We start from the raw sequence: 57671 nt of genomic DNA, 5'->3' as shown, positions 1-57671 counted from the left end.
ATCAGCGCACATCCTCGCGCTCGACCGTTTGCAGTATAGATCAACTTTTACAAAAGCCTAACTCCGCATCACATATTCATAAGCTAGATAGGCTTATTTATCTCTCAAAATTGAGAAAGATAATAAGCATATTCCAATGGCTACTATAAATTTTGCGTCTATAACACTTAGTTGGATAAATATCGAGCCGACTCCCGTCTCCATAGCTTTAATTTACCAGAAAACACAAAGAGGGTGAATAACGACTTCACCCAAAATGTTATAAATTCTATAAGAAGCAGGAAAACCGTCAGGGTTGCCTGACAGTTTTCCTGCTTTGGCCGATCATTAATCCTGTGTTCCATGTCATGGTTATTGCAATAACGTGCCGCTCAGGGTAATAGGCCCAATAACAAAAGCACCCGTTGTTACGCTGGGAAAGAGCAGCTCAACTGTAAGAGTATAGGAGTGAAAACCCATCGGTGCGTTGATGTCCGTAAAAATGATGGGTACGTCTTCTACGGAATTAACGGAAGTTACATTGACTTGCTCAGCAAATACAACTAAAGAATGATCGCGCAAAACTTTTACTGCCAATTGGGGCAGGAGTAAAGTTGAAGTAATTCCGACGAGACCTTGGATAACTACATCATTCACTGCTGAGGTTACATTCAGGCCAAACTCTGCCAAACTCACAGCGGATGGAGATGCCGGAATCAAGATGGCACCCGTTGTCGTACCGATCAACGGCTGGCTAATCTGATAATCAACGATTGTTTTTACCATTTAAACCCCTTCTTCCTATTTTTATTTGATTGCACACTTCTATTTCTGAGCTTTGCTATTTCGTTATCACCTCCTTGAACTGAACTATTATATTAAATGAGAGTTGAGAGAAAACGTAATGGACAAAGAAACGGGTAAGGACAACCATTTCTATTGCGTTTTTCAAGAGCTTGGGAATTCAAACTATTGTTGAGACCGGTTAAACAATCCCCCGCCCATCCCGGACGCAACGGATAGAGACCCAAGCAGCGGGCTGTGGGTCTGGTTTTTGTATTTAAAGGAGCGATCGCTGAAGGCAGAAGAACGGCGCATCCTTTACGTTCAACCGGTTTTACCGGGCGTTTCTCCGCAGAGCAGACCGGGATTGACGTGCCCGCTTGAATTTCATGATTCGCCTGCTCCCCGACATAGAGATCCGGGAGCCCCTGTTTTTGGCGATAAACGCCTTCAGCTTATCGGTGCGGTACAATTCGCCGAGCATAAGTTTTCCGTCGAACTCTTTGCGCCCCTTCGCGGACCCCCCCCGGTAACGAGCGGAAACAATCGCGCGTTTCCGGGCGACCTCCTGCCGTCGGGCCATATGCTTGAAATAGTTTTTCGATTTCACGGAGCTGCCTTCGCCAACCACTATCGTGTAACGGGTTTTCAAACGCCGTATGGCGCTCAGGATGGCGTCCTTCCAACTCCGGGAGGAAACCCGCTTAACGCGTATTCTCGGATCGCGCACGGTTTTCAGAAGCTCGCCGGCGTTTCCTTTGGACGTCAGATCCATCAGGTACAGCTTAAAGTTGGAGTAGGATTGGTCGACTACCGCTTCCAGCATTTTCAGCGTTTTGCCGGAGAGGTCCCGAACGGGAAAAACGACCGTTATGGCCGGCCGTATTCCGCGTCTTTGGCGACCCTCGAACTGAGCGGTATGTGCGGCATCCCAGCATTTGCGGTGACTGTCCCGTGAATTTCGAATGCTGGTGGAAAGGGAGAAAGGGGAATTCAGCCGGTAGTCCATCAATTCGAATGGAATAAACTTGATCTCGCAATGTTCGCTCATCCGGATCCAATAGTCATAGTCCTGCACAGGGTCAAGCCGGTAATGTCCTACGATCCGGCAAACGGAGGTCCGGTGAAGGAAAGCGGGTCCGATAATACAGCGATCGAGCAAACGCTGCTTGGGGACATTCTGCCAAACCCGCAATTTCTCCAAAAATTTATCTTCGTGTGCCGGGGAACCGTCCTCCAAAATTTGCCGGAAGGCGGAGTAAATCAGACCGACCTCAGGGGGGGATGTAACCATTTCAGTATACAAAACCATGAGAAAGTACGGATAGTAATAATTGTCGCTCGACACCCACGTCAGATATTCGATTTCCGGGTCGGCCATCAGAATATCGAACCCCAAATTCAACGCTTCCGCTACGCCTTCGTTTTTGGGCTTCAGCACCACTTGAACACGCCCATCTCCATCGGTCTCTTCATAGATCGTCCGGACCACGTCCTCCGGCGCGCCGTCTCCCACAATGACGAATTTGTAGTTCCGGTACGACTGATCCAGGACGGACCGCAAGGCAATGCGCAGGTGGTCCAGATTTTGGCGGTACACCGGCATCACAATCCCTACATCGGCCATTTTCATTCCTCCATTCAACGGGTTTCCAACTTGTACAACATATGTTTAACAACAGGCACCCGCATGAGACAATCAACCAGTCCCGCAGGAATACACGGATTATTCAATTTTAGACGTTGTCCATACCATTATTTGTCACAATCATACTCTAATTACGGTACAGGTATATTTAACGCGGGAAGGACGGATGGAATGAAAATCATGACGATTATCGGTACCCGACCGGAGATCATCCGACTGAGCCTGATCATTAAGAAACTGGATGATGCTGCGGAAAAGCATATCCTCGTGCATACGGGACAAAACTACGCGAAATCGTTGAACGCTATTTTTTTCGAGGAAATGAAAATACGGCAGCCCGATTATTTCATTCACGCAGGGAGCAACTCCGTCGGGGAACAGCTTTCCGTCCAGTTTCGGGAAGTGGAGCGGATCCTGCAGAACGAAAAACCGGATCGGGTCCTTATTCTGGGGGACACGAACAGCGGACTTTGCGCCATTATCGCGGAACGGCACGGGATCCCGGTTTATCACATGGAGGCCGGAAACCGCTGCTACGACCTTAAGGTGCCCGAGGAAAAAACCGCAGGATCATCGACGCGGTTTCCTCCTTCAACCTGCCGTATACTCCGGGAAGCCGTCAGAACCTGCTAAGGGAAGGCTTTCCGGCCCACCGCATTGCCGTAACCGGTAATCCCATCTATGAAGTGCTGGAGCATTATAAGGAAGACATCGCCCGGAGCACGATCCTGGATACCCATCGCTTGACCCCCAACGCCTACGTTCTTATGACAGCCCACCGGGCTGAGAATGTCGACGATTCGGCACGCCTCGGGGAAATCATCGGCGGTCTTAAACGCATTGCGGACCGGTTGGGGTTACCCGTCATATGCAGTATTCATCCACGCACCCGGGATAAGTTGACGCGGTTCGGAATGAGCCACGAACATGAGGGCATCACATGGAGCGAACCTTTCGGCTTTTTCGATTTCATTCGTCTTCAGCAGTCGGCGGCCTGCGTCATCACCGACAGCGGTACGGTCCAGGAGGAAAGCTGCTTGTTTCACGTGCCGGCAGTCACCATACGGGACAGCACGGAACGGCCGGAAACCGTGGAGTGCGGCAGCACTGTGCTGTCCGGCCTGGATGGGGAGCGTATTTTCGAGTGTGTCAAGTACATGTCGGGCCTAAAACGCGAGTGGGCGCTTCCAGCAGGCTATGCGGACCCGGACGTTTCCCGTAAAGTCACCAATCTTTTGCTCGGGGGGATTTCTTATGTTTGAGAACAAAACGATTCTGGTGACCGGCGGCACCGGTTCTTGGGGAAATGAACTGACCAAACAACTGCTGGAGAGGAAGCCGAAGGAAATCCGCATCTTTTCGCGCGGGGAATTCAATCAGGTGAACATGCAGCGAAGGTTTCTCTCCCCCAAGCTTACCTTCGTGATTGGCGACGTGCGCGACTTCGAGGCTCTCGAAACTGCCATGCAGGGGGTCGATTATGTATTTCACCTGGCCGCTCTGAAACATGTTCCCGTCTGTGAGGACCAGCCGTGGGAAGCCATCAAGACTAACATCAACGGGACGGAAAAACGTCATCCGGGCGGCCATTCGCAACCGGGTAAAAAAAGTGATTGACATATCGACGGACAAGGCGGTCGACCCGATCAATCTTTACGGCATGAGTAAAGCAATCGGGGAAAGGTTGATCATCCAAGCGAACGCCAGGGATACCGACACCCGGTTTATCTGTGTACGGGGCGGAAACGTGTTGGGAACGAACGGCAGCGTCGTTCCGTTGTTCAAGTCGCAAATCGAAACGCGGGGCGCCATCACCATTACGGACAGGAATATGACCCGTTTCTTCCTGACGGTATCCGAGGCGATCGGACTCGTGTTCAAGGCGGCCGAAGAGGGAATCGGCGGCGAAATTTTTGTGATGCGAATGCCGGCCTGTAAAATAACCGACCTGGCGCGTATCCTCATCGAACATTCCGGCAGGGTGGATGTGAAAGTGTCGGAAACCGGAATTAGACCCGGAGAAAAGCTGCACGAAGTACTCGTGTCTCCAAGTGAAAGCGTGACCGCCTACCAATTCGATAATAATTATTATGTCATCGTCGGAACGCACTCGTTGAAGGAATTGACGGAGGCCTACGGCCAGCTGCCCCGCGTTCCCTTTTTGAGCTACAAATCCGACGATGTCATCATGGAGCCGTCCGAAATCCGGAACATGCTGATGCAGGGAGGTTTTCTCGCATGAAACTTCTCATTCTCGGAGCCGCGGCATGGCGGGCCATATGGCCCGTCATTATTTTGAACGGGTCGGCGGGTTCGACGTGCTGTCGACTTCCCGCGACCGGTCGGACGCTTCGACCATTTATCTGAATGTGACGAAGGAAGGGGAACTGGAGGAACTCATCATGCGAACCGGGCCGGATGTCGTGATCAACGGGACGGGGCTTCTCAACGACGTCGCGGAGAAACGTCATGACGAGGCGATTCGGGTGAACGGACTGCTGCCCCACCGCTTGGCGGGATTGGCCGAAGTTTTCGGCTATAAATTCGTTCACATCAGTACGGACTGCGTCTTTTCGGGCGCAAGGGGCGGCTATACGGAAGAAGACAGGCCGGATGGCTGTACCTGGTATGCCCGTACCAAAGCTCTCGGGGAAGTGAACAACGCCGGCAGCCTCACCTTTCGGACATCGATTATCGGACCGGAACTGAAGACGGACGGCATCGGTTTATTCGAATGGTTTATGAAGCAGCGGGGAACCATTCCGGGCTATGCTAACGTCTTTTGGACCGGCGTCACCACGCTTGAGCTGGCCAAGGCGATTCACGCCGCCATCTTGCAGGATCTGTCAGGTCTTTATCACCTGGTTCCGCCGGAGAAAATATCAAAATTCGAACTGTTGTCCCTGATCCGGACGGTTTACGGCAAAGAAGACGTGGAAATCGTGGAATCCCCGGAACCCCGGATCGACAAAAGCCTCATCTGCACAAGAACGGATTTCCGTTACCGGGTTCCCGATTACGGGACCATGCTGCAGGAATTGAGAGATTGGACCTCATGACATAGTGCATAACTTATCTTATAACTGTTCAAGGGAGGTGTCGGGGAAATGGATCGTTCGCAAAGCGATGAACGGTGCTATGAAATTCCCAACAAGGATTACTTAAGCATCGTCAAGGAGCTCATCGATCCGTGCTTCAGTCTTTTAGATGTCGGCTGCGGTACAGGGGACCGCTGCTTTACCGTTACGGGCTTTATAGTCGGTCTGGAAATCCACCGGCCTTATCTGGAAAACCGGGAAAATCGGCAGCCGCATATTATTCCCCTCAATGCCGACGCGATGAAGATGGACCAGCTGTTTATGCCCAAGACGTTTTCGGCCGTTTTGTTCATGGATACCCTGGAGCATTTCTCTAAAAAGGATGGCCTGCACCTGCTCAAGGTCGCGGAGGAAATCGCGACGGATAAGGTCGTCGTGTTTACGCCCCGCGGCTTTTTCCCGCAGCGTAACTATGACTATTACAATATGCAGGGAGAACGATTCCAGGAGCACCGCAGCGGGTGGGAGCCCGAGGACTTTTTGGAAAGGGGATACTATGTACTCGTCCTGAAAGGGCTTCACGATGCGCAAAATCCTTCTTTTGTCCGGTCATTCGGAGCCGACCATCCGCCGGTCGACGCCCTGCTGGCCTATAAAATGATAAGGGAGACGTAAAAAGTATCAGCCCGAATGACGGAGTGTATCTGTTAAATGAACCCGAAGGGATTATCCCTCCGGGCTTTTGAATGTTCGATCTCAGCCCCAAAACGTGCGGTACAGCAAGTAGCCATTTAATCCCATGATAATAACGGCAATGAACCAAGCCAGAATGTTAAGCCACATCGGATTTGCAAATTCGCCCATCTTCGCTTTGCTGCCTGTGAAGCGGACCAGCGGGACGACAGCGAATGACAGCTGCAGTGACAGAATGACTTGGCTGAGAATGAGCAGATCAACCGTGCCGCTGTCCCCATATATGGCTGTGACGATAACCGCGGGAATGATGGCGATCAATCGGGTGATCAGCCGCCGCAGCCATGGGCGCAGTCTCAGATTGAGGAAGCCTTCCATGACGATTTGGCCCGCCAGCGTACCCGTCAAAGTTGAATTCTGACCCGAAGCGAGTAATGCGACCCCGAACAGGATGGAGGCAACTGTCGTGCCGAGCAGCGGCGACAGCAAATGATAAGCATCCCCGATTTCTGCCACGTCATTGTGTCCTGAAGTATGAAATACCGCCCCGGCCAGAATCAGTATCGCCGCATTGATGAACAGCGCGAAAAAAAAGCGCGATGGTGGAATCCCATGTCGAGAAGCGAATGGCCTGCCTTTTGCCGAGCGGTGTTTGCTCGAATTGGCGGGTTTGAACGATTGCGGAATGAAGATACAGATTATGAGGCATTACCGTTGCGCCCAATATCCCGATGGCGATATAGAGCATTTCAGGATTTTTGATAATTTCAGCGCTTGGCACGAACCCGAGCATAATACCGCCCATATCCGGACGCGACCAAAATAGCTCAATTCCGAAACAAATTCCAATAGTAGCAATCAGAGCGATAACCAGAGCTTCGATATATCGAAAACCTTTATTTTGCAAAAATAGAATGAGGAGAACGTCGAACGCGGTCAGCAGAATCCCATAGAGAAGCGGTATGCCGAACAACAGGTTGAGTGCGATAGCGGCACCGATCACTTCCGCCAGATCGCAGGCTGCGATGGCCAGCTCGCATAGAAACCATAGCCCGTAGCTCACAGGTTTACTGTAATGATCGCGGCACGCCTGTGCCAAGTCCCGACCCGTGACAATGCCGAGCTTGCCGGACAAAGCTTGCAGCACGATTGCCATTAAGTTAGACATCATAATGACGCAGAGCAGGGTATAGCCGAATCGAGATCCACCCGCTATATCGGTCGCCCAGTTGCCGGGGTCCATATAACCGACGGCCACCATATAACCGGGACCGGCGAACGCCAAAAATTTGCGGAACGTGGAGCCGTTCTTAGGGATCCGCATGGAACGGTAGACCTCAGGCAGCGAAGGCTGCGTTCTTTCCCGCCGCCAACCGTCTTTCCTTTGTCTTGCAGCCTTAGCGGATTGGGCAGCGTGAGATTGGCTGATGACCAAATCATCCTTCATGAATGTTCACCCCTCTGTTGTTGCGCTTGGCAACAAGTGTAGCATTAATGACAGTAATTTTCCCTAGGGCAAAACTTGAATTGCTTTAACTATACGCTCGCAAGTCACAAAAGTAAACTCATGCGGCAAATATTTTTTCGCTTAATTATTTATAGCGCCCATTGAATTCAATTTGGCTCGTGACAGGCGCCTATCCTCGTGGCGTGCCTATGGGTGAATGCATATGATACTGAAGATTTCGATGCATGGAAGGAGATGAACATGAAAAAGAAACCGGAAAAGAAGATGTCCAAACCGCGCCGGCCCCTTTATTACGTCGACAATCCGAACAAGCTCGAGCTTAAATGGCTGGATGACATACAGAAAAAGCCGGATACCGGACCGATCTCCGTTCACGGTTCTGCAGCGGCAGCAGAGCCGATCATGCCGGCGCATGGCGGAGTGAGGCAGGGGCGGGTTAACTCCAAAACGGGCAAACAATCCGTGTTCAATGCGCAGGCAGAGCGGAAACAGCAGTTGGAGCTGCTCGAGCAGCCCGCCTCGGAGCTTATATCGAGCCCCCAAGAGACAGAGGAAATCGTAGCGGTCGCAACTTCCGTATCCCCGGCTATAGAATTGCCTGAGGAAGTGAGCTTGGCGGATGTAGAGTCGATCATGGAAAGCTCGCAAAATGAAACCGAGCTGGCAGCGGACGCCATCGCGGAGATTTTGCGCGAGGAGACGGCAGAACAGACGGAAGTGGAGCAGCTTGCCGCTGCCGAGGCGGAGCAGGTTGCAGCCGCGGAAGCGGCAGACGAACGGGAGCTTCGCGCATCCAAGTTGGAAGAGAAAAGGATGCCGTCAAAGCCGGCTCCGCTCGTCTATACGGATGACCTGGCGGACGAGGCAGTCACAAGCGAGAAGATCGCTTCATTGGCGGTTAAAGCTGCTCATTTGGCGTCAGATTCAATCCATACGGCTGCGCTTGCCGATTACGCGGTTACCTCGATCAAGCTGGCGGACGGCTCCATCACTTCATCTAAAATCGCACCGGAATCCATCGTAGGCGACCATCTGACTAAAAAATTCGATTTCCGGACAAAAAAATTCGCGACCGATCCATCACCAGCGAGAAGCTCAAGGATGGCAGCGTGACTTCGGAGAAGCTGGCGGATCGAACGATCAGCTCCGATAAAATTGCCGAAGGGTCGATCGAGGCCAAGCATTTGAGCTTGTCGCTCATTACCTCCGAATTGCTGCAGGACCACATCATTACGTCGGAAAAAATTAGGAGCGGCGCGATTCGGAGCGAAAACCTGGCCAACGAGAGTGTCGACACCTCCAAATTAGCGGACGGCTCCGTAACGTCATCCAAGCTGAGAGACAGTGCGGTGACGAATGAAAAAATTGCCCGCGGAGCCATTGATTCCAAGCATTTGGCCGAGGGATTGATACTGGCTCACCATGTGGCGATCGGCGCACTGCAGGGAAAGCATTTGGCCCCGCACTCGGTGGAGGCAGAGCATCTTCGGGAAGGGGCGGTCGGAGGCCGTGAATTGGCTGATGGATCCGTGTCCGGAAACAAGCTCACCTACGGGTCGGTGCAGGCCGAGCATGTGCAAGGCGGGTCGATCCAAAGCTTTCATCTAGCCGAAGAGTCCGTTGCGACCCGGCATCTGGCCGATGATTCAGTAACGGCTTCAAAGCTGACGGAACAGTCCGTGACCACCATTAAACTTGTAGATCAGGCAGTGACCTCCAAGAAAATCGCCGATCAAAGCGTTGTTTCGAATAAATTGGCGGATGAGGCCATCCAAAGCCGCCACTTGTCCAAAGGAAGCATAATATCCGACAAGCTGGCGGAAGGGATTATCGAATCACGCCATTTAATGAACAGGTCTGTACAAAATCAGCATTTAGCGATGCAAGCCGTCGGTCGGGAGCATTTGCAGGATGGAGGCATCGGTCCCGAGCAGATTGCGGAAGGGACGGTTCAGAGCCGTCATTTGACGGAGGGAGCGGTCGGAACACTGCAGCTCGCGAACGGATCGGTTGTGGGAGAGAAGCTCGGAGATAATTCCGTTGCCACCAGGCACGTAGCTGCCGGCTCAATTAAAGCGGAGCACCTATCTTCTGAGAGCGTGACTGCAGAGCATTTGGCGTCCGGTTCGATCAAGCCCTATCATTTTGGCGCCGAGTCGGTTGTGACGGGAGCGCTGGCACCGGATTCGGTGGAAGGCCGCCATTTGCGCCAAGGAGCTGTCCAAACCGCCCACTTGGCGAATGGAGCAGTCGGTACGGCTGCCCTGCAAAATGAATCGGTCACGGACAAAATACTGGCACCCGGCTCGGTCGGCGAACGGCAGCTTGGGATTCGCGCCGTTTTTTCGCATCATCTTACGGACCATTTAATCACCTCGTTAAAACTTTCGCCCGAATGCGTATCGACGGATAAACTGGCGGATCTGGCTGTGACCACGGTTAAACTGGCTGACGGCAGCATCACTTCCGCCAAGCTGGACGAAGATTCCGTTTACGAGCGTGCTTTGAAGGATGGGGCGGTGACGGCACGCGTATTGGCGGAAGGCGCTGTGGGCTCCAACCATCTTCAATCCGGCGCAGTGAAAAGAAAGCATTTAAGTGACGGAATCGTAACTACATCCATCTTGGCGGATGCGGCGGTGACATCCGAGCGTCTTGCCGAAGGAGCGGTAAATTCGTCTCATCTGTCGCCTGAAGCGGTACAAAGCCTCATCTTGCCGAGCAGTCGATACTCGGAGTCCATCTGGCCGAAAAGAGCATCCGTGAGCATCATTTGAGTGATGAGGCTGTAACATCCAAAAAGCTGGCGGCGGACAGTGTCGAGGGCCGACATCTGAAAAGCGGAACAATCAACGGAAGCCATCTTGCGGAGCATTCAATAACATCCAATCATTTGGAGGCCGGTTCTGTCGATTCCATCCATCTGCAGGAAAGCATTGTGAAGACCAGTCATTTGTCCCCGTTCAGCGTGGCCGAGTTCTCTATCGCAAACGGCGCCGTTACAGCAGATAAGCTTGCCGACGAAAGCGTAACCTCCAATAAGCTGTCCGTCGGCAGTGTCGGCAGTGCGCAGCTGCAGCTTGAAAGCATCAGCGGAAAGCACCTTAAACCGGAGTCCGTACATGGTTTCCACCTTCGCAAAGGAACAGTCGCCCTGTCACATCTCGCGCCTGATATGTTTGATCTGGTCAAGATGGCGGAACGCCGTATCGATGCAGAGCGGATGGAACCGAATGCGGTCGGCTCCACACATTTGATGGAACGGGCTGTTTCGGAAAATAAGCTGGCCGAAGGCAGTGTAACAGCGTCCAAGTTGGCCGGTCACAGTGTAACGACCGACAAGCTGTTAGACGGCGCGGTTACCGGCCGGAAGCTGGCGGTGAATGCGGTAGGATCAGAGCATTTAACGGACGGATCGGTTACGTCGGATCAGCTGGCCGACAACAGTGTCACATCCGATAAGCTGCTGGATTTCTCGGTTACGGCGCAAAAACTGGGGTCCGGCGCGGTAGAAGAAGAGCAATTGGCTGACGGTGCCGTGACGACAGCGAAGCTCGCACCGGGGGCTGTCACTGCTGAAATTCTCTCAGCATCCTTATTGAAATGTCTAAAAACAGCCGCAAGCCCGATCACTTCAGAACGCTTGGCGGACGGTTCGGTAGGTTCGATGCAACTGGCCGACCTGAGCATAACGACCGACAAGTTATTAGACGGTTCGGTGACCGGCGCGAAGCTGGCGGCCGGCGCGATCAGATCAGAGCAGCTGGCGGACGGCTCGGTCACCGGACTGAAGCTGGCAGCCGGCGAAATCAGTCAGGATCACCTTGCGCCTTCGCTGCTGGAGATACTTGCTGCTGCCGGAAGCCTGATCGAAGGAGACCGGTTGGTTGATGGCGCCGTTACTGCATCGAAGCTCTCCGAAGGCTCGGTGGGACAGGAACAGCTGGCTGACGGCAGCATAGGTTGGACGAAGCTGGCTGATCAGAGCGTTACGGCCGAGAAATTAATGGACGGTGCGGTTACCGGAGAGAAATTGGCAGCCGGTTCAATAAATGCGGAGCATCTCGCGGAGAGCAGTATAACGACCGACAAGCTATTGGACGGTGCAGTCATCGCGCAGAAGATTGCAGCAGGTTCTGTTGGTGCGGAGCAGTTGGCCGATCAAAGTATAACGACCGGCAAGCTGTCGGACGGCGCGATAACCGGAGAGAAGCTGGCAGCCGGCTCAGTAGGTACGAAGCAGCTTGCCGTGCACAGTATAACGACCGATAAGATAAGCGACGGTGCGGTAACCGGAGAGAAATTGGCAGCAGGATCAGTAGGCGAGGAGCAGCTTGCCGACCGCAATATTACGTCCGAAAAGCTGATGGACGGTGCGGTTACCGGGCCGAAGATCGCAGAAGGATCTGTAGGAGCAGAGCAGTTGGTCGATCAAGGTATAACGACCGGCAAGCTAATGGACGGTGCGGTAACCGGAGAGAAATTGGCGGCAGGTTCAGTAGGTGAGGCGCAGCTTTCCGAACATAGTATAACGTCCGATAAATTGATGGACGGTGCGGTCACCGAAAAGCAACTTGCTGCAGGCTCGGTCGGGACGGAACAATTGGCTGACGGCGCCGTTACCTCGGCCAAACTGGCCTACGGGGCGATCAGCAGCGAGCAGATCGCGGACGGCTCGATTACCTTCAACAAACTCAGTAAGGTAGTGATAACGTCTGAGCATCTCGCGGCAGGCGCTGTGAATGGGGAAAAGATTTCCTCGCGGACCGTCAGCTCCTCTCATCTCATTCCAGCCTCGATTCTCGGTTATCACATCGGCGAACAGGTCATTGCCTCCAGTCATCTTCAGCAAGAGGCCGTAACGGAAGCACATCTTGCTCATGCCAGTGTAAGTAATGCGAAGCTGGCCGACGGAAGCGTATCGACTGCGAAGCTGACGGATGGTGCGGTTACCGGCCGGAAGCTGGCGACAGATTCGGTCGGTGCGGAGCAGCTGGCGGACGGCTCGGTAGGCACGAAGCAGCTTGCTGACCACAGCATAACGTCGCACAAGCTGGCGGACGGTGCGGTTACAGGACAGCAGCTGGCGGCTCGCTCGGTAGGTCCGGAGCAGCTGGCAGACGGAGCCGTTACAACTTCGAAGCTGGCCTATGGTTCAGTTAGACCGGAGCAAATTGCCGACGGTTCAATTACAGCCGATAAGCTGAGCAAAGCGAGCATTACAGCTGATCAGCTCGCACCGGACGCGATCAATGCACTTCATATTTCGGAACGGAGCATTGGATCTTCCCACATCAGCCCAAGTTCGATTCTCGGTTTCCACATTGGCGAACAGGCTATTACGTCTACCCACCTTGAACAGCAGGCTGTAACGACGGAACTTCTTGCTGACTGCAGCATAACCGGCGCCAAACTGGCGGCAGGCAGCATAACGGCAGAACACCTGGCGGAAGGCATCGTGTTCGGGGAGAAGCTGGCAGAAGGAAGTATAACTGAGGTGCATCTTGCGGACGGGAGTGTGAACGGGGCGAAGCTGGCGGTTGGCAGCGTAACGGCAGAACACCTCGCTGACGGCACTGTAACGGGAGGGAAGCTGGTGGCAGGCAGCTTAACGGCAGAGCACCTCGCGGACGGCAGCGTAACCGGCGTCAAGCTGGCAGTCGGCTCAGTAGGTCCGGAGCAGCTTGCCGACCACAGTATAACATCAGATAAGGTAATGGACGGTGCGCTTACCGGAGAAAAACTGGCAGCCGGTTCAATAAATGCGGATCATATCGCTGACCGAAGCATAACGTCCGACAAACTGATGGACGGTGCGGTTTCCGCACAGCAGCTTGCGGCAGGCTCCATCGGAACGGAACAATTGGCTGACGGCGCCGTCAGCTCTGCCAAACTGGCCTACGGGGCGATCAGCAGCGATCAGATCGCGGACGGCGCGATCACCTCCATCGGAACGGAACAATTGGCTGACGGCGCCGTCAGCTCTGCCAAACTGGCCTACGGGGCGATCAGCAGCGATCAGATCGCGGACGGCGCGATCACCTTCGACAAACTCAGTAACGTAGTGATAACGTCTGAGCATCTCGCCCCAGGTGCTGTGAATGGGGAGAAGATTCCCGCACGAAGCATCAGCTCCTCGCACCTCAGCCCAAGTTCGATTCTCGGTTATCACGTCGGCGAACAGGTCATTGCCTCCAGTCACCTCCAGCAGGAGGCCGTAACGGTAGCTCATCTTGCCGACGGCAGTGTAAGTCAAGCTAAGCTGGCTGACGAGAGCGTAACGACTGCGAAGCTGATGGATGGTGCGGTTACCGGCCGGAAACTGGCGACAGGTTCGGTCGGAGCGGAGCAGCTGGCGGACGGCGCCGTTACAACTTCGAAACTGGCTTACGGTTCAGTTGGACCGGAGCAAATTGCCGAAGGTTCAATTACAACCGATAAGCTGAGCAAAGCGAGCATTACAGCGGAACAGCTTGCAGTTGGAGCTGTCAATGCCCGTCATATTTCTGAACGGACGATAATCTCTTCTCACATTAGTCCCAATTCGATTCTCGGTTTCCACATTCGCGAACAGGCCATTACGTCCAGCCACCTTGAGCAGCAGGTTGTAACGGCAAAGCACCTTGCGGACCGCAGCATAACAGGCGCCAAGCTTGCGGCAGGCAGTATAGCGGCAGAGCATCTGGCGGATGGCAGTGTGAACGGGGCGAAGCTCGCGGAAAACAGCGTAGCGGCGGAGCACCTCGCGGAAGGCAGTGTAACAGGCGCCAAGCTGGCGGCAGGCAGTATAGAGACAGAACACCTTGCTGAATGCAGCGTAACAGTGACGAAACTCGCCGAAGAAAGTGTAACGACCGAGAAGCTGACGGATGGGGCGGTTGACGGGAGAAAACTTGCGGATGGCGCCGTTACGTCGGAGAAGCTGGTACCCGGTTCGGTTGCAAATCATCATATTGCTGATGCGTCCATTACCGGCGACAAGCTGAGTAAAGCAAGTATTACAGCGAACCTGCTCGCGCCTGCAGCTGTCAATGCCGAGAATATTGCCGTAAGAAGCATTGGCTCCGTTCACCTCACTCCGAGCTCCATTCTGCCTCACCACCTTGGGGAACAGGTTGTTACGTCAATTCACATCGGCCAGCACGTTGTTACGGCAGCACATCTGGCGGAGGGAAGCGTCAACGGCTCGAAGCTGGCCTCAGAAAGTATAACGGAGGCTCACCTAGCAGATGGAGCCGTCAGCGGGTCGAAGCTCTCGCCTGAGGTTCAGGATCTTCTAACGAAGCTTACGCTGACGCAGATCCAACTTTCACAGCAAGCTTCAACGGCGATCGCCGGTGAGGTGCCGGAAATGCTTGAAGCCAGTGTAACGGAACAACATCTAGCCGACGGCAGTGTCAGTGGAGACAAACTCGCAGCGGCCAGCGTAACTGACCGGCATTTGGCAGACGGCAGCGTGAGCCCTTCGAAGCTTTCTTTCATGCCGGTTGCGGCTCAAATGCCCGACGTGACAATGGCATTCGGCAGCGAGCAGTACAATTTCCAAGGCGCAATGGAATCCATCAAGCTCACGGTGTCGTTCTCAGTCCCATTCGCGGATGATTCTTATGTTCTGGTCGCGATGTCGGATCATCCTTCATGCGGCTGCATTCTGAGCGGCAAACGGCCTAATGAAGCGGACTTGGAGATCATCCGTACTCGACTGGCTCCGGAGCCTAAAGGATGGATTCAATGGATTGCCATCGGGAAAAAAGCATAGCTTGACTCTGCAGCGGCTCCGAATCCCCGGAGCCGCTTTTTAGCGCTCAGGCCGGTACCGGAATAGTACATATGCCGTTGCGAATGGACACGGCAAACATACAATGTCATGTACGCATTGGCCCGAATTTCATGGGGGTGGATAGACTGTCGAACAAATTCGGTAAAAGCCGGAGGTCTTACCGACCCTTAGTCTCCGTTGTCATACCGGTCATGAATGAAAGACAAAAACTGTCCAGCGTTATTCGAGAAGCCTTCCGTGTGCACCCCCGTACGGAAGTCATAGTTGTGGTTAACGGTTCTACAGACGGTTCACTCGGAATCGCACAAAGAAGCGGCGCCAAGGTACTCGTCTATGACCGTCCGCTTGGACACGATGTCGGCAGATCTATAGGCGCCGACAATGCGAAAGGGAGCATTCTGTTGTTTATTGACGCCGATATGATTATCCCTGCTGTGAAGCTGAAGCCATTTGTGAACGCCGTAGCGAAAGGGGTAGACGTGGCGCTGAACGACTATTCGGGTCCCGTTAAAAGGTCAAAGGTGCACGGAGTCGTTCTTGCCAAGCATGCATTAAATCAATTGCTCGGCAGACCCGATTTACAAGGCGCATCGTTGACGGCAGTGCCGCACGCACTCAGCCGCAAAGCGCTTGATGCTATTGGCTCCCCCGCACTTTCGGTACCTCCGTTGGCGCAGGCAAAGGCTATCCATAAAGGTCTGAACGTACGCCGGGTCATATTCGTGAATGTAGGACGGCTGAACCGAAGGCGAGGCAAACGCAAATATTCGTTGGAACGTCTTATTGTGGGAGATCATTTGGAAGCCATTGAGTGGTGGATGTCACAGACTGATGCCCGGGGCGGATATGAGGATGTAACCCGTCAACGATGGATGGTGAAATAGGATGAAAAAACGACGAAGCGGGGCTGCGCCAGGGGGTCCCGGCTCAGGCAGCCGGATGACAAGCTCGGACCATCCCGTATCCAAAGGCGAAGCGTACGTTGATTATTCCGCTGGACTGAAGCACGGGAAAGCTTGGCTTAGAAGCGAACGGTTCCAAGCGACTGAGGACCAGCTCCGGCACGCCGCCTGCAAGCACTGGTACGAATATTACCGCAGAACCAAAGCTTTCAAAGTGCCCATATGGAAAGTCATTCTGCATAGAGGCAAAGATTATATCCGCGGATTTATGAAGGGCTGCGGCATGAAAAGCGATGTATGTCCCGTACCCCTTCGGAGAACGGCCTGTGCCATCGTCTGTGCCGGTGAAGACCCGAAGGCTCTGCAAAAAGTTTTGAAGCGGCTCGATCAACTTCCGCTGACGGAAATTATCGCAGTGCTGCACAATGCCTCGGACGAATTGTTTACTGCCGCAAGAAACAGCAGAAGAACGCTGATTGCCCATCTGCCGGACACGATAGACGCCGATGTCGGACGGGCACTGGGCGCCAAATTAGCGGCATCCGATATTCTGTTATTCGTTGACGCTGAGCACAAAGCAGATGCGGAAGTCTTGGCTCGCTTCCTGTGGGAGTGCGACAATGGGCTGGATGTTGCCTTAAATGACATTTCGCCCAGCATGGGCTTATTTCACGAAAGAGACGGTGCCCAGCATATCCCTGAATTTTTGAATGCCAGCTTACGGAGGCAGGATTTGAAAAACAACTCCTTGTCGACGCTGCCCTTTGCACTTACCAGGCGCGCTTTCAACACCATCGGCGCCCCGAGGCTTGCGGTCCCTGCCAAAGCGCATGCCGCAGCGATTCTGGCCGGTTTGCGCATCGGACTCGGAGGTGCGGTTAAACCGCCGAAGCGCAGTAAGAGCCGATTAATTGCCGACCAATGGAGAACATCCGCAGGCGATCATGTGGAAGCATTGCGAGAAGCTTTGAGCGTTAGGGGAAGCCGGTTACGGTTTGCCGATTTGATCCGCAATCGCAATGTTCTGGAGGATCGAAAACGATGACAAAAGCATCGATCATCATACCGACGTATAACCGGCTTGGTTTGCTGCAAAATTGCATCGCATCGATACGCGAACATACGAATACCTCCCATGAAATTATCGTTGTGGATCGTGCTTCCAGCGACGGGACAGCAGACTGGTGCAGGCGAGAGAAACTTCCTATCATTTCATTGCCGCGTAATGAAGGGTTTTCCGTCGCCTGCAACAAAGGGCTTCTATTGTCGTCAGGCGACACGCTGGTTTTGCTGCATAGTGACACAGTAGTGAGCCCAAATTGGCTTAACAATTTGCAAGAAGCGCTATACAGCAGTTCGGACATCGGTATTGTCGCTCCGGTATTGAATCGTGCCGGCGATTCGCAGAAAGTCCATTACCCTTTTGAAAATATTGAGGAATTTCAAAGAATTGCCGCAGAGGTCAATATTTCGGATCCGGAAAAGTGGAAGCGGGTCGAAACATTCCTCGGCGTATGCGTCGCGTTTCAAAGGGCACTAATGGAAAAACTCGGCCTATTGGATGAACGCCTGTCCGGCGCAGAGCAGGCGGAAGAGGACTACAGCATTCGCAGCAGGCGTCTAGGCCTCAGCCTCCTCGTCTGCCAGGATACGTTCATTTTCCATGATTACAGTGAAAAGTAAGCGGGCGCTGATGTAGAAGATATCCGGTCGCTGGAGGAAGCAGGAAGGAGATTGAAGGGCACAATCCCCTAACAGAGGTGATGGGTATGGCGGATGCGCAATCGTTACTCCGAAATATCAAGAACCGCCGCAGAGCATCTCTTTCTGCCACTGAATCGCAGCGGAAAGTCAGTTATCGGGTGGGTTTCCGAGAAGGCTACCGCCAAGGTGTGCAATACGGCATTCAAAATTATCCGAAGTTGTTTGACGGAACCAGCATTGTAATTGCAACGCATAATCAGCTTGATATGCTCCGGCAATGTATCAACAGCATTGCTGCGTATACGAATTCGTCCTATGAAATTATCGTGGTGGATAATGCGTCGACTGACGGAACTGCGGATTATTTGCAGAAGGCTCAAGGATTGATGCGCAGCAGAATTATGGACTCCCACCGAGGGTTGTCAGGCGCGCTTAACGCGGGAATGATGATGGCCAAAGGCACAACAATTGTGCTGATGCGTAGCGAAACGTGTGTAACCGATAATTGGCTGGACAATATGCTTGTCTGTTTGAACAGCGACGACGGAATCGGCATGGTGAGTCCGGTTACCGAGTTCGAGCGAAACGATAACCGGCCGGATGCATCCCCCTGGCGCCGAACTGATCGTTTGACGGGCTATTGTCTGCTGTTCCGCCGGAAGCTGTTCGAAGAGGCGGGTTATTTTGACGAAGGATACGAGGACTCCAATTTTGTGGATGACAATTACAGCATACGGGTAAGGCTGCTCGGCAAAAGTCTTGTCATTGCAAACGATGCGTGCGTTCATAACATTGGCGGAGAAGGCGGCGGGGCTTCCGCTGATCGTTCAGCAACTGTCGATGATCATGACCGCTTTTATTTCATAGACAAATGGAACAATCCCTATGAGTGGATTCATCGTGTGCGCAGTCATAAGCATATCAGCCATGGAGAAACGATTACCTCGGTATCGTTTTATCCGGAGCGGGTTGCCGTTCAAGGGTTCGGTGCCAACATTTACTGGATTGAGAACGGGCAGCGCAGACAGATCGAAGGAGTGGTGTCTTTCCCTATCACACGCATTTCGCAGATCGACCTACGACGGTGGCCGGTTGGCGCCCCGATTACCGCACATGAGGCAGAACGGCGCTGGCGTGGGTTGGGAGATCCGATCGGTCTGGATATCGGTATCGCCAGGCTGCCGGATGGAGCCAGCTACCATGTCGAGGGGGGGACAATTCGGAAGATTACCAGCTCAGCCGCCATGCAGGCTTGGAGCTTGCATTTGAAGCCGTCTTTGGCGGTTTCCGACAAGATGCTTGAGGAAAGGGCTGAGGGGCTGCCGATCATTGCACCGCCTTTGTTGAAGCAGCCATTGTAGCAGCCGGGGGATCGTATGCGCAACTTGGGGAGGCGAGTTGACGAGTGAAAAGCAAGCATCGAAATGCCGATGTTAGAAATGCTAAGCTGCGGATTGAGAAGACGCAAAGTCAGCCGAGACGACATAACAAAAGAGCAAGTAAAAGCGCCGACGATGATGAGGCATACCATGATGGGCATTATGCCGGCTTTGCCAAAGGGTTCGAAGAGGGGCACCAAATGGCTTATGAGCAGCAGGTGTAACTGGCCCATGCGCCCAAAATGACCGTATCAGTGGGGTAGTCACGGCCTCAACCACTTTGATGCGGACAAAACGGGCGTATCAGCCGGCTTTTGGACCGACAGAACATGCAATCATGAACCGATACGCCCAAAATGTCCGTAACAGCGGGTAGTCACGGCCCCATCTCACTTTGATGCGGACAAAATGGGCGTATGCGCCGGCTCTGTGCCGACAGCACATGCGAGTGCGAATCTCCACCTGTTGACGAATTTTGACAATATTTTATATAATAAAATTATTAAAAATAGGATATCAACGCGAGGAAGCACCCGCAGACGTTAACCGATGTCGGCCCGTGCTTTCTTTTTTTATTGCTGAATGATCTGAACAATATATCTAAGGAGTGCTGTGTTTGAAAAAATGGATCTTGATTTTAGCTGCGATGACTTTTGCTCTAGCTGTTCCTGTCTATGCTCAAAATGATACGCCTGCCGCGCCTAAGTTTAAGGATTTGCCGGTAAATCATTGGGCTTATGAACCGATTATGCTGGGTGTCCACAAGGGATATATCAAAGGCGGCACGGACGGCACGTTTCGTCCTCATGATTCGGTGACCGTGGCTGAATTTATTAAAATGACCTTTATGTCGCTTACGGACAATTCATCGGGTTTTGTCTGGTGGGGGGATCAATATCTGGCTATGATTCCCGAGTGGTATCAAAGCTCTTTCAATTCGGGTACGGTGAATTTCGAACAAGGCTCGCCGTGGTATTCAAACTATATCGCGACGGCTCAAAACCTCGGTATCATCTCGGATGAATATGCCGGCCGGTACGATGAACCTTTAACCCGCGAGCGTGCAGCAAAAATTCTTAATAACGTGGATGATATATTTCACGGGCCGTTTTCAAGAGAATATGCGATGATTGCAGGCGCCCAGCTTTTTAAGGATTTTAATAGGTCAGATACATACTTCCAAGAATACATTGGTGATGTTGCCCTTCGCGGCATTATGAACGGTAACGAACAAGGCTACTTTAATCCGAAAGCGACCATTACCCGCGCAGAAGCCGCCCAAATATGCATGGTCCTGGCCGACGACTCGCTGCGTAAGAAAACAGAAGTCAATTTAGCTGGCGTTCCCTACTCTACCGTTCCTCTGCCGGGATATGGTTCGATGACCTTCGTGTTCGCCAACGAAGAAATGAAAATGGTTTACGACAACATGTACGCCCGACAAAAAGACTATCCCGGCGCAACGAATGCTTATACGGGACAACTCTTGTATTATAAAAATGAAGGGTTCAAACTAAAAGGTTTTGAAGATACATTCTATGTAAATTTACATGAGCCAACCACCTCTGATTTTGGCATAAGCTTCACTGGTAACGTATATACAATGACCATTTCTACAGAAATTGGTATGTTTGAGAGAGCGACTGATGATATAAATTATTTCTCCTCCCTAATTTTTAAAGATAGCATCGGAGAATTTTTTACTGAAGTGAAGGTAACACTTCAGTCTGCACGAACAAATAAGTATAATCAGAGCAGTAAAATTATTGAAGGTAGGCAGGTTATTATTAACTCGTATACGGATTTTATAAATGTAGGGATATCCGCATACCAAGATAAGATTTAACTAGATAAAAGGAAGTTATTGGGGAAGCACCTCTTTAATAATGCACAAACCGTGCGTTGTTAAAGAGGTGTTTTTTTTAATGTATTGATTAGTTGGAGGAGGACACTTTATGAAAAAATTACATCATAATATTATGATATATCTCGTTGTTTTTGCATTCATCGCAATAAGTCTGCCGCTTTATCCAGAAGGGATCGCTCAAGCAACCAGTAGCAAGGAAATTTGCGAGGGTGCATACAAGAAGCGGTTTCCCGATGTACAGCCACCAAATGGAATTATTTGTGTGAATAAAAAGACGAATCCAAATGACTGGGTTGAATTTAACGCCAAGCTCTATAGGGATCAAAGAGTCATTGCATATGGAACACAGGAATCAGCAAATGGCCCTAGTGATTTCAAAACGTCTTGGCAGGATTTAACTGGCACTGTCTATAAAGCAAGTGTTGAGAAAGAAGTTGACCAAGGTGGGGTTCAGGTAACTCATCCCGCTTTCACGAAATACGGCGTGGGTAACGGAGAATACCGATATTATGGCTGGGATGTCAACGGCAATCTATATACGAATGTCTTTTTTCCAACTGATGCATATAGCGGTATTGACCCGGATTTAAAAAAATACGTCTACCATCCATGGGAAAGTGAGTTACTCAAGGGAAATAGAAATAAACCTAACGGCTTCGGTCCCATCTGGGGGGATAGAGTAACAAAACCTCAAGACATTTACAGAAGAGGAGAATATTTCGTAAATGAAGTCAACCATATAATCAAAAGCAATCAAGTCACGGTTCGCTATCAGGCGAAAGATTCTGTCACAGATCCTCGGAGTCCTAAGAATCTTTTTGACTATATGTATGTGCAGCAAGCCCCGACGTCGCAGGCTCCTGGGTCAGGGAGACTTTTTCATGTGAATTCCGATGGGAGGCAGTGGTATCAGTCCTATGTTTTGGACCAGATACAAACAAAGAAAAGGCCTGGAATTACAGCTTCAATCGTGCCCGACGCCAACATTACGACCACTGATTTAAGCAAAATTGCCGACGGTACGATATGGAAGTGGAAATTATCCGGTGAAATTAACGATGACGAGTATGTAACGGATACTTTGGAACGCACTCTGAACTACACTCGTTTTGATATTGAAAAATGGGAGTTCGAGGTTACCTACACCTATCCGGGAGGATCGGAAACTCAGATTCTCACCTCGCGCAATAATGGCGATTTAACTTTAAAAGATAAAAAGAAAAATGCATCCAAAAACCCGGATCTGGCTCTGAAGCTTGATAAATCCAAACTCAAAGCTGGAGATACTCTCAAAATCATCCTCACTGCGAGGACGTATTATTACAATAATAGTCAGGCCGATGAAGATACCACTCAGAAAACGTATATTTTTAACGGCGAAGCGCCCGAGGAAGACAGCACTCCTTCTAACACACCCCCGCCGGAGCCAGGAGGTCCGCCCCCGCTCACATGTCAACCGAATATCCCTGGCGATGCGTTTGACATCGTTCCTTTTGGCGCGTCTGATGGTACGGATTTGTCCCGGATCGCCGACCGATCGGTAACGGTCGATGGGGTGGCCATAGATGCGGATGAATTTTGGAGCGGTAAGTATGTGTTCGGCGATGATATCCAAGGGCTGCATATCGTTTCGGTGAAGTGGACACCTAAGCCGGGAGAAGACGAGAATGGAGCGGTGATGTGTGACACTTGGCGGGTTATTAACGTGCACGATACCAAACCTCGAGCGCAATTTAAATTCTACGGCGGTTCCTTCAAAGAAAATCGCAAAATGTCGGTGGATAACACATCCAGCGCTCCGGATGCCAACGATCCGCTTGTTATTGCGACTTACCCAATTATTAGCGCGGATTGGAATTGGAGTGCTATTGAAGGATCTGACTCGGATCGAAGAATGAAAGCAGACGGTGCGGATCATAAGGAGTTTCTATATAAAAAGCCCGGCGAGTATCAACTCACCCTAACTGTAACCAACGCTCTGGGCCGAACGTCCGACCCTTACGTGCTACCTTTCAGCGCTTTAGAAGACTATAAACCGGCCATCATAATGCACCCGTATTCAAGCCAAATTTCGCGCAATGAATCTCTTACGTTGTTCTATGATGCGGTGAGCACGGACGGCGATATTATCCGGAATCAACATTTTGACGTTTATTACGATGCGGATGATGATGAGTCTTACTCCGAGCTTCTTGAGAGCTTCGATGGACCTTTGTCGCAATATAAGCCGTCTCAGAGCAAGCTGGGCAAATACCGAATCGTGGCAACGGTTGATGAAGACTTCGGACAGGAGACTTTCCCTGAATTCATAACTTCGGCTGATAAAAGGGTGAGTCAAACACAATTTGAATTTGAGTTGGATAACTACATACCTTACGCAGACTTATATACAGACATACCGTCCATCCGTCAACAAGTCGACGCTGCCATGCTGCTGGATAAGAACTTGTCTCAAAGTAAAATCGATTATGTAAGAGGGAATGGAGTTGAAATAAACAACCAGCTGCGTTACGAAGGAATCGACCCGAATTTAAATGTCTGGGACATGCATACTTATACTTACTCTCAAGCCGCTTCAACTGTGGTTAACACAGGCAGTTATCCGCCAGGTACTTATGACTATTGTTCTAACGGATACTGTGGAACACTGAACCGGCAGTCTACCTCTGACAACGGCTCTTACCGTGATTTCGGAGGCAATCAGACAGTCGTTGATGTTCCGGGACATACGGCAACCAGAGAAATTCCTTGGTGCTACGGCTCTGCCGGACCAGGCAGACCTGTTTACAGCCATGCGCCCCCTTGCAGTCTCGGTTCAAATTCAACGACGAAAACCGAAACCTATTGGGTCGACACAACTTACAAAGAGGTTTGGGTATCGGATATCAGATGGGTCAGCAATTGGTATGCAACCTATACAGGCACCATCTACAAAAATGTCCGCCAGCCCTATTCGAATCCCTATGTTCGAACTGTCGCCGACAAGTATCTGATCTATATTTCAGACAATATCATCAATGAGCTGCCGGATTTTAATAAAGTGAAAGGTTTGTCAGACGGCAAAATCATCCTCGTAGGCTCGGAAGCGATCAAGACACAGACAACTCATGACCATTTCATTGCGAATATCGGTCAGCCTATTGAGGAAATCATTGCTAGAATCGTAGATTATATTGCATCTAATAATCCTCCGACGGCTTCTCAAACCGTGCTGATCGGAGAATCTTTCAATATGCTGACGGATGAAACCGATCCCGAATCCGACCCGATTGTGCTGCCGCAAACGATGTATGTCCACAATGACAGCTACTATGATAATTCGTTGGGGCGCGCGGCTTATGCTGTTGAAAAATATGATGCCGGATCTTGGACAACCGAGACGCTAAGGACGAGTTTCTCGTTACCGGGCGAATATCAAGTATATCGAAGAGTAAAGGATGAGCCGAGCACCGACCCGGCACTTGCGCATTACAGCTACTGGTCGAACGAAGCGAAAACAATTATACGTGCACATCGAAAGCCGATCGCATTGGCCGCTTTGGATTGGACGTACGACTTAAGCTGCACCTGCTATAACACATCTTGGGTTGATGAATCCTATGATCTGGATCATAACATCAGCGACCCGATAAGCCGTGGAATTAAAGAGAGGAAAATAAGCTACCGGGTCGGGGGAGAGTGGTATTATCAAATCCCTGACAAATTGGCGCCCGGAACCTATCACTTGGAGTATGTGGTGCAAGATATAGAGGGAGCCTGGTCCGACCCATTCGTGCTGGATTTTACGCTTGCGGCATCCCCGCCGCCGCAGCTGAAAGCCAAGCTGAAGTCGACGGACGGGAGCTTCACTTTAGCGGGCGGTGTGCCGGCCGGTGAAAGTGTTACGGCCTACGAGTTGTGGACACGTTTCCCTTATTCACTGGATATGCAATTCACAATGGGCGGCTATATCAATAAAACTTCGCATTATTTTACCGGCACTAAAAACGGAAGTGATATATTGTGGGACGATGTCGTGACTCAAATTCCGACAGTTGCCCCTGATGGAAGCTATACCTACCGAATCTCTGCGAACGGGTCGGGCGGCGTCGCCGCGGGCAAAGACTTCACGGTTAAAGTGTTGACGCCGATCAATCTAGTTCCGGGTATCACAAACTCCGACGGCCAGACTACCGATACGATCATATTGGGGTATCCGTTCAGATTTACCGCCGCTACGACAGAGTATCCGAGTCAGGTTACTCTTGTCGCTTTCAAAGGAATGCCGTTTCAGAAGGCCTTGAGCTTGACGGGCTCTGTATCATCCACAGCAGGTATAGGAAGCAAGCAATGGAATGTCCTTTATACTCCGACCGGTTCTATACCCGACGGGACCTACACGTTTGAATGGACGGCAAGAACGCCTAACGGCAATGTGGAAGTTAAAACCGTGCAAGTTAAATTTATTAGAAACACACCGCCATTCGGAGACTTTACAGCTTACACATATGACCCTGACAATACAACGATGCCCGTGTATGAAGGCGATACACTCCATATTCGTTCTACGGGTGTAGGCGACAATGAACGAGATGCACTAACCATTCGATACGAGATCGTGGACCCGGCGGGTACCAAGCGGCATGATCAGACGTTTAACAGCAGCTATCCCTACACCGCTGTCGGGCCTGCATTTGCCATTCCAAGCGGTGCATCGGCCATCGGCACCTGGACGATCCGGCAGACAATCAGCGACGGCAAAGCGGCTCCGGTCATCAAAACCAAGACTTTGCTTGTCCGCGCACTTGGCGTTCAAGGTTATGTTCGCCATACGGACGCCTGGGAAGCGAACCGGCTCCGTTACAATGATAGGCATCCCAAAGCGCCGCGCCCCGCCGATTGGTTCTGGGCCGGTGAAGCGTTCGTGTTGGAGGCTTCCGTCACGGGCACAGGAAATTCAGGTACAAAGCCGGTTGCGGTGAAAGCGGCGGCTGCGTCTGCGCTGCAGAAGAGTTTATCTGCCAGCCCTGCATTACCAGCCATCTGGAAAGGACTTCTTAAGGAAGGGGATACGAGTATCTCTTTTGAGAAGCTTGCGGAGGGCACCTATACTTTTGTGTTTACGGTGACTTACAGCAACGGAGTAACGAAAACCTCCGCCGTTCCGATCCGAATCCAAGATACAACCGATCATTACTTTCAAGTTCATCGCCTTCAATAAGGCAAAAGGAAAGCGCCCGTTCTTGCGACATTGCAGTCGACGAACGGGCGCTTTACATTATGATAATGTCCACTTGACCAAAAGACCAGACTGCGTTAATCCTGCTCCGAATCCGTATAGAGCCATCAGATTGCCGGGTTTAAGTTTGCCTTGTTTGTATGCTGCATCCAATGCCAACGGAATTGATGCTGCGGAAGTGTTGCCGTTGCGGACGACACTTTCCAGGACTTTGTCAGAAGGAAACTCAAGTCGCTCGCAGATCGCCTCGATCATCCGAAGGTTGGCACTGTGCGGTATGAACCAGTCCAGGTCGCTGAGCCGGTGCCCACTTTTTTGAAGCAAATCCGTGACCCCTTCAGGAATCGTCGATAAGGCCCATTTGTATACTTCACGGCCGTTCTGTACCAAGTTCCCCTGGCCGAGTAAGATCTCGGTGTCCAATTGCTTGGATAAACCCGTGCAATAAACATGACTGCCGCCGGTGCCTTCGGTGACGGCGTTGGAAGCCAGCAGGGCACCCTCTTCAGAGGTTTCCATGAGAACGGCGCCCGCACCGTCGCCGAATAAGATGCATGTGGAACGGTCGGTATAATCCGTTATTTTGGTAAGTGTTTCGGCGCCGATGACCAGAACTTTCCGATACGCTCCGCTAAGAATGAGTCCGTTAGCCATTTGCAGAGCCGTAACGAAACCGGCACAGGCGGCGCTGATGTCAACCGCGAGGCATCTTGCGGCACAGATCGCCTTCTGCACTTGCGCGGCAACAGAGGGAAAAGGCATGTCCGGCGTAGATGTTGCGACGATAATGGCGTCTACATCTTGCTGTGAGGACGGGAAGCGTCCGAACAGATCCTGTACGGCAGCAATGGCCAGATGGCTCGTAAACTGGTCGTCCGCGGCTTGATGGCGTTCTTCAATCCCCGTTCGGCGGAGGATCCATTCGTTATCGGTCTGGACCATCTGCTCCAAGTCCGAGTTCGTAATCACTTTAGGAGGGACATAGCTGCCGATTGCCGTTATCTCAGCTTTCGATACGAAGTCCGTGCGCTGGGAAGGCTGTTTCATGATCGATCACCCTCATCTATTTATTTTTAGTATATAGTATTAGTACCTGGTATTAGAACATATCGTACTCTTACTAATTACCCCTGTCAAGTTAAGTGGTGTCAGCGTCTTTTTCCAGGCCCTCTCACGGTTGATCGTATAGGAAGTATAACCCAAATTTATTTACCGCTAATGAAGTTATCAAAGTTCAGTCGAGTGAAATTCTAGCTTGTATCTCCAAGTTTGGAGCAGCAGGCTTTTTGTTATGCAATTTTAATTTTTTATTAAAAACCCGATTGTTATCACAGTAAAAGTAAGGATAACAATTTAATTTTTTCTAACTTTTTATCATTGACTGTTAAAAGATTAGGGTTTATATTCAAAACTATCAAGGTTGAAAGCGTAACTCATTATCCAAAAGCTGGTCAAAGGGAATTTCTGAAAGGAAGTGATGCTGGAAACGGCTATTATTTCGATTCTTCATGAAAGGGATTTCAGAAAGGGCTTTCGCACAAACATACGGGAGGGTACTTCATGAAAAGTTTCAAAATGCTAAAAATCGTACTGGCAACAACCGTTATCGGTGCCATGCTCGCAGGCTGCGGCGTATCAGTCAAAAAAAATGAAGGCGGTGCAGCGTCTCCTGCAGCTTCTGGCGCCAACGGTGCGGACAAGCAGTATACGATCGCATTCGTTCCTAAATTGGTTGGCTTCCCCTATTTCACCAGCATGGATAAAGGCGCTCAAAAAGCGGCCAAAGAGCTCGGCGTAAAATGGATCTACCAAGGCCCGACGACGGCCGACGTATCCGAACAGGCCAAATATGTAAGCGGTCTTATCGATCAGAAAGTTGACGCGGTAGGCGTTGCGGCCAACAGCCCGACGGCTCTCAATCAATTGATCGGCAAGGCGAAGGGACAAAACATCAAGTTCTTCACATCCGACTCCGACGTCACCAATCCGGACCGCAGCCTTTTCGTCCAGCAAGCGACGGATAAGGATCTCGGCTACGCTATGGCCGATATCATCGCCGAAGAAGTCGGCGGCGAAGGCAAGGTAGGCATCCTGTCCGCAGGCTCTACCGCAACCAACCTGAACGCATGGATCGGATTCGTTAAAGAGCGGTTGGCAGAGAAAGCGCCTAAGATTCAATTGCTGGATACGCAATTCGCAGGCGAAGATATCAACAAATCGACGCAAATCGCCTCCCAAATCATTGCGGCTAACCCGGATATCAAAGGCTTCATCGGCATCTCGGCAGCCAACACTCCGGGAATCGCGGAAGCGGTTAAACAAGCCGGCAAAACCGGCGAAATCGCCATAACCGGTATCGGAATTCCGAACGGCGTCAAGCCGTACATCAAAGCCGGCGTCATCAATAAAGCGATCCTTTGGGATCCGGAGAAATTGGGCTATCTCACCGTCTGGGGCGTGCTCCAACAGCTGAAAGGCGTAGAGCTCCAAGCGGAGAACGACGTTCCCGGCATCGGCAAGGTGAAATACGACGCGGCAACGAAGTCGCTTCTGCTCGGACCGCCGCTGGTATTCGACAAGGAAAATATCGACAACTACGATTTCTAATTCAGCAGGCTTAAGAGATTAAAATGTCCGGGTCTGCCGGCTCGTGCGGCAGACCCGGACACCAAGCTATTGGGAAGGGAAGGGGTTGAGCGCGTGCCTCATTTATTGGAACTCGTTGATATCTCAAAATCTTTTGGCGGAACCCACGCGTTAAAAAGCGTCAGCATTTCCCTCCAAGCCGGCAAGCTTCATGCGATTGTCGGGGAGAACGGCGCAGGCAAATCCACTTTGATCAAAACAATCATGGGCGTTCACCAGCCGGATGCCGGTCAAATGTTCGTGGAAGGCGAGCCGGTGAAGATTGCCAACCCGTCCGTTGCGCGCAAGCTCGGTTTTTCGGCCGTTTTCCAGGATCCGTTGACCTATCCGCACCTGAGCGTTCTGGAGAACATTTTTCTGACAGACCCCATTCTGAACAAGATGGGCAATCTCGATTTCGCCGCCATGGAACGCAAGATCAAACCGTATTGCGAGCAGCTCGGGTTTGACGTCAAACTGCTTCATCGCGAAATCCGTACGCTGCGGCTGGGCCACAGACAACTGGTCACCATTCTGAAAGCTCTCGTAGAAGACGCAAGACTGATCATTTTCGACGAACCAACCGCGATCTTGTCTGCAGGAGAGATCGATCACCTTTTCAAAATCATCGACTATTTGAAAAAGAACAACAGAGCTGTTGTTTATATATCTCACCGCCTTGAGGAACTGATGCGGATCGCCGACGAGGCGACGATCCTGACGGACGGGCGCACGGTCGGGCACCGCACCAAAGAGGAGCTGAGCATCGACGACTTGCTCACCAAGATGTCGGGCAAGGACATGCGCGACTATCAACCGGATGTCCGGCTGAGCAAGCCGGACGGAAGCCGGCAGCCCGTAGTCGAAGTAAAACAGCTTGGCAAGCAAGGCCAATTCGAGAACATCGACATGCAAATTTGGCCGGGCGAAGTGCTCGGCGTATACGGGCAAGTAGGCGCGGGGCGCAGCGAAGTGGCCTTGAGCATGTTCGGCATGAGAGCGGCGGACCGCGGGGAAGTATGGATCGAAGGCCGGAAGGTGAAGATCAAGCACCCCAAGGACGCGATCAGCAAAGGGATCGGTTATTTGCCGGAAGATCGCAAATCCCAAGGCGTGTTCTCGTTCCAATCAATTTCGAACAACTTGATCAGCGTCGTGTTCCGCAAGCTGCGGGGACCGCTCTTTTCCTTAAACAGACGGAAAACGAACGAGCTCATGGAGAAATACCAGAAAATATTGAGCATCAAATACGGCGCGCCTTCCGATCCGATTTCGAGCCTGTCGGGCGGCAACCAGCAGAAAGTCGTGCTCGGCAGATGGATGGCGGAAGATTTGAAGCTGCTGATCCTCGACGAGCCGACGCAAGGTGTCGACGTGATGACCAAGCGCCAAATTCACGATCTGATCAAATCGCTCGCGGCAGAAGGTCTCGCCGTACTCGTCATTTCGTCCGACCTGCCGGAGCTGCTTTCCGTCAGCTCGCGGATTCTGGTCATGAACCGCGGCCGGATCGTCGCGGAATACGACGAGACGCAGGATGACCTCGCCCAAAAACTGCTCAGCAGCGCGGTCGGAATAGGAGGGAAGTAAACGGTGTCACAAACTACTGCCGCAACGAGAAGCGGCTCTATGGAGTCGCTCAAACACAGCTTTTTGATGAAATACGAATTTATCTTGTTCGTTCTAATCGCGCTTATCGTTCTCTTCCTGTCCATAACGACAGACGGCAACTTCTGGAACCAAGGCAATTTGTCCAGCGTGCTGGTCAGTGTCTCGATCGTAAGCATTGCAGCAGTCGGCGCGACACTCGTCATCATCACATCCGGCATCGATATTTCCGCCGGTTCGGTGCTGGGGTTGACGGCCACCGTCGTCGCCTTGGGCGGACAGCATGGTCTTCCGCTGTGGCTGATCATTGTATCCGCACTCGCGACCGGATGTATCGCCGGTTTCATTAACGGTTATCTGATCGCTGTGCACAAGGTCCCCGCCATTATCGTGACGCTGGGCACGCTCAGCATCTGGCGCTCCGCCGTATTTATGTTGTTGGGCGGCAGCTGGGGCACCGACATTCCGATGGAATTCTCGGAGTGGTTCATCATGACCAAGCTGGCAGGCGTTCCGCTGATTTTCTGGCTCGTCATCGTACTGGTGCTCGTCTCCGGCTACATGATGAACAACCGCAAATGGGGACGGTACATCTACGCGCTCGGCAACAACGAGGAAGCCACCGTCTTCGCCGGCCTTCCGACCAAACGTCTGCTCGTCTTCATTTATGTCATTGCCGGTTTGCTGGTCGCCGTGTCGGCGCTCGTGTCCCTGGGACAATCTCCGATCGTGCAATCTTCGTCGGGCCAAGGCTTCGAGCTCAGCGTCATCGCAGCTGTAGTCATCGGCGGTGCCAGCATCAGCGGTGGACGCGGAAGCATCATGGGCGCTTTCCTCGGCGCCATTCTGGTTGAACTGGTCCGCAACGCCGTCATCCTGCTTCACATTCAACCGTTCTGGACAGGCGTGGTCATGGGCGTGATGATCATTATCGCGGTTCTGGTCAGTCTCTCGAGAGATAAAGGAGGCGCAAACTGATGAAGTCATTCGGCAAATCATTGAATCAGTATCTTGCGCTGATCATTCTGATTGTCATTGTTGTCGTCGGCGCCAACATGCTGTATCCCGGCGCAACGTCCATCGACAATATCTATTCCATGAGTACGTTCGGCGTGGAAATCGGCCTTATTGCACTCGGCATGACGCTGATCATCATGGCCGGCGGAGGCGGAATCGACCTCTCCGTTGGAGCGATTTACGCGCTCACGCAAATCATTGCCGCTTACCTCATGGCGGAGGGCGTAAACATGTGGGCAGCCGTGGGCATTGCGATCCTGTCCGGCGTCTTCATGGGCTTCGTCAACGGCTACATGGTGACAAAGCTGCGGATTCCGGCCATTATCGCCACGCTGGCCACCATGTATGTCTTTAACGGGCTTGCACTGCTGATCAGCAACGGCGTAAACATTGCCGGCATGCCGGAGGAGTTCGCGATTTTTGGTCAGGGCGTCATGTTCGGCAACATCCCGTTCCAATTTATCGCCATCTACTTGCCGGCTTTGATCATTATCGGTTACTTGCTGAGCCGATCCCTTTTCGGATATCAACTGTATCTGACAGGAACGAACGACGCCTCCGCGAAATTGGCAGGCATCAACACCGATCGCGTGCGGCTGATCACCTATATGCTGACCGGTCTCCTGTGCGCGATTGCAGGCATCATCGGCAGCTCCCGGCTTCTTACGGCGCGGCCCGACGCAGGCGATATCATGAACCTGCAGGCGGTTACGATTGCGGTATTGGGCGGGGCGAGCATTTTCGGCGGCCGCGGCACGGTGATCGGTACGTTCTTGTCGACCATTGTCATCACTTTGCTGGCTTACATTTGCAACCTGATCAACATCAACGCTGTCATGCAGACAGGCGCAATCGGCATCATTCTGATCGTCATTACGCTCGGACAAAACAATTTCGGAGGTTTGAAACGCCTCAAAAGCGTCTTTTTGGCTAGGAAAGCGGTGTGAACCATGAATCTTGCATCTATGACGGCCCAAGTGCTGCAGGTGATCCGCCGGGCATGCAGGCCACTCTCCAAAACCGATATCGCCTCCGCCACCGGATTGTCGCTGTCTGCGGTATCCGAACATGTCGAACGGCTGACCTCTGAGAAGCTGATTCTCGGCGCCAGCGTAGGCATGTCGAGCGGGGGGCGGAAGCCGAAGCTGTACACGCTCAATGAGAAAGCCGGATGGATCGTCGCCGTTGAACTCGGCACAGCCTCCGTCCGGGTCGGCATTTCCGATTTTGATTGCAAAATCCTGGATTACAAAAGTACGCCGATGGTTATGAACGAGGGTCCGAAGAAGACGTTGACCCGAGTTCATGAACTCGTCGAAGGGATGCTGGATGCAAACGGGATCGAAAAACGGAACGTAATGGGAATCGGAATCGGCTTCCCCGGGCCGGTCGAGTTCGCCACCGGATTGCCGGTATCGCCGCCGATCATGCCGGGCTGGGATCAGTACCCGATCCGCGAATTCTGGGCGCAATATTTCGACTGCCCTTGTTATGTGGACAACGACGTAAATATCATGGCGGTCGGCGAACATGCCAAAGGCTTGAACTTTCAAGTCGATAACCTGATCTACATCAAAATCGGCACAGGAATCGGCGCAGGCATTATTGTCGACGGCAAGCTGTACAGAGGCATTAACGGCAGTGCCGGCGATATCGGCCATATCGACGTCGGTCTGAAAGTGGACTGCTGGTGCGGCAACCGGGGCTGCCTGGAAGCGCTGGCCGGAGGCAAGGCGATTGCCGCACGGGCGAAACAGCTGGCCCAAGAAGGGAAAAGCGATTTCCTGCGGGATAGGTTGAAGCTTCAAGGCGATTTAACGGCGAAGGATGTCGGGCTGGGGCTGCAATCGCTGGACAGCGCCTCGATCGAACTGATCAGGGAGAGCGGGGATACGATCGGGCGCGTGCTCGCCTCGCTCGTCAATTTCACAAATCCGTCCCTTGTGCTGATAGGGGGGGGCGTCGCCGAGCTCGGCGACATCCTGCTCGCTTCGATCCGTCAAGGGGTGTACCGCCGCTCCCTGCCTCTGGCCACGAGGAATTTGGCCATCAATCAATCATCGCTTGGCAAGATGGCCGGGTTGATCGGCGGCGCATACATGACGATCGACCAGTTGATCTCCAGCCGGATCGACGCTCCGGAAACCGCCATCATCAAGTCGTAAGTCGATGTTGTTGATCCTGATAAGGGGGGATGCCCTTGAACCTAAACTTCATCATTCGGGATTCAAAGAAATGCGTCACCATGCTGAATTAAACAAATAAGAGGAGTGAAGCGTGCAATGTTCAAGTATAGCTTTTGCAACCTGGTGTGGTTTAAAGAGGAACTTACGAAGAGCCTGGACCGCTTGGCCCGTTACGGCTACGATGCGATCGATCTGTATGGGGAACCGAGCGTTTATAACTATAGCGATGTAAGAAAAGGTTTGAAAGACAACGGTCTTGTCGTTTCTTCCATCTGTGCAATCTACTCCGCCGAGCGCGACCTCGCTCATCCCGACGCCGCCGTGCGCAAAGTAGGTCTGGATTATGTAAAAAGCGTAGTGGATATGGCTGCCGAAGTAGGCGCGTTGACGATGGGCGTGGCGCCGACTTCATGCATGAAGACCGCACCGCTTGCAAACCGCGAAGACGAAATCAAATGGGCGGTGGAGAACATCCAAATCGCCGCCGACTATGCGAAACAGCACAACGTGAAATTCATTTTCGAGCCGTGGAACCGCTATGAGCACTACTGGCTGAACCGCGTCGACCAAGCGCTGGAACTTGTGAAGCAAGTCGGCCGCGACAATGTCGGCGTCATGGGAGATGTGTTCCACATGAACATCGAAGAAATTTCCGTGGACGACGCGATCCGCAACGCCGGCGATCTGTTCTGGAACGTGCACCTGGCGGACAGCAACCGTGCCGCGCCGGGCGTTGGCCACTTCGATTTCACGCCGGTCATGCAAGCATTGAAAGATATCAACTACCAAGGTTATGTCTCTTATGAAATTCTTCCGGCTTCGGCTGATCCGTTCGGCGTGTTGGAAAAGGGCGTCGGCGAAGAGTGGATGGACGAATACGCGAAACAAAGCATCGAGCACATCAAAGCCATCGAGAAAAACCTGAAGTAATGCGAGCATTAATCGAACAAAATCGAATTCATTTTATTCATTAGGAGGAAATACAATATGAGCGCACAACCATTAAAAGTGATTCAAGTCGGCATCGGAGCATGGGGTTACAGCTGGATTCCGGTCATCATCGATTCCCCGGACTGGGAACTGGTGGCGGTCGTCGACCTGAACAAAGACCAGCTCGCCAAAGCGTCCGCTGAGTATGACATCCCGGCAGAACGCACCTTCACGTCCCTGAGTGATGCGCTGAAAGTCGTACAAGCGGACGCCGCAGTCGTTACGACGCCTCCGCAATTCCACGCTCCTGTTGTCAATGAAGCGTTGGAGCTGGGCCTGCATGCGATCGTTGAAAAACCCCTCGCAGACACGGTCGAAGCTTCCAAATCCATGATTGAAACTTCCAAGCGCACGGGTAAGTTCCTGATGGTCAGCCAAAACTACCGTTTCAAAAGAGCGACCCGCACCGTCCGCGAAGTCATCAAATCCGGCGTCATCGGCAAAGTGGGCAACATCTTCATCAACTTCCATAAGGCTCCCGTGTTCGACGGTTACAGAAGCACGATGGACGAGCCGGTCATCACTGACATGTCCATTCACCACTTCGACCAGATTCGCAGTGTAACCGGTCTGAATCCGGTAAGTGTAACTGCCGCCAGCTGGAATCCGGAATGGAGCTGGTTCAAAGGCAACGCGGTCGCTCAAGTCCGCTTCGAGTTGTCGAACGGCACGCGCGTGCTTTACAACGCAAATTGGGTTTCGACCGGTTCCACGACGACGTGGGACGGAGATTGGAACATCCAAGGCTCGGAAGGCGAAGTTTACTGGTCGAACAACAAAGTTGTCGTCCGTACGAACGACCTCTACAAAACGGTCTTCATGAAAGGAGCCGTCGAAGTCAACGGAGAGCTGCACTACGATCTCGTTCACATGGATTTCGAAGAGCGTCTGGGCAGCTTGCACGAATTCGCGGAAGCGATCCGCGAAAACCGCCAGCCGGAAACGGCGGGCGAAGACAATCTGTACAGCGTATCCATGGTACTCGGCGCTTTGGAATCCATCCGTACGGGCAAAGAAGTATCCATTAAACAACTGCTTGGCGAATAAGGCAGCATAAGAGTCGGCCGATCGGTCCTTATTCGGTTCCCGCTTGATCCGCGGCGTCCCGGATAAGGACCGTCATTTAAACTGGAGGAGGCAAAAGTTATGTACCGCTACAGTGCGACACAATGGATTTTCGGAAATGAAAGCTTGGAAACGAGCCTGCAACGACTGAAGAAATACGGCTATGACGGCGTCGAGCTCGCTGCAGAGCCCTATACGACGGATATTGAAGCAACCCGCAAGCTGCTGGATCAATATGGACTCATCGTCACCTCGCTCTGCGGCATATATACCCGGGAACGCGATCTGGCATCCCCGAATGCGGAAATCCGCGCTAAAGCGGTGCAGTATGTGAAGGACTCGGTCGATATGGCAGCGGCGCTCGGCGCAACCCACGTGATCGTGGTGCCGAATGCAGTGGGCAGGACGAATACGGAATCCACTCGCGCCGAAGAATGGGTGCATGCGGTAAACGGCATCCGGGAAGCTGGACAATACGCGGCGACGAAGAATATCAACCTCGCCATCGAGGCCATCAACCGTTTTGAAGCCTATCTGGCGATCAACCTGACGACGGCCTTGCAGCTCGTCGAAGAGGTCAATCTCCCGAGCGTCAAATTGATGGCCGACGCCTTCCACATGAATATCGAAGAACGGGACGAGGTCGCCATTTTGAAAAAAATCGCGCCTTACCTCATTCACGTTCATATCGCAGACAACACGCGTGAGGCGGCAGGCATGGGCAATACCGATTTCGAAGCCATTCTGCGTACGCTTAAGGAGATCAACTATCAAGGTCCGCTGACGATGGAGTTCATGCCGCCGGTCGGCGATACGTATACGATTGCGGAACAGGGCGGTTCCGAGGAGCTGTTCGATCAGTACACCGAGCGATCCATCCAAGAAATGAAGAGAATCGTCGCCAAACTGAACGGATAAAGAAACAGACCGAGAGCAAGTACTTGATAGAGAGTAAGGAGGAGAACCTGGATGGACAACATCAAAGTCGGCATCATCGGTACCGGGTTTTCCGCGGCTTCCCATATTGAGGCTTTGCGCAGAATTCCGTTCGTGGAAGTGGCCGCTGTATGCGGCAGCAACGCGGACAAAGGACGCGTCTTCGCCGAGTCGATGGGCGTTCCCGTTTCCTATGGCTCTGCCGCCGAGCTGATTGCCGATCCGGACATTCAAGCGGTTCACAACTGCACGCCGAATGCGCTTCATTATGAACTGAACAAAATGGTACTTCTCGCGGGCAAGCACTTGATGTCAGAGAAGCCGCTTGCGCTGAACAGTGAACAATCCGCCGAGCTGGCAGAGATCGCGGGAAAAGTGGGAGTGGTCAGCGGTGTATCGTTTAACTACCGGCATTTCCCAATGGTTTGCCAAACCAAGGAACTGCTGGAGTCCGGCGGCGGTCGCAACGTGAGTCTCGTATACGGCGGCTACCTTCAGGACTGGCTGTCGCTTAAAACCGATTACAGCTGGCGCCTCGATGAGGAGAAGAACGGAATTTCACGGGCGATTGCCGACATCGGCTCACATTGGTGCGATACAATCCAATATGTGCTGGGCAAGAAAATCACCAAGGTGTTTGCAGATTTGAAGACGGTACATCCGATTCGCAAAAAGCCTAGAACCACGATGAACACCTTCGGAAGCAGCGATCACGCAGATCGTGAAGACGTGAAAGTAGGCACGGAGGATTACGGCAGCGTGCTGATCCATCTGGAAGACGGTGTACAAGGCGTTTTCACCGTTTCTCAAGTATCGTCCGGCCGCAAAAACCGCCTGTTCTACGAGATTGTCGCGGACGGCGCAACTTATGCTTGGGACCAGGAGAAACCGAATGATCTGTGGGTAGGCAGAAGAGACCGGGCTAACGAACAGCTTGTGCGGGATCCCGGCTTACTTGACCCGAAAGCCGCCGCGTTGGCCCACTATCCCGGCGGTCATCAAGAGGGCTGGCCGGACGGCTTGAAAAACTTGTGCATCGACTTCTACACGGCCGTGCAGAACAAGCAGCACGAGCCGACATTCGCTTCAATGGACGACGGCCATCGCATCATGCGATTGATCGAAGCCATTATGGAAAGCCACCGCACCGAGAAATGGGTTCATATATAGAAGGTAGACTAAAATCCTGGGGAACTCTCCTCAGGATTTTGTTATGGAGGCGCCGACTCTCTCATTTCTATCGATTGCAATCAACTTGTTGCAATGATAGTATTTTGTTGACCTCGAAAGATAGACTTTCATTTCCAGTAGAGAAAGCGGTGCGGTAAGCGTGCTACCCATGACGGCTGAAATCCTTCAAATCATAAGAAGAGCGGGTCGACCGCTTTCCAAAAAGGATATTTCGCTCGCCTCCGGCTTATCGATATCCGGGGTGGTTGAACATGTCGATCGTCTGATTGACACCGGTCTGCTCGTGAACACCAGCATCGGTCAATCCAGCGGCGGGAGAAAACCCCGGTTATATGCGTTTAATAAGGATGCAGGCTGTCTCGTTTCGATCGACATGGAGACGGACCACGCCAAGATAGCGATTACAGATTTTGATTGTAATATCCTGATCGACGGCAGCTGTTCGTTCGATATTTTATGCGGGCCAGAGAGCGTGTTGCTCAGCATTAAGGACCAGGTTGTCGAACTGCTCAACAAAATCAAGGTGGATAAGAACGCCGTCAAAGGAATCGGTATCGGCATCCCCGATGTCGTTGATTTTGCCGAGGGCTTGCTTGTTTCTCCCCTCTTGATGCCGGGCTGGGACCGTTATCCGATTCGCGACTTCTGGTCCGGACACTTGGACTGCCCCTGTTACGTCGATAATGATGTGAACATCATCGCGCTGGGCGAATATGCGAAAGGCCTGAATTTTCAAGTTGCGAATATGATCGTGGTCAAAGTAGGTACGGGCATCGGTGCGGGTATCATTTGCAACGGAAAGCTGTATCGCGGATCGGATGGAAGCGCCGGTGACCTGGGGCATTTTGATATGGGGATAGACGTTACGTGCTGGTGCGGCAACCGCGGATGCCTGGAGGCAGCCGCCGGAGGCAAAGCGATCGTCGCCAAAGCCAAGGAAGCCACGCTCTCGGGACGCAGCGTATATTTGAAAGATGTGCTCGCGAAGAAAGATCAAATCACACTGCAGGATATCGCATACGGGATCCAGCGTTTGGATGGCTTGTCCATTGAACTGATCCGCGAGAGCAGCGTATTGACAGGCCGCGCTGTGGCGTCGATCGTCAACTTCATCAATCCGGAATTGGTTTTGGTTGCCGGCGCGTATCCCGAATTTGACGACACGATGCTGGCGTCGGTCAGGCAAGGCGTTTACCAGCGGTCTCTTCCGCTTGCCACACGCAATTTGTTGATCAAGAAGTCGGTGCTGGGGCATCAAGCCGGGCTGATCGGCGCCGCATATATGACGGTAGAGCGGTTGATACTGGGCAGCATCAACGACGAGGAAGATGCGGTCATTGCTGCCAATTGAAAGCCCTTTCCCATGGAAGGGGCTTTGATTTATCACGCATAATTATGCAATTCCGACACCGCACATAAGCGTTAACAAAGCGCGAATTGGAACAATCTGCATAACTGCCCCCCTGCAAGCGCAATCTATATTCTGGCGGAGATTACCGTACTCGTATAGAAGGGGGTTCAATTCGTGCGTAAAGGCTTGATGATAAGCTCCATGCTGCTCGGCGCAGCTCTTGTACTGTCCGGTTGCGGGAATAATGGTGACAACAACGTACAGCCGAATGCGAACGGTGCGGACGGCGTTGGGACGAACAATTACCGGAGGCAGAATACGGACGGGAACGGGAAGAACGGTAACAATAATAATTCCCGGATGGAGATGAGCGACCGCATTGCCGATCAGTTAGTTAAGCTGCCGGGCGTCGATGCGGCTTATGTCATGATGACCGACCGGAACGCTTATGTGGCCATAGTGCAAAGCCGTAATGGCGCGAATGGCAGCGGCAATCAGGGCAGAAGCAGCGCTAAAAGCGGTAATGGCAAAAGCCGCAGCAACAGCGCGAACAGCGGTAACGGAACCGGCGGATCGGATGTGGCTGCAGACTTGAAGGATCGGATCGCGAATCGCGTGAAATCCATGTCGCCGTCGATTGAGAATGTATATGTAACCGCGAATCCGGATTTTGTCACACGTATGAAGTCTTATGCACAAGATATCGCTAACGGTCACCCGCTCAGAGGCTCATGAATGAGTTTAACGCGCTCGTGCAGCGTATTTTCCCCGAAGCGTCCGGTGCGAATGGCGGGGACAATGACAGGGCAGGCACGAAAGGCGGTTCCCGAACATCAGGCATCGGCGGCCTGAACGACTGAGTAATATCTTTAAAGGATTGTCTGAGCAGATTTGCCGGGCAGTCCTTTTTTCATGCAACTGTATCCCGGTATAAATCCGCATTCACACCGATTGCAAATGCGTATTTTTTCTCCTCCCCTGCCCATTTTCCTAGTCCTCCGCACCACCGGAAAAAGCCTTTCATATGATAAAGTTGACTGTATCCCACACCTTGTATTCACTACATTCCCGGGCAAGGAGGGGTGACACACGTTGAAAGGCAGCGACCACAAGAGCAAATTCCTTCTCACGAATCGGGAGCGCGAAGTCTTCGAACTGCTCGTGCAGGACAAGACGACCCGCGACATTGCGCAGCAATTGTTTATCAGCGAGAAAACGGTCCGCAACCATATCTCCAATGTGATGCAAAAGCTGAATGTCAAAGGTCGTTCGCAAGCGGTTGTCGAGCTTATCAAGCTCGGGGAGTTAAAGATTTAGGCACAGAAAGTTATTGACGCCGTAACGGCTGGCGCAGGCCTTCTTTTTCGCTAACTGGCAGGGTTAGCGGGGAGAAGGTTTTTTGACGTGGCTGTCTCCTGTAACCGATTTGTAACCGGCGCATTGTTTACTAGAAGCAGCCGGACACTGGAGGGAATAGAGAGAGTGGACTGCATGGTGAACTGGTTTGAGAAAAGATGCTTGTTGGCACCCGATCATATTGCGATTATAGACGGCGACACAGGAGAAAGATGGAGCTACCGGGAAGCGGAGATCAGGGCTTGCAGAGTCGCCGGTTATTTACAGTCCCACGGTGTGGCCAAAGGCGATCGGGTCGCGCTTCTGTCCCGTAATGATGTCTGTTATTTTGATTTGCTGTTCGCCTGCGGTAAACTGGGCGCTATTTTCGTACCGCTTAATTGGCGGTTGTCGGCAAACGAACTGCGATATATTCTGGACGACTGCACGCCTAAAGCAGTCGTCATCCATGATGACATGCAGACCTTATGGGATGGCGAGGCCTCCCCGTACAAGGTTATCAGCATAAGCGACGCTGAGTACGAGGCAGCGTTGCAATCCGATATCAGCCCGGCCGTTACAGAGCAGGTTCATTCCTCGGATCCCTTTGCCATCATCTACACAGGGGGCACTACCGGCAAGCCGAAAGGCGTGGTGCTCTCTCACGCCTCGATTTTCTGGAACAGTGTCAATACCGTTTTAAGCTGGAATCTGACATCGAATGACATCACACCGACTTATATGCCGATGTTTCATACCGGCGGATTAAATGCGCTGTCGCTGCCTGTTCTTCAGATCGGCGGCACGGTCATCGTGTCGAAAGCTTTCGATGCGGACAAAACGATAGAGCTGATCAATCGGGAGCACTGTACGATCATCCTGCTGGTACCGACGATGTATCACATGCTTATCAAATCGCCTTTGTTCGCGGCCACGGACTTCCCCGCGATGCATACGTTCTTGTCGGGCGGCGCACCTTGTCCGCATACGGTGTATCAGGCATTTGTCGCCAAAGGGCTGAATTTCAAAGAAGGCTACGGCCTCACAGAGGCGGGGCCGAACAATTTTTATATTCATCCTGAGATGGCTGCGATCAAGATCGGTTCTGTCGGCAAGCCGATGATACTCAATGACATTAAGATTACGGACAGCGAGGGAGAAGAAACGAAACCGGGAGAAGTCGGGGAAATCATGCTGCGCGGCGGTCATTTGTTCGAGTCCTATTGGCGTCTTCCCGAAGCTACCGCACAGGCCTTTACGGACGGCTGGCTTCACACCGGAGACCTTGGGAGAAAGGACGAGGACGGTTATTTTTACATCATGGGACGGAAAAAGGATATGATCATCACCGGCGGAGAAAACGTATATCCGCTGGAGGTGGAGCATCTGATCCGGCAGCACCCGTCGGTGAAGGAAGCGGTAGTCGTCGGACTGCCGGATGACAAATGGGGAGAGGTCGTTGCGGCTGTTGTCGTTACGCTGGAAGGAAGCGAGTTGGATGAGGAGCAGCTGAGAGAATATTGCGCCTGCTCGATCGGAAAGTACAAAGTGCCTAAAAAATTTTTCTATGTCGATGAACTCCCCAAGACCCCGGTCGGTAAAATAGATATCAATCGGATCGTACAGAGTTACAGTTAACACAGGGTTAACCTGGAAACTATCATTTTATGATATTATATTGGAAAAATTGGTAATCGGGGTGAGATGATGAGAGCTGGAAACACCATCTTCAGATCCAAGTTGACCCCTCCTCAGATCAAGGACCACATTTTGCTCCGATCTGTGTTGATCAAGAAACTGAAGCGCATGCCGCAGTATAGAATGACGCTTGTCCATGCTGAGCCCGGATACGGGAAAACGACGGCTTTATGTTCTTTTTTTCGTTCGGAAAGAACCGACGTATGCTGGTATTCGGCGGATGAACACGACGGTGAGCTGCCGCGTTTCTTAACGTATGTGGTGGAAGCGATCCGTACCCTGCATCCCGGCTTCGGTGATGTGATAAATAGCGACGATGTTTTCGTTTTGTGTGAGAGTGTAGTGAACGAGCTTATTTCCCTTCCCGGCCACACGACGTTAGTCATTGACGATTACCAATTGGTCGGCCATACGCCTGCAATCGATTTGTTCATGCAGCACCTGGTCCAGCGTCTGCCGGCGAACGTTCATGTCGTATTATCAGGACGCACCGTGCCGAATTGGAGCTTCATGACGGCAATGAAGGTGAAAGGAGAACTTCTGGACATCGGCCGGAGCGATCTGGCGTTCTCGGAGGAAGAAATCGAGGTCCTGTTCGCCGACTATTACGATTATCCGCTTCAGCCGGAGACGGCCAAGGAAATATTCCGCACAACGGAAGGCTGGGCGGTTGCCGTTCAATTTATTTGGCAGCGCTTACTCTATATCAATGGCGACATTGCTTCGATCTTCAGCAGCCAAACGGAAACGATGGAAGATTTGTTCCGTTTTTTGGCGTTGGAAGTGCTCGACAAGCAGCCTCCGGAGATTCAAACCTTTTTGGAGCAAACAAGTATTCTGGAACATTTCGACGGCAGCTGCTGTGATCAATTGTTCGGAATGCGGGAATCCAAGACGATATTGGAGAACCTGTCCGGCCAAAACGTATTTCTCATACATAGCGGTGAAAGGAACTATCGGTATCACCCTTTATTCCGGGAGTTCCTGGTTCGGCAGCTGCAAAAGAAACCCGGAAGCTACACCGAATTGCAGCGGAAAGCGGCGTCATACTTCGAGTCTAACGACCAGATCGAGAACGCGCTGAATCACCTTCACGCTGCCGATGAATGGGATGATTATGCGCGTCTCTTGAACGTATTCGGCAGAAATATGATCGACAACGGGCAGCTGGAAAAGCTGCGCGGCAACATCGACCGCATCCCGAAGCGGTTTAAAGATGAGTATTTCATGCTGTGGATTTATGAAGGGGACATTTATCGGTATCGCAGCGTATATGACACAGCAATCGACTGTTATCTGAAAGGCGAGAAGCTTGCGGAAGTTGCCGGAGACTCACTGAGCGAAAGCCTCGGTCTGGAAGGGCAGGCCAGAATTTATTTGGACACGATCCAACCCGGCAAGGCGGAAACGCTGCTTGCACGGGCCATCGCTATTTTGGAAGCGATGATGCCGCCCCCTCAAGATCATTTGATCCGCATTTACAGCTTGATGGCCGAAAATCTCGTGAACCTGGGGCGGGCGGCGGATGCGGAGCTGTGGTACGAGCGCTGTCGCAGCCTCCGGACCGATTTTCAGGAAGAGCTGCTTGAAGCCAGACTGCATCTGCGCACGGGGAGATTGAAGCAGTCCAAACAAATGATGGAAGCGAGCCGCAGGCTCGAGAGCGCGCAGGGCGTCCTGCAGCTGCCCCGGTCACACCGGGAAACCGACATTTTGCTTTCGCTGATCGAGTCGATGCTGGGCAATCCGGAGGAGGCCAAACGTCTTGCTCAATCCGGCTTGATGCAGGGCATTCACTTGAATGCGCCGTTCGTCGAGGCGTGCGGGTGGATGCGCATGGGGCATGCGGCTCAGCTTCTGCCGAAATATGATTTTGCCGTGTCCCTGCAGTGCTATCAGACCTCGCTCGAAATGATGGAAAGATTGAATGTGTCCAGAGGCAGGGCGGAACCTCTTCTCGGCTTATGTCTGCTTTACGGCCGGGAGGGTTCGTACGATATGGCGATGCAATACGGCCGTGACGCTCTTTCGGAGACCGAGAAAGTGAAAGACGAGTGGCTCTCGACGCTCATTCGCTCGGCCATGGGAATCGCCGCGTTTTACGGGGGCCACTGCTTGGAAGCCGGCTTGATATTTGGAGACTGTCTGGAACGGTATATGCGCTGCGGCGACAGCTACGGGGCGACCGTTACGTTACTCTGGCAGACGATGATCGCCTATCAGGAGGACAAGGAAGATCAGTTCCGATTTTTCATGGACCGTTTTCTCAGAATGGCCCAAACCGGCAATTACGAATTTCTCATTCAAAGACGGACGCTGGCCGGACCGCGCAATATGTACCAGCTGGCTCCCTTATTGATCGAGGCGCAAACCAAGGAGATTCAGCCTCACTATGTGAATTATTTGTTGACCGGACTCGGCATGGAGCACATGACTTATCATCCCGGTTATGCGCTGCGCATCGAGACGCTGGGCGGTTTCCAAGTCTGGCTGGGAGATAAGGCGATCGTCGAAAAGGATTGGCAGCGCGGAAAAGCAAAGGAGCTGTTTCAGCTGCTTGCATGCAAAAGACAGCAGCTTATGTCCAAGGACGAAATCATTTCGCTGCTGTTCCGCGAATTGGACGAGAAATCCGCCAATCGCGATTTTAAAGTCGCGCTCAATGCCTTGAATACGACACTCGAACCGCAGCGGCGCGCAAGATCGACACCTTTTTTTATTCTCCGCCACGGAAGCTCTTACGGCTTGAATCTGGCTTCCGGATTGGAGCTGGATACCGTGGAATTCGAAAGCTGGATCCGGGCGGGCTTGGAGGAACAGGATCCGCAGAAAGCGGCTGCGTTCCTTGACAAAGGCCTGAAGCTGTACAAAGGAGATTACCTGCCGGACCGCCAGTACGAAGATTGGAGCGCGGACGAACGGGAACGGCTGCAGTCGCTGTTTCTCCGGGCTGCCGAACGCATGGCCAAGCTGGACATGGAAGCGGGGCGCTATGAACAAGCCATCAACTGGTGCGAGAAAATTCTCGAAAAGGACTCATGCAGCGAAGAGGCCTACCGGCTGCTGATGCGGTGTCATTACAAAATGAACAACCGGAGCCAGGCGTTAAAATGGTATCAAAAATGCTGCAAGGTGCTGGAACGCGAGCTTGGCGTAAAACCGATGATCCAGACGACGCACCTGTATGAATCGCTACAGTCGGATGTAACTCATTTGTAACTGTTCCCCGTTATGATGAGGATATCTTGAATAAAGGGGGCTCTCTTTACAATGTTACGGAATAAACTCATCCGCGGCGCCGGCGCGTCCGTGCTAGCTGCAGTACTTGTCCTTACAGCAGCTTGCGGCAACGGCGGCAATAACGCAGCAAGCAGCGGCAATTCAAACACGCCGTCTTCCTCGCCTTCATCTTCGGCATCCGCTTCACAGCCGGTTGAAAGCGCTTCAGCCGATAAGGATCCGATTAAGGTCGGAGTACTCGCATCCTTGACCGGTGCGCTCGAAAGCTACGGCAAGCAAACCGTCAACGGGTTCGAGCTCGGGCTTGATTTCGCGACGGACGGCAAGAAAGAAGTGAACGGGCGTGCGATTGAGTTTATCGTGGAAGACACGGAGACGAAATCCGACGTTGCGATCCAGAAAGCGACCAAGCTTCTGGAAGAGGACAAAGTCGACTTCCTGGTCGGTTCCTCCAGCTCCGCCGATACGCTGGCCGTGCTGCCGCTTGCGCTCGAATACAAAAAAGTGATGGTCGTCGAGCCTGCCGTAGCAGACAGCATCACCGGCGCCAGCTGGAACAAATACATTTTCCGCACCGGGAGAAATTCGTCGCAAGATGCTGTGGCAGGAGCAGCGGCAATCGCCAAACAAGGTGTGAAGATCGCCACATTCGCGCCGGACAGCGCATTCGGGCGGGACGGCATTGCGGCCTTCAAGCCTACGGCCGAGAAGCTCGGCGCAACGATCGTGACCGAGCAATACGCGGATCCCAAAGCGACGGATTTCACCGCGAACATCCAGAAAATTATTTCCGCCAAGCCTGACTATCTGTTCGTCGTATGGGCAGGAGCGAACTCCCCTTGGAAGCAGCTGCAGGATATGAAAGTACAGGATCAGGGGATCAAGATCTCCACCGGTGCTCCCGATATTCCAGCACTGAAAACCATGAACGATCTCGTCGGTATGGAGGGCTTCAGCGTTTACTACCACACCCTTCCGCAGAACGATATCAACAAATGGCTGGTAGAGGAGCATAAGAAGCGTTTCGGCGGGCAGGTGCCGGACCTCTTTACCCCAGGCGGCATGACGGCTGCCATCGCCATTGTGGAAGCGCTAAAGAAAACCGGCGGCGATACGGACACGGATAAACTCATTCAGACCATGGAAGGCATGACGTTCGATACTCCGAAAGGGCAGATGAAATTCCGGCCCGAGGACCATCAAGCGCTTCAAACCTTGTACGCGATCAAGTTGGAGAAGCAGGACGGTTTCGATTATCCCGTTCCGGTTCTGGTACGCGAACTGACGATGGATGAGACCGCGCCGCCGATTATGAACAATAAATAGCAGAAAGGTGATCTTATGGAGTCTATCTTGGAAACCCGTGACTTGACGGTCGTTTTCGGCGGCCATGCCGCTGTGAACGGCGTCGATCTCACAGTTCCACGAAACCATTTCCAGTCGATCATCGGGCCGAACGGTGCTGGAAAAACGACCTTGTTCAATCTGATCAGCGGGCAGCTTCGTCCTTCCAAAGGCAGTATCCTATTCAAGGGGACAGATATCACACGTCTGTCCCCTCCTCTCCGTACGAGGATGGGCATGGGGCGCTCCTTTCAGATTACGAACGTGTTTCCGAATCTGACCGTGCTTGAGAACGTGCGGTTGGCGGTGCAATCCAGGTCCGGTGTGCGCTATAACTTCTTCTCCGCATTGTCCAGGTTCGATTGGATGAGGGAAGAAGCTTTTTCACTGCTCGAGACCGTCATGCTGGACAAGAAGAGCGATTCGCCGGCCAAGAGCCTTGCTCACGGTGAACAGCGCAAGCTGGAGATCGCCATGCTGCTGGCGTTGAAATCGGACCTGCTGCTTTTTGACGAGCCGACGGCCGGAATTTCGGTAGAAGAAGTGCCGGCAATTCTGGATGTCATTCGCCGAATCAAAGCAGAAGGCGGCAGAACGATCTTGCTCATCGAACACAAGATGGAGATGGTGCTCGATTTATCCGACAGCGTCACCGTCCTGTTTAACGGCAAATTCCTCGCTAACGGCTCTCCTAAGGAAATTATGGATAACGAGCTGGTCCAATCCGCTTATCTGGGAGGGCATTACGATGACGCTTCTTAAAGTGGACCGGATTCAGACGTATATCGAGCAGTTTCATATTTTGCAGGGAGTCTCTTTTGAAGTTCCGAAGGGTGAAATAACGGTCCTGTTCGGCCGCAACGGCGCAGGCAAGACGACGACGCTTCGTTCGATCATGGGATTAAATCCGATCAAGGACGGTCAGGTGACGTTCAAAGGCGAAAGTATCGGGCGCTGCCAACCTATGAAATTGCGAAAAAAGGAATCGGGTACGTGCCCGAAGATCAGGGGATTTTCCATGATCTGACCGTGGAAGAGAACATGCGTATTTCGATCCGTAAAGCGAACGAGGCCGCCATGACTAAGCAGGAGTGGATTCTCAATCTGTTTCCCGACTTGAAGACCTATTGGCACCGTAAGAGCGGTAATTTGAGCGGGGGGCAGAAGCAGATGCTTGCTATTGCCAGAGCCTACGTGAACGATAATGAGCTGCTGCTGATTGATGAGCCGAGTAAGGGGCTCGCTCCGATCGTGGTAGAGAACGTCATGAAGTCGATCGAACAGATGAAGCTAAATACGACGGTGCTGCTGGTCGAACAGAACTTTTTTATGGCGAGCACGATCGGCGACCGGTTCTATATTGTGGACGAGGGACGCATCGTTCATCACGGCGCGATGAAAGAATTGAAAGAGGATAAGGAGTCAAGGCAGAAATATCTCGGAATTGCCTGACAAACGGGAGGAAGCCTCTGTGGATATCGTTGTAAATCTTCTGTTGAACGGGCTTGCCACGGGAATGCTCATTTTCCTGCTCGCTGCGGGCTTGACATTGATATTCGGCTTGATGGACGTCCTTAATTTCAGCCACGGCGGTTTGTTCGCTTGGGGCGCGTATGCCGGTGTATGGATGTTTGCTTTGACAGGAAGCTTTCTGGCGTCGATCGCCGGCGCTGTTATCGCGGGGGTCGTCATCGGTTACATCATGGAACGCTGGATCATTCGACCCGTATACGGAAATCATCTGCAGCAAATTCTGGTGACGATGGGCGTCATGCTGGTCCTCGGAGAGCTGTTAAAAGTGTTCTGGGGCCCGAATACGATCAATGCGCCCGTTCCCTCCTATCTGTCCGGAAGCTGGCAAATCGGAGGCGTCATTCTAATCAAATATCGTCTTTTCATCATCATAGTCGGTTTGATCGTATACCTGGCGCTGCATTTCCTGCTGAATCGGACGAAGCTCGGTTTGGTCGTCAGGGCGGGTGTCATGAACAAGGAGATGATTCAGGCGCTGGGCTACAACATCAAGCGGATTTTCACCCTCGTCTTTGTATTGGGGGCGGGAATGGCCGCGTTAGGAGGCGTACTTTTCGCTCCTTATTCCGGTGCGGTTTTTTCCGAAATGGGCCTGCAATTCGCCATACTTGCGTTTATCGTAGTCGTTATCGGGGGCATGGGCAGTGTCAAAGGATCCGCATTGGCATCGTTGCTCGTCGGACTTTCCGGAGCGTTCATGGCCTACTATTTGCCGGATTTATCGCTCGCGGTGAACATGCTGCTTATGGTCTTCGTGCTGCTCGTCAAACCGTCGGGATTATTCGGGATAAAGGGGTGAGGTCATGAACTTGTTACGGCTCAGATGGACCATTTTGCCCGTTGCGGTCGTGCTTCTGCTCCTCTCATTTCCGGAGTTGAACGATTCCCGCAGTCTCCTGATTCTTCTGACCAAAATATTTATCTATGCCGTCTTTGCCATGAGCTATGATTTGCTTTTAGGTTATACGGGGATCGTGTCGTTCGGTCATGCCATGTTTTTCGGAATCGGTGCATATTCAGTGGGCATTGGGATGGATGTGTGGAAAAATTCGTTAGGCACGTTGCTGCTGTCCGTCTTGATCGGTGTTGTTGCGGCGGCAGTGGTCAGCTATTTCGTTGGCATACTTTCTTTAAGGCTCAAGAGTCATTTCTATGCGATGCTGACGCTGGCTTTTTCCGGATTATTCGTCGTCGCCGCTGAGAAAATGAGGTCCGTCACGAACGGCGCCGACGGTTTTCCTTTCGCCGTTCCGGAGTTTTTCATGGATCGCACGAACTTTTACTATATTTCATTTGTGTTTATGATCGTCGTTTTCCTGCTGCTGCGGCGTTTCACGCGCTCCCCGGTCGGGAAAGTGCTTCAAGCCATCCGTGAGAATGAGCAGCGTACGCAATCCCTGGGTTATGAGGTGGTTCATTATAAAATCATTGCCAGCGTCGTTGCCGGAGTAGCTGCGGCTTTGAGCGGTTCGATGTATGCGATCACCCTTAGGTTCGTAAATACGACGGTATTCACAATGGATATCACCATCATGGCGCTGTTGATGACGATTATCGGGGGCGTAGGCACGTTGTACGGCGGAATCATCGGCGCGGCGCTTATCGAATACGCGCATGAGCTGCTGACGAGCTTGGCTAAAGTTCATCCCATTTTCGAACGGTGGATTATTTTCTTCGGACTGCTCTATATCATTGTCGTTATGATTTTCCCGATGGGAATCGTCGGCACGATCAAGAGATGGCAAACCCATAGAAAAGCTGCGGCTCTTGGAAAAAGGGAGGGCTTGCCGTGGTAGCGGCGCAAGCGGTCTCGGTCGGTATTGTCGGAACGGGCGTCTACTTGCCGGATACGTACATGACGAGCGCACAGTTAAGCGAAGCCTCCGGAATTCCGCAGCAAGTCATCGAACAGAAGATGGGTATCGTTCGCAAGCCCGTACCCGGAGACGGTGATCACAGCTGTGAAATGGGTATTCGCGCGGCCCGTGCGGCTCTGGCGAGCACAGGCATTTCGCCGCTGGATATCGATCTGGTCATCTACATCGGTGAGGAGTATAAGGAATATCCCGTATGGACGGCGGCGCTGAAGCTTCAGCAAGAAGTCGGAGCTGTCCGCGCATGGGGATTCGATGCCGCGCTTCGCTGCGGCACGACGATTATGGCGCTGAAGGTGGCCAAAAGCATGATGCTCGCGGATGACTCCATCCGGACTGTCCTGCTGGCGGGCGGCTACCGGAACGTTGATCTGATCGATTACCGTAATCCGAATACGCGTTTCATGTTAAATCTTGCAGCTGGCGGAGGCGCCATGATCTTGCAAAGAGGATACGCTAAAAATCAACTGCTCGAAAGCCATCTCATTACCGACGGCTCTTTTTCCGAAGATGTCATTGTGTGCGCCGGTGGGACGAAGCAGCCGCTCACTCCGGAAGCGCTGGCCCTGAGGCTGAACTACTTCGACGTGCCGGACCCGGAAGGAATGAAGGAGCGGCTGGAGCGCAAGTCCATGGACAATTTCCTCCAGGTCGTACGCGAGGCCGTCGCCAAAAGCGGGTACTCCGTGGAGGACATTAATTACTTAGCCATTCTTCACATGAAAAAGTCGGCACATGATTATGTATTAAATGAGCTCGGTCTGAGACCGGAGCAATCGATCTATCTTCGGGATTACGGCCACGTCGGACAAATCGATCAGATTTTAAGCTTGGAGCTGGGGGTTGAGCAAGGCAAAATCAATAGCGGGGACCTCGTCGTCTTGGTGAGTGCGGGAATCGGTTATGCCTGGGGTGCGACCGCAATCAAATGGGGGTAAATGGGATGAGCGACATTCAGTTGAAATCGGTACTGTTATCGAACCAAGAAACGATGGGCTACAGGGAGCGTGAAGGCGGAGACGAAGTGATCCTTTTGGTGCACGGGAATATGACTTCCTCGAAGCATTGGGACGTCGTCATGGAAAACCTGGATTCGCGGTTCAAAGTCTACGCCGTTGACATGAGAGGGTTCGGCATTTCAACCTACCACAATCGGATTCGGGATCTGGCGGATTTTACCGCAGACCTCAAATTGTTCACCGATGCTATGGGTCTTACCTCCTTCCATCTGGCCGGCTGGTCCACCGGGGGCGGTGTGTGTATGCAGTATGCCGCGGACTATCCGGAGCAAGTGAAAAAGCTCATCCTGATGGCTTCCATGTCTACGCGCGGATACCCTTATTATAAATTTGGCGCGACGGGCTGCCCGACATCAGTCGAAGACTGACCACGCGGGAAGAGATGCTCGCGCTGCCGCTGACCCAGACCGTTTCCGCAGCCGAAGCGCGCAGAGACAGGGAGTTTGTGCGCGCCATGTTCGACGCGGGTGTCTATAACATCAACAAGCCTTCGGAAGATCGTTATGACGCTTATCTGGACGACATCTTGACGCAGAGAAATCTCGCGGATGTGTACCACGGATTAAATATCTTTAACATCAGCGACGTGGACAACGAGGCGGCGGACGGTACCGGAGCGATCAAGCGGATTACGGCTCCGACCCTTGTTATCCAAGGTCGGGATGACCTTGTCATCACCGAGCAGATGAGGCGTGAGCTTCTCGAAGATTTAGGAACGCTTGCCACGCCGGTTGTATTCGAGAACTGCGGACATTCCCCCATTGTCGACAATTTGCCCGGATTGCTGAAGCATATGGAGGACTTTATTAAAGCTCAAGCGGAGGAACCTAATGAGATTGCAGGATAAAGTCGCGCTTATAACGGGCGGAGCGAATGGAATCGGGCGGGAAACCGCCTTTTTGTTTGTCCGGGAAGGCGCCAAGGTTTGCATCGCCGATTTCGATGAAGTTTCAGGCGGAGCAGCAGAAGAGGAGTTAAACAGGCTCAGTCCCGGAAGTGCAATGTTCGTACAAGTGGATGTATCCAGTGCTGAAAGTGTGGAGCATATGGTGTCTTCGGCTGTGGCACAATGGGGTGTGCTCGACATTCTTATCAATAATGCCGGCATCACGCAGGACGCTATGCTGACGAAGATGTCGGTGGACCAATGGCACAAGGTCATAGACGTGAATCTGAACGGTGTATTTTACTGTACCAAGTTTGCTGCACCGCATATGGTTCAAAGAGGGAAGGGCAAAATCATCAACACCTCTTCGATCGTCGGCGTTCACGGCAACGTCGGGCAAACGAATTACGCCGCAACGAAGGCCGGCGTGATCGGCATGACCAAAACCTGGGCCAAGGAATTGGGCCATAAAGGAATTAATGTGAATGCCGTGGCCCCAGGGTTTGTCGACACGGGCATGGTCGCCAAGGTGCCGGAAAAGGTGCTTCAGCTGATGCTGGACAAAGTTCCGCTTCACCGCCTGGGTAAGCCTGCGGATATAGCGAAGGCGTACCTGTATCTTGCGTCGGACGACTCGGACTATGTGAATGGGACGGTACTTGAGGTCAATGGAGGTCTGGTCATCTGATACAATTACCATTATAATCTAATTGAAAGCGCAATCATTAAATCACAGGTGTGATCTCCTTGAATCCAAGAGTGCAGTTAGCGGCTAAACAAACGGTTAATTTGAGAATGAACGGCCAAATCAAACAGTCTCTCCAAATGCTGCAGCTGTCCAGCTGTGATTTGACTGCGATGATTCGGGAAGAAGTGAATGACAATCCGCTGCTCGAACTTGAAGCGGTGCCGGACTTCTCTATGCGCAGAACAAGCCGGATTTCCAATTCCGTGCGGCATGCCGATGCTTTGTACGCTCATCGCAGCGACCGCCACGAAACTTTGGAAAGCGCACTCATCGGACAAATCGGCGTTCTGCCTTTACAACCGGCCGTTCGCAGAGCTGCGGAATTTTTAGCGGGCTGCGTCAATGAGGCCGGTTATTTGACTGTTTCGGTAGAAGAGCTAGCGCCCACCTGAAATTGACGGCTGCGGTCGTCGAAGAGGCGCTGACAGCCGTTCAATCATTGGATCCGGCGGGCGTTGGCGCCAGGAGTCTAAGCGAATGTCTCCAGCTGCAAATTCAAAGGCGTGAGAACCCGCTGCCATGGGCTTTGGAGATCGTAAGGGATCATCTGGAGGATTTAGCCAAAGGCAGATTCAACATAATTGCCAAAGCGATCGGTGCGGAGGAGGCTGATGTAAGGAAGGTATATCCTTATTTGCGGGAATTCCATCCGCGGCCCGGCATGGCGTTCGGACCAGGGGACAACCCGCACGTGATACCGGACGCCGCCGTTCGGATGGATCCGGACGGGCCTGCTATCCTCGTTAACGATGCTGTTATTCCCAAATTGTCCGTCAACCAGGATTTCTACAAGCTCGTGAAAGGCATGGGCGACCGGACGGCTCTTACCTATTTGCTGGAGAAGCTGAAATCCGCACAGTCCGTTATTCGCGGACTTGATCAGCGCAAGGCAACCCTTGCCAAAGTCATACAGGCCCTCATGCAAGAGCAGCGGCAGTTTTTACACGGAGGAGTCGAAGCGATCGTTCCTCTGACAATGAAAGAGCTGGCAGACAAGCTGGAGATGCATGAGTCTACCGTCAGCAGAGCCGTTCACAACAAATACATCAGCACGCCGCACGGGACGTTCGAATTGAAATTCTTTTTTTCGTCCGGCCTTCAGCGTCAGGATGGGGAAGTCGATTCCAGCATAAAGATTAAAGCAAGAATCAAAGAAATCGTTCTAAGTGAGAGCAAGTTGCGTCCCTATTCCGATCAAAGAATCGTGGAAATTTTGGCCGCCGAAAAAGTGCGGTTATCCCGCCGTACGGTGACCAAATACCGGGAGGAGCTTAATATCTTGCCGACGTTTTTGCGCAAAAACAGATCGTAAAGCCAAATTGTAATCGAGAAACGGAGGAGAAGCAGTGACAGCGATCAAATCAGGCGGTTTAGCAGGAATTGTTGCGGGGCAGACAGCAATTGCGACGGTAGGCAAGGAAGGGAAGGGCCTAAATTACAGGGGGTTTTCCATTGCCGATCTGGAGCGGAATTCCACGTTCGAAGAGACGGCTTACTTGCTGATCTACGGCAGATTGCCTACCGAGGAAGAGCTGAACGGCTACAGATCGCAGCTGCAGAAGCAGCGCGGCTTGCCGGAGCCGCTCAAAACGGTGCTCGAGCAATTGCCGATCCATTCGCATCCGATGGACGTCATGCGTACGGGATGTTCGGCTCTGGGCGCGATGGAGCCGGAAGCGCCGGGCCGCACGCAGCAGGATGTGGCCAACCGGCTCATCGCTTGCTTCGGTTCCATTTTGCTGTATTGGTATCATTTTCAGACATCGGGCAAAAGAATCGACACGGAAACGGACGATCCGAGCATTGCAGGTCACTTTCTACATTTGCTGCATGGTGTCAAGCCGACGCCGCTGCATGAGAAAGTGATGGACGTGTCGCTGATTTTGTATGCCGAACATGAATTCAATGCGTCCACATTCGCCTCCCGTGTTACGGCCTCCACGATGTCCGATTTTTATTCTGCAATGACTACAGGCATCGGTACGCTGCGTGGTCCTCTCCACGGCGGCGCGAATGAAGCGGCAATGGAGCTCATCCAGCGATTCGAAACGCCGGAAGAAGCGGAAGCAGGCATTATGAGAATGCTGGACGAGAAGCAGCTGATCATGGGTTTCGGTCATCGGGTGTATTCCGTGTCCGATCCTCGCTCCGACATCATCAAGGAATGGTCCAGAAAGCTGTCGGAAGAAGCGGGTGACATGAAGCTGTATCGCATTTCGGAGAGTATCGAAGCCGTTATGCGGCGGGAGAAGAAGCTGTTCCCGAATCTCGATTTTTACAGCGCTTCCGCTTATCATCTGATGGGCATTCCTACGCTCATGTTCACGCCGATCTTCGTCATTTCCCGCACGAGCGGCTGGGCGGCCCACGTTATCGAACAGCGCGCCAACAATAGAATCATTCGGCCCGGCGCTGATTACATCGGTCCCGAGCCGGCGCCATGGATTCCAATTTCGCAGCGGGCTTAAGCCCCAGCCACGGTTCATGTGAACCGTGGTTTTTCTTTGCATATGCAGAGGGATTGGGTTAAATTTGTCGAATTTGCTAGGGCAGAAGACAACAACCAGAGGTGCTGAGGGGGTGCTCCGGGTTTGAAGATCAGGTATGAGGATTACAGATGGGACGAAATTATCGACTCCATCTATAACGGCGTTATTGTGATCGACCGGCAGGGATCTGTGGTGTTATGCAATCCGCCGGGCTGCGATTTAATCGGGCTTCCCAAGGAACGTATCATCGGAAAGCATATCAATGATGTTGTGGGAGATTCCTTGCTGTTCAAAGTGGTGCAAGACGGGATTACGAGGCCGAATCAGCAGCAGCGGATTAACGACCGATTGGTGATTGCGAACCGTTCTCCGATCTATAACGACGGCACCGTTATCGGTGCGGTCTCTATTTTTCAGGACATTACGGAATTGAAGACGATGGTCTCCCAGCTCGATATGAAAGAAAAAGAGATCAATCAGTTCAAAGAAGTGTTCGAGCTCGTTTACGACGGCATAATCATGGTGGACGAGAATGCGCGCGTGACCATGATCAATCAGTCTTACTGCGATTTCCTTGGGGTGAACCACAGCGAATCCATCGGCAAGCACGTAACGGAAGTCATTGAAAATACCCGGCTGCATGTTGTTTTGAAGACCGGCCAAGCGGAGATCGGATCCGTCATGAAGGTCAAGGACCGCGACATCGTGGTCATGCGGCTTCCGATCAAGAAGGACGGGAAAGTTGTCGGCGCGATCGGGAAAGTGATGTTCACCGATCTTCACGATCTCAAAACGCTGGCACAGCGTTTGAATGTTATGGAAAGCAAGCTTGATTACTACAAGAACGAGCTGAAGCGCGCTCACGGATCGAAATATTCCTTCGAACAAATTATCGGGGAACACGAGAAAATGAAGGAAGCGAAAGATCTGGCTCTCAAAGTTGCCGCGAGCAGGTCGACCGTGTTGATACGCGGGGAGAGCGGTACCGGGAAAGAGCTGTTTGCGCATGCGATTCACAGTGTGAGCCACCGGAGCGAAGGGCCGTTTATTCGCGTCAATTGCGCGGCGATCCCCGCGGAGCTGATGGAGGCGGAGCTGTTCGGATACGAGGAAGGCGCGTTCACAGGGGCGAAAAAGGGCGGCAAGCTGGGAAAATCGAATTGGCGCAAGGCGGCACATTGTTCCTCGACGAGATCGGCGATATGCCTCTGACCATGCAAGTCAAGCTGCTTCGCACGCTTCAAGAGAAGGAAATAGAGCGGATAGGCGGGATGGTGATCAAGCAGGTAGACATTCGTGTGATTGCCGCAACCCATCGGCCGCTGGAAGAAATGGTCAAGCGGGGAGAATTCCGCGAGGATTTGTACTACCGGCTGAATGTCTTTCACATTACGACCCCGCCATTGCGTGAACGGGGGAAAGACATCTTACGACTGCTCATTTCATTTTGGCAAAATTCAATGAGGAATTGGGGAAAAGCATCAGAGGATTCCATCCCGACGTGGAAGCGTTTCTGATGCGGCACACCTGGCCGGGCAACGTAAGAGAGCTGCAAAATGTCCTGGAACGCTCCATACATCTGGCCGACGGTGATGAGCTCGGCATGGAGGATCTGCCCCCGATTTTGACGGAGGAGATCGAAAGCGAAAGCAGCAGGGCCCAACCGAACCTGTTGGAAAAAGAACTGGAGAAGACCGAATTGCGGGTGATCAAACAAGTGTTGAAGGAATGCGGCGGAAACCGTAACAAAACGGCGAAGCTGCTCGGCATTCATCGCGCAAGCCTGTATCGCAAGCTCGAGAAGCACAGGTTGTTGTGAGGTTTACGACCGTTGGCGGCTGCTGGAGATCGTACAAAAATTGGACTAACGGCGGCGTGCGGAACGAGTTTCTGCGGGAGATAGCACAAAAATTAGACTAACGGCGGCGTGCGCGAAGAGTTTCTGCAGGAAGTCGTATAAAAATTAGACTAACGGCGGTGTGGGGAATGTGTTTCTGCAGGAGATCGTACATGAATTAGACTAACGGCAGCGGACGGGACGAGTTTCTGCAGGAGATCGTACATGAATTAGACTAAC

The 57671-nt window shown here is 52.4% G+C and carries 39 protein-coding genes and 6 pseudogenes; 41 read left to right on the top strand and 4 right to left on the bottom strand.

The window, feature by feature from the left end:
• Positions 1-351: 351 nt before the first annotated feature.
• Entirely contained in the window at positions 352-765 is a 414-nt protein-coding gene (locus SD71_RS18265; protein ID WP_041066415.1) for a hypothetical protein, read from the bottom strand.
• 331 nt (positions 766-1096) lie between these two features.
• A complete protein-coding gene (locus SD71_RS18260) occupies positions 1097-2389 on the bottom strand; it encodes a glycosyltransferase (protein WP_052476387.1) in 1293 nt (430 codons plus the stop codon).
• A gap of 192 nt (positions 2390-2581) precedes the next feature.
• Here SD71_RS18260 and wecB point away from each other — a divergent pair.
• The 4 genes and pseudogenes from wecB (at position 2582) to SD71_RS18240 (ending at position 6123) form a co-directional block, all read left to right on the top strand.
• Positions 2582-3672 (top strand): annotated as a pseudogene (gene wecB, locus SD71_RS18255) (non-hydrolyzing UDP-N-acetylglucosamine 2-epimerase).
• Positions 3665-4652, top strand: a pseudogene (locus tag SD71_RS18250) (UDP-N-acetylglucosamine 4,6-dehydratase family protein). The pseudogenes wecB and SD71_RS18250 overlap by 8 nt, the downstream one beginning before the upstream one ends.
• A gap of 25 nt (positions 4653-4677) precedes the next feature.
• On the top strand, positions 4678-5469 hold the full coding sequence (locus SD71_RS18245) for a dTDP-4-dehydrorhamnose reductase family protein (protein ID WP_326998784.1): 792 nt from the start codon (positions 4678-4680) through the stop codon (positions 5467-5469).
• 48 nt (positions 5470-5517) lie between these two features.
• Complete coding sequence (locus SD71_RS18240; RefSeq protein ID WP_052476386.1) at positions 5518-6123, top strand: class I SAM-dependent methyltransferase; 606 nt, start codon at positions 5518-5520, stop codon at positions 6121-6123.
• 81 nt (positions 6124-6204) lie between these two features.
• Here SD71_RS18240 and SD71_RS18235 read toward each other — a convergent pair.
• Positions 6205-7465: pseudogene (locus SD71_RS18235) on the bottom strand (Nramp family divalent metal transporter).
• Between the two features lie 384 nt (positions 7466-7849).
• Here SD71_RS18235 and SD71_RS18230 point away from each other — a divergent pair.
• From SD71_RS18230 to SD71_RS18185, 10 genes are all read left to right on the top strand, one after another.
• Entirely contained in the window at positions 7850-8722 is an 873-nt protein-coding gene (locus SD71_RS18230) for a hypothetical protein (protein ID WP_152619507.1), read from the top strand.
• Positions 8719-10386, top strand: coding sequence for a hypothetical protein (locus SD71_RS18225; RefSeq protein WP_041066409.1), 1668 nt, complete (start codon positions 8719-8721; stop codon positions 10384-10386). Before SD71_RS18230 ends, SD71_RS18225 begins: the two co-directional genes overlap by 4 nt.
• Positions 10383-15368 (top strand): WIAG-tail domain, encoded by a 4986-nt coding sequence (locus SD71_RS18220; RefSeq protein WP_041066407.1) that lies wholly within the window; start codon positions 10383-10385, stop codon positions 15366-15368. The genes SD71_RS18225 and SD71_RS18220 overlap by 4 nt, the downstream gene beginning before the upstream one ends.
• Positions 15369-15499: 131 nt before the next feature.
• A complete protein-coding gene (locus SD71_RS18215; protein WP_082034332.1) occupies positions 15500-16273 on the top strand; it encodes a glycosyltransferase family 2 protein in 774 nt (257 codons plus the stop codon).
• A 1-nt stretch (position 16274) separates the two neighbouring features.
• Positions 16275-17336, top strand: coding sequence for a hypothetical protein (locus SD71_RS18210; protein WP_152619506.1), 1062 nt, complete (start codon positions 16275-16277; stop codon positions 17334-17336).
• Positions 17333-17974 carry a glycosyltransferase family 2 protein gene (locus SD71_RS18205; RefSeq protein WP_082034330.1) on the top strand — a complete coding sequence of 214 codons (642 nt, stop codon included), beginning with the start codon at positions 17333-17335 and terminating at the stop codon, positions 17972-17974. The genes SD71_RS18210 and SD71_RS18205 overlap by 4 nt, the downstream gene beginning before the upstream one ends.
• Positions 17975-18060: 86 nt before the next feature.
• The gene (locus SD71_RS18200; protein WP_052476384.1) at positions 18061-19356 is read left to right on the top strand and encodes a glycosyltransferase family 2 protein; all 1296 of its coding nucleotides are present in this window, start codon (positions 18061-18063) and stop codon (positions 19354-19356) included.
• A gap of 44 nt (positions 19357-19400) precedes the next feature.
• Positions 19401-19598 carry a hypothetical protein gene (locus tag SD71_RS18195; protein WP_041066402.1) on the top strand — a complete coding sequence of 66 codons (198 nt, stop codon included), beginning with the start codon at positions 19401-19403 and terminating at the stop codon, positions 19596-19598.
• Positions 19599-19990: 392 nt separating this feature from the next.
• Positions 19991-21220 (top strand): S-layer homology domain-containing protein, encoded by a 1230-nt coding sequence (locus SD71_RS18190; protein WP_041066399.1) that lies wholly within the window; start codon positions 19991-19993, stop codon positions 21218-21220.
• Positions 21221-21329: 109 nt separating this feature from the next.
• A complete protein-coding gene (locus tag SD71_RS18185) occupies positions 21330-26441 on the top strand; it encodes an Athe_2463 domain-containing protein (protein ID WP_041066396.1) in 5112 nt (1703 codons plus the stop codon).
• 57 nt (positions 26442-26498) lie between these two features.
• Here SD71_RS18185 and SD71_RS18180 read toward each other — a convergent pair whose 3' ends face one another.
• Positions 26499-27506, bottom strand: coding sequence for a ketoacyl-ACP synthase III (locus SD71_RS18180; RefSeq protein ID WP_041066393.1), 1008 nt, complete (start codon positions 27504-27506; stop codon positions 26499-26501).
• Positions 27507-28019: 513 nt separating this feature from the next.
• On the opposite strand from SD71_RS18180, the gene SD71_RS18175 reads away from it, so the two are divergent.
• From SD71_RS18175 to SD71_RS26325, 27 genes and pseudogenes are all read left to right on the top strand, one after another.
• Positions 28020-29066, top strand: coding sequence for an autoinducer 2 ABC transporter substrate-binding protein (locus SD71_RS18175; RefSeq protein WP_200889622.1), 1047 nt, complete (start codon positions 28020-28022; stop codon positions 29064-29066).
• Between the two features lie 93 nt (positions 29067-29159).
• The gene (locus SD71_RS18170) at positions 29160-30674 is read left to right on the top strand and encodes a sugar ABC transporter ATP-binding protein (RefSeq protein WP_041066390.1); all 1515 of its coding nucleotides are present in this window, start codon (positions 29160-29162) and stop codon (positions 30672-30674) included.
• Between the two features lie 3 nt (positions 30675-30677).
• The gene (locus SD71_RS18165; protein WP_052476383.1) at positions 30678-31670 is read left to right on the top strand and encodes an ABC transporter permease; all 993 of its coding nucleotides are present in this window, start codon (positions 30678-30680) and stop codon (positions 31668-31670) included.
• On the top strand, positions 31670-32656 hold the full coding sequence (locus SD71_RS18160) for an ABC transporter permease (protein WP_052476382.1): 987 nt from the start codon (positions 31670-31672) through the stop codon (positions 32654-32656). The genes SD71_RS18165 and SD71_RS18160 overlap by 1 nt, the downstream gene beginning before the upstream one ends.
• Before the next feature lie 3 nt (positions 32657-32659).
• Positions 32660-33874, top strand: a complete 1215-nt coding sequence (locus tag SD71_RS18155; protein ID WP_052476381.1) for an ROK family transcriptional regulator — start codon at positions 32660-32662, stop codon at positions 33872-33874.
• A gap of 117 nt (positions 33875-33991) precedes the next feature.
• Entirely contained in the window at positions 33992-34825 is an 834-nt protein-coding gene (locus SD71_RS18150) for a sugar phosphate isomerase/epimerase family protein (protein WP_041066387.1), read from the top strand.
• Positions 34826-34882: 57 nt separating this feature from the next.
• Positions 34883-35932, top strand: a complete 1050-nt coding sequence (locus tag SD71_RS18145) for a Gfo/Idh/MocA family protein (protein WP_041066385.1) — start codon at positions 34883-34885, stop codon at positions 35930-35932.
• Positions 35933-36031: 99 nt separating this feature from the next.
• Positions 36032-36868: a sugar phosphate isomerase/epimerase family protein gene (locus SD71_RS18140; RefSeq protein ID WP_041066382.1), complete on the top strand. Its 837-nt coding sequence runs from the start codon at positions 36032-36034 to the stop codon at positions 36866-36868.
• 51 nt (positions 36869-36919) lie between these two features.
• Positions 36920-38056: a Gfo/Idh/MocA family protein gene (locus SD71_RS18135; RefSeq protein WP_041066379.1), complete on the top strand. Its 1137-nt coding sequence runs from the start codon at positions 36920-36922 to the stop codon at positions 38054-38056.
• 169 nt (positions 38057-38225) lie between these two features.
• On the top strand, positions 38226-39428 hold the full coding sequence (locus tag SD71_RS18130; protein ID WP_052476380.1) for an ROK family transcriptional regulator: 1203 nt from the start codon (positions 38226-38228) through the stop codon (positions 39426-39428).
• Between the two features lie 174 nt (positions 39429-39602).
• Entirely contained in the window at positions 39603-40163 is a 561-nt protein-coding gene (locus SD71_RS18125) for a YhcN/YlaJ family sporulation lipoprotein (protein WP_041066376.1), read from the top strand.
• Positions 40160-40288 (top strand): hypothetical protein, encoded by a 129-nt coding sequence (locus tag SD71_RS25680; RefSeq protein WP_268747766.1) that lies wholly within the window; start codon positions 40160-40162, stop codon positions 40286-40288. The genes SD71_RS18125 and SD71_RS25680 overlap by 4 nt, the downstream gene beginning before the upstream one ends.
• A gap of 232 nt (positions 40289-40520) precedes the next feature.
• Positions 40521-40745 (top strand): helix-turn-helix domain-containing protein, encoded by a 225-nt coding sequence (locus SD71_RS18120; protein ID WP_019422432.1) that lies wholly within the window; start codon positions 40521-40523, stop codon positions 40743-40745.
• A gap of 87 nt (positions 40746-40832) precedes the next feature.
• Positions 40833-42401: an acyl-CoA synthetase gene (locus SD71_RS18115; protein ID WP_326998783.1), complete on the top strand. Its 1569-nt coding sequence runs from the start codon at positions 40833-40835 to the stop codon at positions 42399-42401.
• A gap of 168 nt (positions 42402-42569) precedes the next feature.
• On the top strand, positions 42570-45680 hold the full coding sequence (locus SD71_RS18110) for a BTAD domain-containing putative transcriptional regulator (protein ID WP_161793414.1): 3111 nt from the start codon (positions 42570-42572) through the stop codon (positions 45678-45680).
• A gap of 51 nt (positions 45681-45731) precedes the next feature.
• The gene (locus tag SD71_RS18105; protein ID WP_041066364.1) at positions 45732-47027 is read left to right on the top strand and encodes a substrate-binding domain-containing protein; all 1296 of its coding nucleotides are present in this window, start codon (positions 45732-45734) and stop codon (positions 47025-47027) included.
• Between the two features lie 15 nt (positions 47028-47042).
• On the top strand, positions 47043-47807 hold the full coding sequence (locus SD71_RS18100) for an ABC transporter ATP-binding protein (RefSeq protein WP_041066362.1): 765 nt from the start codon (positions 47043-47045) through the stop codon (positions 47805-47807).
• A pseudogene (locus SD71_RS18095) lies at positions 47794-48497 on the top strand (ABC transporter ATP-binding protein). The gene SD71_RS18100 and the pseudogene SD71_RS18095 overlap by 14 nt, the downstream one beginning before the upstream one ends.
• Before the next feature lie 19 nt (positions 48498-48516).
• Positions 48517-49377, top strand: a complete 861-nt coding sequence (locus SD71_RS18090; protein WP_041066360.1) for a branched-chain amino acid ABC transporter permease — start codon at positions 48517-48519, stop codon at positions 49375-49377.
• A gap of 4 nt (positions 49378-49381) precedes the next feature.
• Positions 49382-50374 carry a branched-chain amino acid ABC transporter permease gene (locus SD71_RS18085; protein ID WP_041066358.1) on the top strand — a complete coding sequence of 331 codons (993 nt, stop codon included), beginning with the start codon at positions 49382-49384 and terminating at the stop codon, positions 50372-50374.
• Complete coding sequence (locus SD71_RS18080) at positions 50368-51390, top strand: 3-oxoacyl-ACP synthase (RefSeq protein ID WP_041066356.1); 1023 nt, start codon at positions 50368-50370, stop codon at positions 51388-51390. The genes SD71_RS18085 and SD71_RS18080 overlap by 7 nt, the downstream gene beginning before the upstream one ends.
• A 5-nt stretch (positions 51391-51395) precedes the next feature.
• Entirely contained in the window at positions 51396-51839 is a 444-nt protein-coding gene (locus tag SD71_RS26045) for an alpha/beta fold hydrolase (RefSeq protein ID WP_326998782.1), read from the top strand.
• Between the two features lie 14 nt (positions 51840-51853).
• Complete coding sequence (locus SD71_RS26040; RefSeq protein ID WP_326998781.1) at positions 51854-52318, top strand: alpha/beta fold hydrolase; 465 nt, start codon at positions 51854-51856, stop codon at positions 52316-52318.
• A complete protein-coding gene (fabG, locus tag SD71_RS18070; RefSeq protein WP_041066354.1) occupies positions 52302-53045 on the top strand; it encodes a 3-oxoacyl-ACP reductase FabG in 744 nt (247 codons plus the stop codon). Before SD71_RS26040 ends, fabG begins: the two co-directional genes overlap by 17 nt.
• 50 nt (positions 53046-53095) lie before the next feature.
• Positions 53096-54417 (top strand): annotated as a pseudogene (gene rpoN, locus SD71_RS18065) (RNA polymerase factor sigma-54).
• A 34-nt stretch (positions 54418-54451) separates the two neighbouring features.
• A complete protein-coding gene (gene prpC, locus SD71_RS18060) occupies positions 54452-55573 on the top strand; it encodes a bifunctional 2-methylcitrate synthase/citrate synthase (RefSeq protein WP_041066352.1) in 1122 nt (373 codons plus the stop codon).
• 171 nt (positions 55574-55744) lie between these two features.
• Positions 55745-57413, top strand: a pseudogene (locus tag SD71_RS26325) (sigma 54-interacting transcriptional regulator).
• Positions 57414-57671 lie beyond the last annotated feature (258 nt).

The organism is Cohnella kolymensis (genome assembly GCF_000829465.1).
Classification (GTDB): Bacteria; Bacillota; Bacilli; order Paenibacillales; family Paenibacillaceae; genus Cohnella; species Cohnella kolymensis.
The sequence above is the reverse complement of the archived record's forward strand: the minus strand, read 5'-3'. Positions and strand labels throughout refer to the sequence as shown.

What these genes read in the sequence shown, in the direction of transcription:
- SD71_RS18085 (WP_041066358.1), top strand. Translation starts at nt 49,382, where the DNA reads ATGAACTTGTTACGGCTCAGATGGACCATTTTGCCCGTTGCGGTCGTG.
- SD71_RS18150 (WP_041066387.1), top strand. Translation starts at nt 33,992, where the DNA reads ATGTTCAAGTATAGCTTTTGCAACCTGGTGTGGTTTAAAGAGGAACTT.
- SD71_RS18240 (WP_052476386.1), top strand. Translation starts at nt 5,518, where the DNA reads ATGGATCGTTCGCAAAGCGATGAACGGTGCTATGAAATTCCCAACAAG.
- SD71_RS26040 (WP_326998781.1), top strand. Translation starts at nt 51,854, where the DNA reads ATGCTCGCGCTGCCGCTGACCCAGACCGTTTCCGCAGCCGAAGCGCGC.
- SD71_RS18245 (WP_326998784.1), top strand. Translation starts at nt 4,678, where the DNA reads ATGGCGGGCCATATGGCCCGTCATTATTTTGAACGGGTCGGCGGGTTC.
- SD71_RS18135 (WP_041066379.1), top strand. Translation starts at nt 36,920, where the DNA reads ATGGACAACATCAAAGTCGGCATCATCGGTACCGGGTTTTCCGCGGCT.
- SD71_RS18110 (WP_161793414.1), top strand. Translation starts at nt 42,570, where the DNA reads ATGCCGCAGTATAGAATGACGCTTGTCCATGCTGAGCCCGGATACGGG.
- SD71_RS18160 (WP_052476382.1), top strand. Translation starts at nt 31,670, where the DNA reads ATGAAGTCATTCGGCAAATCATTGAATCAGTATCTTGCGCTGATCATT.
- SD71_RS18215 (WP_082034332.1), top strand. Translation starts at nt 15,500, where the DNA reads ATGGGGGTGGATAGACTGTCGAACAAATTCGGTAAAAGCCGGAGGTCT.
- SD71_RS18265 (WP_041066415.1), bottom strand. Translation starts at nt 765, where the DNA reads ATGGTAAAAACAATCGTTGATTATCAGATTAGCCAGCCGTTGATCGGT.
- SD71_RS18210 (WP_152619506.1), top strand. Translation starts at nt 16,275, where the DNA reads ATGAAAAAACGACGAAGCGGGGCTGCGCCAGGGGGTCCCGGCTCAGGC.
- SD71_RS18130 (WP_052476380.1), top strand. Translation starts at nt 38,226, where the DNA reads ATGACGGCTGAAATCCTTCAAATCATAAGAAGAGCGGGTCGACCGCTT.
- SD71_RS26045 (WP_326998782.1), top strand. Translation starts at nt 51,396, where the DNA reads ATGAGCGACATTCAGTTGAAATCGGTACTGTTATCGAACCAAGAAACG.
- SD71_RS18100 (WP_041066362.1), top strand. Translation starts at nt 47,043, where the DNA reads ATGGAGTCTATCTTGGAAACCCGTGACTTGACGGTCGTTTTCGGCGGC.
- fabG (WP_041066354.1), top strand. Translation starts at nt 52,302, where the DNA reads ATGAGATTGCAGGATAAAGTCGCGCTTATAACGGGCGGAGCGAATGGA.
- SD71_RS18205 (WP_082034330.1), top strand. Translation starts at nt 17,333, where the DNA reads ATGACAAAAGCATCGATCATCATACCGACGTATAACCGGCTTGGTTTG.
- SD71_RS25680 (WP_268747766.1), top strand. Translation starts at nt 40,160, where the DNA reads ATGAATGAGTTTAACGCGCTCGTGCAGCGTATTTTCCCCGAAGCGTCC.
- SD71_RS18140 (WP_041066382.1), top strand. Translation starts at nt 36,032, where the DNA reads ATGTACCGCTACAGTGCGACACAATGGATTTTCGGAAATGAAAGCTTG.
- SD71_RS18180 (WP_041066393.1), bottom strand. Translation starts at nt 27,506, where the DNA reads ATGAAACAGCCTTCCCAGCGCACGGACTTCGTATCGAAAGCTGAGATA.
- SD71_RS18200 (WP_052476384.1), top strand. Translation starts at nt 18,061, where the DNA reads ATGGCGGATGCGCAATCGTTACTCCGAAATATCAAGAACCGCCGCAGA.
- SD71_RS18175 (WP_200889622.1), top strand. Translation starts at nt 28,020, where the DNA reads ATGAAAAGTTTCAAAATGCTAAAAATCGTACTGGCAACAACCGTTATC.
- SD71_RS18145 (WP_041066385.1), top strand. Translation starts at nt 34,883, where the DNA reads ATGAGCGCACAACCATTAAAAGTGATTCAAGTCGGCATCGGAGCATGG.
- SD71_RS18105 (WP_041066364.1), top strand. Translation starts at nt 45,732, where the DNA reads ATGTTACGGAATAAACTCATCCGCGGCGCCGGCGCGTCCGTGCTAGCT.
- SD71_RS18155 (WP_052476381.1), top strand. Translation starts at nt 32,660, where the DNA reads ATGAATCTTGCATCTATGACGGCCCAAGTGCTGCAGGTGATCCGCCGG.
- SD71_RS18260 (WP_052476387.1), bottom strand. Translation starts at nt 2,389, where the DNA reads ATGGCCGATGTAGGGATTGTGATGCCGGTGTACCGCCAAAATCTGGAC.
- SD71_RS18185 (WP_041066396.1), top strand. Translation starts at nt 21,330, where the DNA reads ATGAAAAAATTACATCATAATATTATGATATATCTCGTTGTTTTTGCA.
- SD71_RS18230 (WP_152619507.1), top strand. Translation starts at nt 7,850, where the DNA reads ATGAAAAAGAAACCGGAAAAGAAGATGTCCAAACCGCGCCGGCCCCTT.